Raw genomic sequence first — 56627 nt, forward strand, 5'->3', positions numbered from 1 at the left:
ATAAGTGCCGGTATGATCAGGTTAATTAACCAAATGCTTGCCGAAGTTAAGCTAATACCCAATTGATTAGCATTAAATAATCCTAATATTGTCAGGCTAAGGCTCCCCCGTACGCTCAGATCCGTAAAAAGCGCAATGGTGGGAATAATGGCCAGGATCAAAAATAATACACTGATCCCCGTCCATACCTGCCAAAAAGAAAGATCCACTTCAAACAACTGAAATAGTAAAAAATATTGCAATATAAAGATAAAAAACCTTGTTACAGATAAAGACAGCAATCGGAGCAGCAGCGTTGCATTAAACTGCTCCAATGCTTCGATGGACCAGGAGAACTTTTGACCGGAGGGGAGCCGGTTGATCCATTTGACCATCCACGAAATACGGAAATAAAAGATCAGCAGGACCACAGCGCTCAGCGCTACAATATAAAAAAGCGCATCAAACCATAGCAGGGAAATGATCCTGGCGGCAACAAGCGGCTCCTTTAAGAAGTAAAGGGAGCACAATCCCATTAAGATGGTGACCAGGAGCTGACTGGTATTGCTGACCACGGTGAGCGTAGCCGCTTTAATGCGTTTACCCTCGTTTATGTACAGGACCCGCCCAACATAATCGCCGATACTGTTAGGAGTGGAAACCGAAAAGGATACGCCGGATAAGACGGCCTTTAAAGCGCGTAAAAAAGACATCTGTTGTACGCTTTTGACCGCCAGCCGCCATTTATAGGCTTCCGTCATCCAGTTAACGGCCATCAGTATAAGAACCGCCGCCAGGTAAATGATCTTTACGCTGGAGAGGGAATCCTTGATCTGCACCCAGGATTCCGCCAGCCCTTCCTGGAGGCGCACCTGGTTATAAATAGACCAGCATAACCACGCAAACAGCAGGGGCCCCAGGAAATAATTGAAGAATATTTTGATATTTTTGTTGATCTTCATGAATCTGTGGTAAAAATAGTATCCCCTTTGCAAACAGCCGCCAAAATAATACTCGGTATTGACCCCGGTACACTCATTATGGGTTATAGTATTATCGAATGCACCCGCCAGAAAATACAGGTGCGCGAAATGCATGCCATAAAGTTTGCTGCCCGCTTAAACAATTATGAACGGCTCAGCCAGATCCATGAAAAGGTAACAGCGCTCATCCATTTATATAAACCGCATGAATTTGCCATTGAAGCCCCGTTTTTTGGAAAGAACGTGCAAAGTATGCTCAAATTGGGTCGGGCCCAGGGAGTTGCCATTGCCGCCGCCATGCATTTTGGCATTCCCATTACAGAATATTCTCCCCGTAAAATAAAGCAGGCGGTAACCGGAAATGGAAATGCCGCCAAAGACCAGGTATGGAAGATGCTGCAGCAGATCCTTTCCTTAAAAGAGGCCCCGGAGTATTTTGATGCCACTGATGCCCTTGCCGTAGCGCTTTGCCATCATTACCAGATCAGCAGTCCCATAAAAACCGTAGGCGGATTTAAGGGCTGGGAAGATTTTTTGAAGAAGAACCCGGATAAGATAAAGAAATAATCCTTTGCCGGATTGGGGATTTACGAATTGATTTTGGACGAATACTAACGGATCATTGACTTTGCCCTTTTTGATACGCAATATTTGTGTAACAAAAATCAACAGATATGAAAGCAATCTACACACTACTGCTCCTGCTTTTTGTAACATTCACTTCTTTTGCCCAACAGGGAATTACCGGTAAGGCAAGGCCTGCATATAAGTATGAGATCAACTTTGATGTTAGCAGTAAAATCGGTAGTTCGATTATTAGTACCCCTTTTTTAAAGCATGTTATATTTCGAAAAATTTCTGCTACACAGAAAGACAGCTTCAGGTATTATGACGGGATTTTGTTAGGGATTGTAAAACCCAGTGACGGAAATGTAACCTTTGGCCCGGGGTATATACAATCGCTGTCAAAAAAATATAGGGTGGCAACTATTTCCGATAGCTCTGATATACAGGTAATTGCCTATGGCATTACGCCCAACAATAAAAACTTTTTTAAATATCATGTTATCCTGGATGATAAAAAAGAGCTAACCCCATGGACAACGCCCCGGGATTTTGAACAGCAGTTTGAGGCCGAACGCCTCTATGCGGTGCTATGGAAAGGGAAAGCGCTGGCGAAGCAGGTCTATGTTGAGGTTTATGATACCCGGGATTTTGATACCCGGGAAGGGGTACTGCTGAACTGGAACCTAAAAACAAAAGAGCTTCCTCATGTTGCAGCAATGTGGGCGTCTAAAAAGTATACGAAAAAAGGGGTGCAGATGCAGGTCGATTATAATTTTAGAAAAGACTCACTCAACAGCCCGTTCTTTTCAAAATTTAATACAGAATACAACTACCCGGAAGAGCTTCATTTCCGGCAAAATGATTTTGGAGAGTTTCGTATTTATCTGGACCTGCTACCCGGAACATTTTATTCCACCACCATAAAAAAGATCATCAATGACAGCATCAGCGAGTACCGCTATGCCAGCTACAAGAGTGCCAACCCGCTTCTGTCGATCCAGGAAGATGTGTTTGCTGCACCCGGCAACTATGAAATTGAGATCTATAATGTGCATGGAGAAGAAGATGAAGAGGGAACAAAAAAACAGCGGATCCGGATCCCGGTGAGAGTATTTCCCCCGCCTCCCAAAGAAACAACGTTTACGCTAAAACAAATGGTCCCTTATGCAGCGGCAGCTACCCTGGTAGCTGCTTTTGTGTTTTACCTGTATTACCGGAGCAATAAAAGAAAAATTGCTGGTATAGAAATGGAAAAACAGATCAGTAAGCTACGCCTGCAATCGGTCCGGAACCAGCTCAATCCCCATTTTGTATACAATGCACTGGCCGGTATTCAGAACCTTCTAAACAAAAATGATAACAGGCGGGCCAATGAGTATCTCACCCGTTTTTCCCGGATATCCCGCCGGGTATTGGAGGACGCGGAAAAAGACCTGGTCACTATTGAAGATGAGGTTAAATTGCTGAACGATTATTTACAGATGGAGCAAATGCGGTTTGGATTTGAATACTCCATCCAGGTAGATGAAGCCATCGATCAGACGAATACCGAGATCCCGGCGATGCTTTTACAGCCTTTTGTTGAAAATGCAGTAAAACATGCCATGCCGGCTGTTGCTGATGGATGTATCGGAATAGCGCTGGAAAAAAGGGGTAAAAGCATCCTGGTTAAGATCCGGGACAATGGAAAAGGCTTCAATGTACACAGCGCCTCAGGCACAGGTTCTGCGTTATCTAAAAACAGGATATCTTTATTGAACGAAGTGTATAGCAATACACCCATGATCCTGGATGTTCAGTCCGGGGAAGACGGCACTACTATACTACTGACATTAAACGACTGGCTGGCATGAACGCGATCATTGTTGACGACGAAGCGCATAATATAGAGAACCTGCAGGGAATACTGAGCAGGGGCTTCCCGGCAATAACGGTGCTGGGTACGGCGGCGACCATAAACGCCGCCGCCGCACTGATTACGGCTCAAACCCCGGACCTGGTATTCCTGGATATTCAAATGGGAAAGGAAACGGGGTTTGACCTGTTAAAGCGGCTTCCCGAAAGAGGGTTTGAAGTGATCTTTGTAACGGCGTATGATCAATATGGCATACAGGCTATAAAGTTTGCCGCATTGGATTATATTCTGAAGCCCATCGACGAAAACGAACTAAAAGCAGCTATTGAAGGAGCCGTTGAAAAATGGAGCAGGAAGCAAAGCTATCAGCAGCTCAATTTTTTAATCAATCATCTTAAAGGAACAGGCAAGGCTCCGGCAAAGATCGCCCTTCCTTTATTCCAGGAAACGCGCTATGTGGCGGTCGACAGTATTGTCCGTTGCGAAGCACAGAATACCTATGTTTATTTTTACTTAAACAACGGGGAAAAGATACTGGTTTCCCGCCCGCTTAAAGAGTATGATGAACTACTGGCCCCGGGAGGTTTCATCCGTTGTCATCAAACGCACCTGGTAAACCCGGTATTTATAAAAAGCCTGCTGAAAGAGGACGGAGGCTGTTTGCTGTTAACCAATGAAGAGAAAATACCGGTATCCAAGGCCAAAAGAGATGCAGTAAAGCGGGCGCTGGCGGGATAAAAGAAAACCTGGTTTTCTTGCTGCATCGCTATGGTTACTTCCTGTTCAGCAATAGATCTGAGATGATCAGTGTAAGCCGTGAGCCATATTTTCTGACAGATTCGGCAGATTGAAAAATAGTATGTACCCCCTGACATACAGTTGTCACCGGCCGGTTTTTACTTTGTATAAAAGAGAAAAGCCTTTGTATGATGATAAGAACCGCCGTTGAAGTTTTTAAAACAAATGTGCCGGGACCGCCGGTGGCAAAAGTGCTGACAATAAAACTAAAGGCATTGTTGCCATCTGCAAAAATAAATTTTGACCTGGACGATTGTGATCATATACTGCGTGTAGAAGCCCGTCGGACAATTGATGTAGCATTGATCAGAAATTGTATATTGTACCATGGTTATGAAGCGGAACTGCTGTAATAACCTGTGAACCCCCACCTTAAATATTTATGTACTTTATAAACAAAAATCATGACAAGATTAGAAATTTTAAAGAAGGATTTTGAAAATGAAGTGTTAACCACCCGGAAATTCCTGAACATTGTTCCTGAAGACAAATGGGACTGGAAACCACACCCCAAAAGTATGAACCTGATGCAACTGACCACGCATATTGCCGAACTGCCCGGTTGGCCGGCAATGGTGTTTGACACATCTGAACTGGACTTTGCGGCATTTCCCTACCAGCCTACCGTAGTAAAAGACCGTAAGGAACTGCTTGAAATTTTTGAAAGGGAGGTTGAAAAAGCGGGTAAGTACCTGAACGATCCTGAAAATGAAAAAAAGCTGGATGATACCTGGACGCTCCGGGAAGGTGATACGGTATATGGTGTAAATCCCAAACTGGATGTAGTACGGATGAGCATTAACCAAACCGTGCACCATCGTGCGCAGCTGGGTGTATTCCTGCGCCTGCTGGATGTGCCCATTCCGGGCAGCTACGGCCCCAGTGCGGATGAATCTTTTTAAGGGTCTGGCTAATACCTGTTAGGTCTTAAAGGCCTAAGGCCTAACAGGTATTGCAAAATTTTCTTAATATTGTATATGCTTCCGCTTTGGCAAAAAGTAATTAAAAGTCCTACTTAGTACCCCGCATTCCTGCGGAGGTGCTGCCTGTTTTGGGTGTGCTTCCCCCTATAATATCATTCATTTTTATTATACATTCCCAAACACAGCGTATGGCAACAACCATTATTGAACCGTTTCGTATTAAATCGGTGGAGCCCCTGCGGTTTACCACGAAAGATCAACGCGCGGGTATTTTGGCGGAAGCCTTTTATAATCCGTTTATGATACGCGCAGATGACGTTTTGATCGATCTGCTCACCGATAGCGGCACCTCAGCCATGAGCAGCCGGCAATGGGCCGCCATGATGGAGGGCGATGAGTCCTATGCCGGCAGTAAAAGCTTTTACCGTTTTGAAGCCGCTGTAAAAAAGATCACGGGTATGAAAAATATTATACCCACCCACCAGGGAAGGGCTTCTGAGAAGATCCTGTTTACCATTACCGGCGGCCCGGGAAAATATTTTTTAAGCAATACCCTGTTTGATACTACCCGGGCCAATATTGAATTTTCGGGAGCAGAAGGGATCGACCTGCTGACGGAGGAGGCGCGGCATCCCGCCGCCATTGCGCCCTTTAAAGGCAATATAGACCTCGTTGCGCTGGAAGAAACCATAAGAGAAAAAGGTGCCGCTCGTATTGCCATGTGTATTATCACCATTACCAATAATTCCGGAGGGGGGCAGCCGGTAAGCATGGAAAATATCCGGGCTGCCGGCAGGATCTGCAAACAGTACGGGATCCTTTTTTTTATAGATGCCTGCCGGTTTGCAGAGAACTGCTACTTTATAAAACAGCGCGAAGAAGGGTATGCTGCAAAAACGGTCGGGGAAATAGCCGGCGAACTTTTTTCCTATGCTGATGGCTGTACCATGAGCGCTAAAAAGGATGCTTTTGCCAATATCGGTGGTTTTTTGGCATTGAATGACGATGATTTGACACGGGAATGCAGGAACCTGCTGGTGATCACAGAAGGATTTCCGACGTATGGCGGTTTGGCGGGGCGTGACCTGGAAGCGATTGCAGTGGGATTGGAGGAGATCATGGATGAACATTATCTGCAGTACCGCATCCGCAGTATGGAGTATATTGGAGAGAAGCTGGAGGTGGAAGGGATTCCTTTTATAAAGCCGGTGGGCGGCCATGCCGTATACCTGGATGCAAAGGCTTTTCTGCCGCAGGTGCCATCGCATCAGTATCCCGGACTGTCCCTGAGTAATGCGCTTTATATGGAGGGCGGGATCCGGTCGGTAGAGATCGGGTCCCTGATGTTTGGCAAATATGCAGAAGACGGATCCCTGGTTCCGGCGCCAATGGAGCTGGTGCGGCTGGCTATTCCCCGCCGGGTATACACGCAGAGCCACATTGATTATGTGGCAGAGATCATCATCGATGTATTTAAAAAAAGAGATGAGCTCAATGGCTATACGATTGTATATGAGGCGCCGTTGCTGCGGCATTTTACGGCAAAACTGAAACCGGTACAAGTCGAGGCCCGGGAGGGCTGAAATGCTCCTTCCACTGAATGGAGCGTTTCAGCGCCTCAAGTTTTTGATAGAGCAGGTTTAGCCCCAGCGTTCCGGTCATACCATAGTCTGTAATCGTTTTGGTTTTCCCGTTGTCGTAGGTAATGGTGATGATGGCTGTTGTTTGATCTGATGCCTGGGCCCTGTATTCTTCATATAGGTCTTCAAACTTTATGTAATTGAGCAGGCTGCCGAGCTCAGCAAATTCTTCCGGCCGCAGGGTGCCGGAAGAATGATCATTCAGTAAGGCAGAACAACGGGCATCAATAACCAGCCGGGTTTCGCCAACTGTAATAAATGCGCCGGATGTGGCGTATTCTATTTTTTGAATGGCGTATGCCGCAGGCTTCGGGTTTTCTTCAATAAAGTCGCCGTATTTAAAAATAATATTTATGGGACTGAAATGGGTGATCACTTCAAGAGTGCCGCGGTCTGGTTGCCGGATATATTTTATATACGCGGTTTTACCCCTATGCGCGATAACCGGAAAGCTGCAGGACTGGGATCCTATATCCCGGTTCAATGTTTTTAGTTCGTAATGACCGCCCTTGTCAAGGACACAAAGGATGGTGTGCTCGGGCTGATTGATAATAATCAGCAGGTCTGTTCGTCCGTCATTGTCAAGGTCTGCCTTTGACCAGGGCGTTAGTTTCAGGCTGTCTGCTATGCGCTGACAATCGCTGTCCATAAATGTAAGAGCGGAAGGTATTTTAACCTGTCTATAATGGCTGTCAATGTTGCAAAGTAATTGTACCACCTGTTGGACCGATCGGATACGGCTTATATTGTAACGTTTGACAGAAGATTGGGCATTGGCAAACGTAACTCCAAAAAGTAAAACAGCCAGCCATTTAACGAAATTTCCCATATATACGCGCTTTACTGGCATATATAACAGATGCCGTTTTTTTGCATTTTACACATTACGCCGGCGATATAACTATAAATTGGATATGATCAGCTCCTGCACCTCCTTCATTTCTTCGGGGGATAGTTTCAGCTTGGGTTGCAGGAAATTAATATCATTAGCATCATTCAGGGGGATGAGGTGCACATGGGCGTGCGGCACTTCAATGCCTACTACGCTTACACCGCAGCGGTTACAGTCAAAGCTTTTTTCAATGGCTTTTGCAACAGGTTTTGCAAATACCAGCAGTTCTGAAAGATATTCATCCGGTACATCAAACAGGTTGTCTACTTCTACCTTGGGCACTACGAGGGTGTGACCCCGGCGTAACGGCATAATGTCTAAAAATGCAATGAATTTGTCGCTCTCAGCAATTTTATAGGAAGGGATTTCTCCGGCGATGATCTTTGAAAAAATGGTCATGATATTTTGCTTTTAGGATAAAGGTACAAAATAGCCTATTTTTGAAACAGGAGCTGCTTGCCAAACGGCTGCAACAATTTTATGAACTGTTTTTATAGCATCAAACCATTATGAAGAGAATCCTGATCATTATTTGCCTGCTTGTTTTTCCGGGTTTGTTTTTTTCTGTGGAAGCCCAGGTAAGATGGGGCCTGAGGGCAGGTGTTAATTTTACGAATGTATCTGCGGTCAAAAACGGGAAACCCCTTAATACGGGTATCAGGACCGGGTTTAAAGGAGGTGCAGATGCGGCAATACCACTGGGCCGTTTATTTCGGTTGGAGCCGGGATTACTGTTTTCAACGAAAGGATATAAAAACGGGGAGGCGGTAAAAATAAATGCAAACGCCTGCTACCTGGAACTACCTGTTAATTTTATTTATAGTCCGGAGGTGGGCAGCGGGAACCTTCTTTTGGGCGCCGGCCCCTATCTGGGATATGGGCTGGGAGGCAGATGGAAAACGCCCGGGGTGAATAGCGGATCCGACTTCCGGACCGAGATGAAAGGAAACCTGCAGTTTGCAAATGATACAAAAATGGATGACTATTATTATATAGCTCCGGGCTCCAGCTTTACCTATGGCCGGCCCGTTGATGCGGGAGTGAATTTTCTTGCAGGCTATGAGTTGTCTGGTAACCTGGCCCTGCGGTTAGAGGGACAGCTGGGAATAACGGATCTTGCTCCCAAAGTGGAAGGGCAAACAACAAAAGACCATCTTAAAAATGTGGGATTCGGGATTTCGGCCGGGTATAAATTCTGACAACGCATCATGTTTAAGAAAAAACCGCCCCGGTTTAACCGGAGCGGCTTAAAAGCTGGTAGCAGTGCTGCAGTACAGGTGTGCGACGCAAGAGAGGTTCAGCGATGCACTGCAGCCGGCTAAAAAAATTATATCGATATCTCTTCAATTTTAAACTGGATTACACCTGCCGGGGCCTGTACATCGGCCACATCGCCGGGCTCTTTACCCAGTATGCCCTTACCAATAGGGGAAGTGATGGATATTTTCCCTGCCTTCAGATCGGCCTCCTGTTCACTTACAAGCTGGTAAATTACTTGCTTTTTCGTTTTAAGGTTGGTGAGTTTTACTTTGGTCAGGATCGACACTTTACTGGTATCAATGGTAGATTCATCCAACACGCGGGCATTGGCCAGCGCGCCTTCCAGCGCTGCAATTTTTGCTTCCAGGATGCCCTGGGCCTCCTTGGCCGCATCGTACTCTGCATTTTCTTTGAGGTCTCCTTTTTCACGTGCTTCTGCAATGGCCCTGCTGGCAGCCGGGCGCTCTACACCTTTCATGTGCTGCAGCTCTTCCTTCATTTGCTCTAATGTTTCCTTTGTTACATATTGTATACTCATATGTGCTTCCTTTAGAATAAACAGAAAAAAATAACAACGCCTCAGATCAAAACTGAAGCGTTGCATTACCTATATAAACAAATATAATTAAAAAGGATTACAATTCCTTTATCCCCAGCTTTTTTAACAGAACTGTAGCCATTTTTAAAAAAGCCTCATGGCTATAGCCTGCGATATGTGGAGTGATGATCACATTTTGCTGATTCAGAAGCCATTGCAATGTTTCTTTTTCTTCCGGAGTATAAGTATCCAGTTTCTCGTTCTCCAATACATCAAGGCATGCGCCGGAAATAAATCCCTGTTTTAACCCTTCGGACAGTGTAGGAAGGTGGATGACCTTACCACGGCTGGCGTTGAGGATAACAGGTTTTTGCTGCATGGTTTTCATAAGCTCGATGGTAAGCATACCCTTTGTGTCAGTGGTCAGCGGTACGTTGAAGCTGATCACATCAGCGTAGCGGCAAACCTGCTCCAGCGAAGCTTCTTTTACATGATCATGTGCAAAGTCATTTTTGAATTTATCATAGGCAAGTACGGTCACGTTAAATGGCTGCAGCAGCCGGGCAAAGGCCCCGCCGGTATTGCCATAGCCGATGATGCCAACCGTTTTACCGGTAAGCTCTGTTCCCCGGTTCTCTTCCCGCTTCCAGATGAACTGCTGCACTTCAGGAACAGCAATGTTCATTTTATTGAGCAGCATCAGCAGCATGCCCAGGCTTTGTTCTGCAACGGCATTGCGGTTCCCTTCAGGACTGCTTACACAAAGAATGTTCCTGCTTTGGGCATAAGGCACATCGATCAGTTCCATACCGCTTCCCAGGCGTCCGATCCATTTAAGGGAAGGGGCTGCATCAATCAGGTGCTTATCAACCGTGATACGGGTGGTGAGCACCAGCCCCGTAATATCCCGGGCCTGCGCCATCAGTTCCTCATAGGTGATTTTGGGCAGATAGGAAACGGCAAATCCTTTTTCTGCAAGGGTTTCCTGCAGGATGGGATGTGCGTTTCCTGTAATGATCACTTTTTCTTTCATCGATATTTTTTAAGATAATGTAAATAAAACCCCCGGAGATTATTTCATTTTAAAACTGAGACCGGCAAAATCGCTGACCGACAATTGCTCTGCCCGCTTATTAAAGATGTCGTCTTTTAATGTTGCTTCGTCAAACAGAGGCTTTACGGCGTTGCGTAATGTTTTCCTTCTTTGATTGAACGCTGTTTTTACCAGTACGGTAAAGGCCCTGTCCGACTTTCTGGGCTCCGTTGTTTGCCTTCTCCGGAGCCGGATCACCCCGCTTTTAACCTTGGGGGGCGGATTGAATGATTGTTCGCTTACATCAAAAAGGTAGTCTACTTCATAAAATGCCTGTATCAGTACGCTGATTACGCCGTAAATTTTTGAACCGGGCGCGGCAGCCACCCGCTGTGCCACTTCCTTTTGAAACATGCCGGTAATAACAGGCACCTGCTCTTTCCAATCGAGGATCTTAAAAAGGATCTGTGTGGAAATATTGTAAGGAAAGTTGCCTACTATATGAAAAATACCTTCAAAGGGGGCTGCAGTGTCCAGTATACTTTCATGGATGATCTTATCCTTCAGCTCCGGATAGGTGGCCGTGAGGTACTGTACTTTTTCAGCGTCCAGCTCCACTGCCCTGAACGATACTTCCGGCAACTGCACCAGGTAACGGGTAATAGCGCCACCACCGGGTCCTACCTCAAGCAATTGCTCCGGCTTTTCGGCTTCCACAGCGGCCACGATCTTTTTACAGACATTGTCATCCTTTAAGAAATGCTGGCCCAGCGATTTTTTTAACGTGTACATGCTGCAAAATTAAGCAGTTGCCGGTTTATACCGTTTTCTTTGGCGGCAGGGCAAAGGCAACAGCCTCATGTTCAAAATGGCCTTTATGACTGCCATCGCAAAAAGGTTTGTTGGCTGATTTGCCGCAGCGGCACAGGGACACAATTTCTCTGCCACCCAGGTCATAGGGATTGCCCTCTTTATCCACGATTTCAAAATCACCTTCGATCCGTAAGGAACCGTTATTATTTACTGTAATTTTTGTTGTTGCCATAATTCATTATAGTTTATCTGGCGGCAAAAGTAATGGAAAACAGGTAGGGAACTAACGGATCCGGTAATGAAACGCCTGGGAATATCGTGCGTATGGAATTTTTCAGATAAGTTGTCTGAAAGATATAAGTGTATTTAGGAAATGGACAAACTTTATGCAATCATAATCTTGTGCGCACTGTCAAATATCAGTTTGGGCCAATCAAAGATTTTTACCACAGGTGGAATTCAAATAAAGGTATCGGCTGCCGATTCGTCCATATCGGAAGCGTTCTTTTGTGTAGGACGGCAGCCGGAGTTTCCGGGAGGAATGCATAAGGCGGTAGCATTTGCAAAAAGCAAAATTCATTATCCGCCGGCAGCTGTAAACGACAATGTTCGGGGAACTGTGGTACTACGATTCGCTATTGATACCACCGGAAAGGTTATTGATAAAGCAGTTATCCAGAATGTTCGTTATGACCTCGATTCTGCCTGCCTGCAAATGTTGCATAAAATGCCCAAATGGAAGCCTGGCTTTTTAAATGGTACTCCGGTGAAAGTTATAGAACAGTGGAAGGTCACTTTTGTGCTCACCAATTGATGCATGTTGCCGGGATGGTGCAAGGACGTTACATGGGGCCGGGTTATAACGGTCTCCAAATTTGTTTCGGATAATGTCTGCAATGCCGTTTGGTCTAACAAGTTCCCATTAAGGCCAGCAGATTCTCAAAAACATTCTCGTATTCGTGCCTCTTGCGGCCTATCTTTGAACCATGATTAAAAATGTAATTTTTGATTTTGGAGGCGTATTGCTGAATCTCGATTTTAAGCGATCGTTTGCTGCATTTGAGGCTCTGGGTTTTGCCGATTTTGAAGATAAGTTTTCGCAATATACGGCGGCGCCTGTATTTCAGAAACTGGAAAAAGGGGAGATCACTGCCCCGGAATTTTATGAGGGATTGAGGGAACTGCTTGGAGTGCCGGTGCCCGATGTGCAGCTGGAGCAGGCCTGGAATGCCATGCTGCTGGATTACCGCAAGCCCAGTCTTGATTTTTTAATACCCCTTGCCGGTAAATATAATCTCTTTTTACTCAGCAATACCAACCAGATCCATTATGATCATTTTTCAAGAACGCTGAAAGAGGAAACAGCGTATCCCTCACTGGAATTCTTTTTCAAGAAGGCGTATTACTCTCACGACATCAGGCGCCGGAAGCCGGATGCGGCTACCTATGCTTTTGTACTGGAAGATGCAGGGATCAGGGCCGGAGAAACGCTGTTCATTGATGATAGCTTTACCAACCTGCCCAACGCGCAGGAACTGGGCATCCAAACGCATTTGTTATTGCCAGAAGAAAGGATTGAACATTTGGAGATATTACAGTGATTCTTTTGCAGGCGCTATTTTTTCATCCGTTATTTAAAAAGAGAAAAGCCCCGTTCTTTAGGAACAGGGCTTTGATATTGTTGATAGGGATCTTTCTTACCGTACCTTGTAAATAAAATCATTATTCTTAAACTGTTTGGCAATGGCTTTCAGATCGTAGCTGATACTGGCGTCTACCATTTTATCACCCATTTCCAAAACAAAACCACCGATGATATCAGGGTTAACAGTTGATTCCAGCTCGATGTTCTGCTGCCCGGATGCCTTCTTTACCTGTTCAATAATGTTATTTTTTACAGCATCACTTACCGGCACTGCAGTGGTCAGTTTCACCGTATGGATATTGTTCAGCACTTTGTATTGCGCTACAAATGCCGGCAGGATCTCAGGAAGAATGGCTTCCCTGTTCTTTGAGATCAGCAGGTTGGCAAAACCTTTTGTAATAGCTCCGATATGATTGCCGGTGATGGCTTCTATGATGTTCTTTTTCTTGTCGGCCTTAATGATGGGGCTGCGCAGCAGGTTTACAAACTCCCTGCTTTCTTTGCACACCGCCTGCAGCCACTGTATATCAGCAAATACAGCTGCTACCTGGTTCTTTTCTTTTGCCAGGTCTAACAGGGCTTTTGCATATCTGGAGGCTAAACGGGGATTAGGCATATCTTAAATGTAAAGTAACAAATATAAAATGTAGAATATAAAAGACGTGAAACTCCTCAGGCCTGCGTATTAGTTCAGTTTAATGGAATTTACCAGGCTGTTGATGTACGCTTCCTGTTTATCAGCCCCTGCCAGTTGTTGTTTCAGCACTTTTTCACTAACCTCGATCACCATTTTACCTACTTCGTTTTTCACATCGGTAAGCGCCGCCATTTTCTGTGCGTTGATGGCCTGCTGCGCATCTGCGATGATTTTGCTGGCCTCTGCCTTGGCCTGTTCTTTGGCTTCGTTTACGATCTTATCCTTTGTTTCGCGTGCTTCTTTAAGCAGTTGTGCCCTTTCCTCACGCGCTTTTGCCAGTAAAGATTCGTTTTCGCTTTGCAGCTGTGCCATTTCTGCTTTTACTTTTTCGGCAGATGCGATGGCTCCGGCAATATTTTGCTCACGCTCGTTCAGCGATTTAATGATCGGTTTCCATGCGAATTTTTTAAGCACCAGAAACACCACAACGAACGCTACGAAAATCCAGAAAAAATAGCCAAGATCAGGAGTAAGTAATCCCATTTTTATAAAATTGAAAAGTTAAAATGTTGATCAGAAATTTAAAATACTGCATCTGCCGCCCTTTGCTTTAGATGCAGTAAATTGTTTTGGTGAAGCTATTACTTCAATACAGCCAATAAGCCTGCGATTACCGCAAACAGGGCAACACCCTCAATCAAGGCTGCAGATAAGATCATAGCACCACGAATGTCGTTAGCTGCTTCCGGCTGGCGGGCAATACCTTCTGTAGCGCCTTTACCAATTTGGCCGATACCGATACCGGCACCAATGGCTGCTAAGCCTGCGCCTACAGCACCACCAAAGTGAGACCAGCTTCCGCTTACTTCCAACAAAGTGTTCATTAAACTCATGACTCTGATTTTATATTGATTAAAAAAAAACGTTATTAATGGTGGGGCTGCACATCCTCTTCAAAGTGATGATCGCCAATGGCCTCTCCAATGAATATGGCCGTCAGATTTGCGAAAATATATGCCTGGATAAAAGCCACCAGTATCTCAATTAAATAAATAAATACCGCAAAAGCAATGGATACCGGTGTAAAGGCGACCCCTGCAACCTTGGACATTTCGGAGAAAATAAAAATAAGGCTGATAAAACTAAGGATTACAATGTGCCCTGCCGTCATATTTGCAAACAAACGGACAATTAAGGCAAACGGCTTGGTGAAAACACCCATCAGCTCTACCGGGATCATTAATATTTTAACCGGAAGCGGAACACCGGGGAACCAGAATATATGCTGCCAGTAATGTCCGTTGGTATTAAATATGATTACAATAAATGCAATAAGGCCTAAAACTGCAGTAAATGCGATATTTCCCGTAACGTTTGCCGATCCCGGGAACATACCCAGTATTGCATTGATGAGAATAAAAAAGAAGATAGTTAGCAAATAGGGGAGGAATTTCTGATATTTTGGTCCCAGGTTGGGTTTGGCAATATCATCCCGTACAAAGGTAATTACCGGCTCTATGGCATTTTGCAAACCCCTGGGAGCAGAAGTAACTCCCTGGCCGGTTTTATATTTTTTAGCCATACTGATCATCAGCCACACCAGGACGATCAGCGCAATCAGCATCTGAACCACGTTCTTGGTCATGGAAAAATCGTACACTTTCACAGATTCGTCCACGTTCCCGCTGGCATCTACGGCCACGATCTTATCATGTTCCAGTTTATAGCCATTATAAGCGTCTCTCCCATGGTGGAAATTAGAAGACATGAAGGCGGAAAAACCTCTTTGAGGCGAATACAGGATCACAGGGAGTGGTAATGCGCCATGGGTTTGGGTACCATCATCGTGCTTTAAACTAAAAAAATGAAACTCATGGCTGTCGGCAATATGGTGCAGGATGGCTTCGCCCGGGTTAAATTTTTCTTCGGTAGCAGATCCTTCTGCAGGCTCCTCATGTTGTGCAAAAACGGATTGTGCCGAAGACACCAAAAAAAGGCTTAAAGCCGCTACCATAAAGGATTTGAACCATTTAAAACCCATACTGCTCTGAAATTTGCGGCAAAGATAAGGCTGAAACAGATAAAAAAGGGAATTTGCAGGCGGGTATTTAAAGTTTTTGGCTGCCGGAAGCATCCTCCTCCAGGATTTTTTTGATCCGTTCCAGTTCGATGACATCGATCTGATCTTTGAAGCGGTTTACGGCTTTTTTATTAGCGATAAGATGGTTGATATGAAGAAAAGGAATTCTAATTGCATCAATTTCAGCAATTCCTGCAAATTTATGGCATTGCTCAAACGAAAAGCCATAAAAATTATTTAGGAAGCCGCTTACAGGTAATTTTGGCTCTTTTCATCATAAGGCTGCCTTTCATCAGGCTGGTCATAATCAAAAAGCGCTCTTTATAACTGCGTTTCAGGGCTGTACGCAATAAATCCATCTCTGCTTTTTCATAGTCCGGGGCTGGCTCCTGTACTACAGAGCGCTGTTCATCTGCAGAAAACGTATATTTTTTTCTTTGCCCATCTCCCCGCAATTTACAAAATTTCCCGCGGATTGCTACCATCTGCGACCAAAATGAATAAAGCCGCCTTCAATTTTATCAGAAGACGGCTTTTATATAAACCTATCGAACCTCAGCATAATTGATCAGGGTGCGGGCGCTGTAGCCCGGCTCCTTACCACCACCGGCCATTTTGGAATATTGACAGACACGCCTTTATTGAGCCCCATGGTCATATTATCGGCTATATAATAATAGAGCGGCCAGCCATTATAGGCCAGTTGTTTTGCCCCGGAAGGGTGGGTGATCACCGTGAAATTGGCCTTATTTAAATAGGAGGGTACCACGATCTTTTCCATTACATAAACCGGCCAGGTAGTGGCACATCCCCCGGTACATACGCTGGTATTTAATTTATCGTTTCCAAAGGCATACAGGGTAATGCCCCGGGCATCGGTGAGGTAGCGGGTTTTTTTGTAATCCGTGATCACGTTCAGTGCTGAATCGTATTTGCTGCCATTGGCACCAACCAATTGTGCGTTCGTAAGAGTAATGGTGTAATCCGGTTTTGCCACAAACCAGTTGTTGCCCACGCCTTCGCCTGATGTCTGGCCTGCGGCTTCGGGTGTATTGGTGCCATTGATACTTGGAGCATAATAATATAAGGGGCGCCCCTTATAGGCCAGCTGCATAGCAGTTCCGGTGCCGATGGTATCAAAGTCGTTGATATCGAGTCCTTTTCCAAGGGTTTGCGGAGTGATGCCGGCAAAAAAAACGGGCCATAGTGCTTTACAGCCCGCTGATATGCAGGTGTTTACAGTTGCTGAATCATTGGCAAAAAAATAAAGTGTCCTGCCATCTTTGTCTACCAGGTAATCACCATACGAAGTACTGGCGACCAGTTTTACCTGCATTACAGGAACCGGCGGCGTATAGCTGTCATCGCTGGAGCAGCTCATAATAAACAGGATTGCCAATGCCGCAATGCCGGGGAACAATAGCCGTTTCCATGGATGTGTGTAATAAAGAGATCTCATAATTTTTGTTTTAAGAAGTTAATAAATGATAGAGATTAGGAACCGGGGGGTATTTTGGTTTTCCTTTTTCCAATGGTAAAGACCCGCGACAGGTTAAATCCAAAGCGGATCTCTCCACTGCCCCAGTTATCGGTGGTATTGGTAATAAAGGCCTTTTCATTCATGCCGGTGGCATTGGAGAAGTGGAGTTGAAATACATGTCCCCCGGTTTCAATATCAAAGCCCAGCGAAAGCGGATTTTTATAGATGTCCTTGTTGAGACCGGAGATCACGTAGTGGTAGTCGGCAACAAAAGCGACTCTTTTGGAAAGCTTGAGCCGGCCGCCGATCCCCAGGGCGTAAGTATCATTGTTATCGGCCAGGTCCTGTACCAGGTTCCGGTGCACATAGGCAGGCGCTAACTGGAGGCTAAAGGCCTCGGTAAACTTGCGGCCAATGATGATTTCGCTGTAGTAAGCCATACGGTGTTTGGTATCGGTATATTTTGCGTCCGCGGCCAGCTTTTGAGTGGTAAGCGCGGCCCCGGTTGCCAGTACTACCGAAAAAGGTGCTGCGCCCTTTACGCCCGCAGCTTGTTGTATGAGCCGGTATTTAATAAAACCGTCCAGCTCTTTGCCGGCAGTACTGCGTCCCAGGCCAATAGTGAGATTTTTACCCAGGCCATAGTCAAAACCCAGGCGCATACTGGCCTGATCCAGGCCAAAAAATTCACCGATACCATCGTTGATCCTGCCAAAACGGTGCAGGATACGCACATCCAGCACATTTTTGCCGATAAATTCAATAGAGTGCCCATTGATGACCCTGCTCGATTTAAAGGCGCCGGTTACGTATTCCTTCTGCCCGGATGTTGTAGAGTCGATCAGTCCGAGAAGATCTTTTTCCTGCGCCCGGATCGCGGGTGCTGCAAAAAGAAGCGTTGCTGTTATCAGATACTTCATATTGGTTGGGTTTACGGTTGATGCGTTACTTTAAAACTGTATAGTTACAATTCACAGAGACTGTTGCCGTTTTTGCAATTTTATCACTCACAATACCGGGTATGGCGATCTTGTAATCGCTGATGGTAACGGGGAACTTTGCGAGGGTCTGTATGGTGTTGCCCGAAACTTTAATAGACCCGATGATTGTGATTTCCTTTTTTATACCGTGTATTTCCAGGGTTCCCTTTACGGTGATGGAATAGTTCCCGGGTTTTTGAAAAGAAACCTCCCGGATATTGGCAATGGTTCCTTTAAACGAGGCCTTGGGGTACTTACTGCTTTCCATATAATTTTCATTAAAATGCTCCTGCATCAGCGCCCGGCGAAACTCAAACCCCTTTATAAGTACTGCAAACTCTATTTGCCCGGTTGCAGCATCCAGTACACTGGCAGCGGCTTTATTGGCAGCTACTATGTCTTCCAGGGCCGTTCCTGCTTCAAAAGAGATGTAGCCGGTTTTTGTGAAATACTTTTGGGCCGATACTGAAGCCAGGGAAATAAAAAGAATATAAATAGTAAAGGCGAGTTGTTTCATTTTAAAAGTTTTTAGTGAACAATACTGCATTTATTGAGCACCACATCCATCAGTTTACCGGTGCAGACTCCTTTAACCGTTACCTGCTGGCCCGGGGTGAGTTTTTTTACGGTGGCAGTTTCCGTATCATAAAAGCTGCAGGTAACAGCGGCCATCGGGTCGTTGCCATCGAGGAAAACCGTTGCCTGCCCGGCTGTGTCGATTTTTACACCGGTAACGGTGCCGGTTACAGCAATGATCTTTTCCACATATTTCCGGTTTGCGGAAGGCTCATCGGAGCTGAATGCGGCCACCAGTGCCGGGGCATTTGTTGTAATTGCGGCCCGTTCCGCTTTTACATCCGGCGACTTCCTGTTGTACTGGTAATAACCATAACCACCCCCCAGCAGCAGACCCGCCAACAGGAACAGCAAAACCCGTTTTCCCTTTTTCATGATTTTAGTTATTTAGACTTCCGTTATCGATCCAGCATCCCAATATCTTTTTCTCGCCTGCCGTGAGGGCAGGTCCGCCCTTTGGCATATTACTGGTGGTTACCGCCTGGGTTTTTATATCACCTGCTCTTGATTTTATCTGCTCATAGGTTTCCAGCGCAAAGGGCGCGCTGCCTCCGGCATTATGACAACCCTGGCATTTTGCTTTGATCAGGGGCAACACATCACCTGTAAATTTTGCATTAACGCCCGCACAGGCATCGCCCTGGGGAGGATTGTCGATGGCATTTTCTTTGTCGCCACCGCAATTTGCAAAAACAAGGGCGGTAAAGGCCAACAGGATCCCTGTAGAAAAAAGTTGCATTTTTTTCATGATAAAAGATTTAAGTTGAATAAGAGGATTATATGTTACAGCGCTATTGCATTATAAGTCTTTTTTAATGGAGATCTGTGTACCAACCCCACCCAGGCTCAGGTTCCCATATCCTATTTCGCCCACCGGTATTTTTACATAGGGAGCAATCTGGACGGATACATGCTCCCATTTTTGCTCATAGCCAATAGAAAGATTGGCTACCGCATAAACGCTTTTTCCCTTCCCGGATACATCCCTGGTAACGGGTACCGGGCCATCGCCTCTGTCAAAATCATACACATAACTTTGTTTTACGATCACAGTAGGGGATACACCGGTACTTACAAAGGCCTTGTTTTTCCGGGATGCTACCACATCATAGCGCAGATTTACCGGCACATCGATCATGCTGCAGGAGCCTTCGATATTGGAAACTTTTGATGACACCGGTTGGCCATTGGGGTTAAAGTCCTCATTGTTCACCGCATAGGTCATCGATTCGTATATGACCCCTGACTCCAACGAGAACCGTGACTGCCCCAGTTTCTTTTGTACCAGTACACCCGCATTTAATCCGGGCTTTTTGGACACATCACCCCGTACCATGCCGAGGTTGGAGCCTGCCAGCAGCCCTACCTGCCAGCTGGCATTCGCAGTGCTTATGCTGGAACCGCTCCCCGCTGAGGACTGATTGTAATATTGGGGCAAAGCGGGGTGGGCAGGACGCCCATCTGTGTGCTTATCGCGTAAGGACAGATAGGGCTTCCCCGGTTTTACAGTGTCCGCGGGCCGGAGCTTCCGTTCTGTTTCCACGGTTGGCGGTGCACCCGGAAGGTGCTGGCTGTTATGGACCACCGGTTGTTCTTTCGTTTCAAAAAGAACGGTTGGCAGGCTCCTGCTGCTCAAAGAGCGATCGTTGGTCCGGGTGTTCCCCGGAGCCGGTGGAAGCGGAGCCGCTTCTGAAGGGAGAATGGTCTTGCTTTTAAGGGGGCCGGCGGCGATCCCCGAGCCGGGCCGGGTTCCGCCGGGGGCCGGAACCGGGTGTTGCCATAGCATCCATAGCAACCCGGTTGCTACCAGCAGCAGGCAGGCCGCTGCCAGTTGCCAGGTGCGCCGTGGTATAAAGAACCGGTCTTGTTGGGTGTTTTCCGCTGCCGGGAGCATTTTTGTTTTGTAAAACGCGTCCCATGCGCCTTCCGGTGCATCCGGAGGCTGAAAGCGGTTGGCTGCATCGCGAAAGAGTTGATCCAACTCCTCATCGTTCATATTTGAAAAATTTTCATTCATTTAATTGCTCCAGCATTTCCCTGAGATTTTTACGGGCCTTCATCAGGTTGGTTTTTGAGGTACCCACTGATATACCCAATGTTTTTGCTATTTCTTCATGGCTGAACCCTTCGATTGCGAATAAACTGAAAGTGGCCCGGTAGGCGGGACTCAGCCTTTGGATCAGTTTTATAAGGTCCAGGTACGCCATATCATCCACTGCATTTCCGGGAGTTGCAGCCTCCGGTAGTTCCGGTCTGCTATCGATCCCGTCCGCCTTTCTTTTAGCAGATTGATAGTGGTTGATGCTTGTATGGATCATTATTTTCTTTAACCAGCTCATAAAAATTCTCGACAAAAGCTCCGGATCATCCGGTTCCCGGAAATGTGCAATACCTCTGAACACTTTTACAAACCCGTCGTTTACCATTTCAAGTGCCTCTTCCCTTGATGCCGTATACCTCAGGCATACGGCAAGGGCAAATCCAAAATAGCGCTCATACAGCCGCTTCTGCCAGGAGGGTATACCCAACTTACAGCCACCTACCATGCTCAACAGGCTATACTCGGTCTTCGGAGGTACTGACAAACAAAATAAATAAGGTTACGAAATGGTTTATATATAAGTACATACAGCAATTTCCTGCGACGGGTTGCCTCGGTTAATTTTTTTTTTGGTTGACAGGTAACAGATAAAGCGAATCCATTTAAAACAGGAGGTTGCTGGTCTGCGGGATCAGGCAGAAGCAGGCCGGGCTTCCTGCTGCTCAAACTGCATTTTGTGCAGGCGGGCATAAAAACCGTTTTGCTGCATCAGCTCCTCATGGGTACCCATTTCTACCAAAACACCCTTATCCAGTACCATTATTTTGTCGGCCTTCCGGATGGTGCTAAGCCGGTGGGCGATAACAATGGATGTACGCCCTTTTACCAGTGTTTCGGTGGCTTTCTGGATAAGCAGCTCACTTTCTGTGTCAATGGAGGAAGTAGCTTCATCCAGGATCAGGATAGAGGGGGCATACAGCAGGGCGCGGATAAAGGAAAGCAATTGCCTTTGTCCCAGTGATAAGGTGGCTCCGCGTTCTTTAACATTATAATCGTATCCTCCCGGCAGCCGCATGATAAAATCGTGCATGTCGATCATTTTGGCGGCGGCAATCACCTGCTCCTTTGATATATTCGGGTTCCGGAGTGTAATATTGTCAAGAACAGACCCGGAGAACAGGAATACATCCTGGAGCACCACACCAATGTTTTTGCGAAGGTATTCGGGCGACAGGGATCGGATGTCCCGGTCGTCTACCCTGATAGTGCCTTTCTGGATGGTATAAAAACGGTTCAGCAGGTTAGTGATCGTGGTCTTGCCACTACCGGTATGTCCCACGATCGCTACTGTTTCTCCCTGCCGGATATGGAAGCTTAGTTCTTTTAATACCCATTTTTCCTCTATATAGGCAAAGGAAACCCGGTCAAAATCAACGACACCGGCAACGCGGTGTTCGGGATCCCGGTAACCTCCGGCGGGGGGTACATCCGTATCCGGGTTGTCCATGACCGAAAAGACCCGGTCGCTGGCAATGATGCCCATCTGAACGGTATTAAATTTATCGGCCAGCATTCGCAGCGGTCGAAAAAGCAGGTTCAGGCAAAGAATGAAGGAAACGATCACCCCCTGCTGCCCCTGTTTTAATTCCAGTGCCTCCCGGGCCGTATACCAGATCACCAGGCCTATCGACAATGCCAGAACGATCTCGATCACGGGGAAAAAGACCGAATAGGCGAAGATGGAGCGGATATTGGCATCACGGTGTTGTCGGTTGATCGTGTTGAATTTTTCAAACTCCTTTTTTTCGGCGTGAAAAGCCTGTACTACGCTCATGCCGGACAAATGCTCCTGCACAAAGGCATTCAGGGCGGCCACCGCATTTCTTACTTTGAAAAAAGACCGGTTGATGCTCTCCTTGAAATAATAGGTAGCGATGATCATGATGGGAAACGGGATCAACGCGATCAGTGTAAGCCTCCAGTCGATCCAGAACATGTACAGTAATACGCAGAGGATCGAAAGCAGGTCGGCAATGATAGGGATCAGCCCGTCGGAGAATATCTCGTTAATGGATTCGATATCATTGATGGTGCGGGTGGTGAGGGTTCCGATAGGCGTTCGGTCAAACTGGCGGAGGTTCAGGCGGAGGATCTTTTTATAGATCGTGTCGCGCATATCTTTTACAACTGCCTGTCCCAGCCAGGCGGTGGTAAAGGAAAAAGAGAAACGCATAGCCGTTTCGATGAGGATGATCACCAGCTGGATCAGCGTTACAAAAATGACCATCCTTGGAACGGAATGGGTAATATATTCGTCCACCGTAAGCTGGATCAGCATCGGGCGTACCGGTGTGATAAGGGCCAGCAGGATGGCCAGTACAACAGACAGGTAAAACTTTTTCTTGTACGGAGCTGCGTATTGAAAAACCCGCCTGACCTTTGAAATGTCAAAAAAGGTCTTTTTTGAATCTGCCATGGGTCTGCAAGATAATTATTCTGGGAACAATTTTTTTCGAAAAAGACTCGTAAACTTGTATATCTTTCCTGCTTCTAAAACGAAAATGCATATGGCATCCATAACGTTGGCGATTGATATTGGCGGTTCCAAGGTAAAAGGCTGCACCCTCAATGCGCAGGGCTCAATCGTACAGGAATATACTAAAATGCCCACTCCTGTTCCGGCAACACCGGAAAACCTGGTACATACCATAAAAGAGTTAGTGAAGGAGTTCAGGTATGACCAGGTGTCTGCCGGGTTTCCGGGCTATGTGCGAAATAATATTGTGTATACTGCGCCCAACCTGGGCTCTCAATACTGGAACAAGATCGATCTGGCCGCGCTTCTGACAAAAACGCTTGGAAAACCGGCCCGGGTGGTTAATGACGCTGATATGCTGGGATTGGGCTGCATTGCCGGCAAGGGATTTGAAATGATGATCACCCTGGGGACGGGTTTTGGAACATCGTTTTTCCTGGAAGGAAAGCTTTTGCCGCACCTGGAGATCGGGCAGCATCCCTGCTTTAATAACAAAGCCTATGACCAGTACGTTGGCCAGCGGGCTTACGATGACCTTGGGAAAAAAGAGTGGAATAAACGGCTGCATGCAGTGCTGAAGATCTTGCAGACGACATTTAATTACGATCATTTGTTTATCGGCGGAGGACTGGCCAAAAAAATAACGCTTGAACTGAAAGAGAATATGACCATCGTTTCGAATATCGATGGTATTGATGGCGGGGTAAAGCTGTGGAAACAGTAATTTGTTTCAGGTAACCCCGGTTCCCATCGGGATAAAGTTCCAGGATAGATTCGTTTTTATACTTGATGCACTTTTTCTGGTTTGATGTTCAATCCATCTCATACCTGGTTTCATGCCTGGGGCATTTTCAAATTCTCACAATTCCACATTCTTACATTGTCAAATATCCTCTTCCCCGGTTTCCTTTTTGTAGGCCTTGATGAATAAAGCACCCAGGTTCTTGTACGGGGGAATATAGTCCTCCATGCCGGTAATGTGCGCTGCGGCTCTGAACTCTTTCCAGAACGGTATCCAGTCGATATCTTTTTTATTTCTCAGGTTCTCCAGGAAGATCCGGATAAAAGGCAGGTTAATATCCCGGTAACCGGTTTGTTTGGATGAAATAATATGCGCGTCAGAAGATCTTCTCAGGATAGAATCGATAAGGTTAAAACCACCGCAGGAGCCCATAAATACTACCCGGTTGGTGGGACTTACATAGCCAACGCTCGTCATAGCATGGTAACTATGACCCCGGTGAAAGGTAACGGTTGGCGACAAATTGTTTTTTTCGAGGTATTCTTCCATTGCGTTTTGCGCTACATAATCCTGGTCTTCTTCATTTGGCAACGGACGGTTGGCATATAAATAAACCGGAGCCCCGCTGGTGGTTTTTGCCACCACAAATTTACTGTTGCTTTGGTCTACTTTCCATTTGGGATCGCCCGAAAAGGTCCGCACAAAAATGTCAAAGTCCATTTTTCCGTCCTCATCCCCGTAAAAGAACATTTGGGTAATGACCTCCCCCTTCTCATTAGCCAGGCTTGAAAAAGGAACGGTATAAACAGGCGGAATGCCCAATTCCTTTGTAAGATTAATGTTGTTGGCCGGGTTGGCTGATAAGAACAGCTTGGAAAGGATGGTATAAATGGCGATGCCCCGCTGGTTGCCGCTGCGTCGGTTTGTTTCCAGGTTCCGCTTAATGTTGGCCAGCATCTGCTTTGCCAGGTCGGGAAGGGTTTCATAAAGGCTGGCATAGGAGTCGGCCACATCCACCCCGTCTTCCAGGCCTTTCGACTTCTCCAGCCCGGTTGCAAATGCCGTCATCAGGTCCCGGGCATTTGCATCGCTTTTAAAGGTGGTGAAGAAGCTCTTTAGCGTATTATAAGATGCCGCCTGGCTGATGAATTTGCGGTAGTGATCAAAAGTAACGCTTACCAGCAGCGAATCCCCGCGGTTGTTGATCTTACTCATCATTAGCGGATACACACCGCTTACATAACTGCTGGTATAAATAAGGTTATCTTTATATGTAGATACTGCCAGGTAGTAGAGCTCCTGGGCATTCAGGGGCTGCAGGCATTTAAAACGGACCGCGTTGGGCGATTCATGCAGCCCGTTGATTTCATCAACAAAGTCATCAAAGGCCTTACGCTCCAGGCGCTTGGTAAGGTCGGCAAACCCGATAGCGGTATCTCCGTTGAGTGCTCTCCGGGCATAGTCAATCTGAGTATTAACCAGCAGCCGGTAGTATTTGTAGCGGTCGTCCTTGGCGGCATCCAGCTGGGCGGTTGTTATTTTCCCTTTTACAATATTGTCCAGGAAAGGAAAATAGATCTGCCCGTTATTGTTATCACTGCGGGCCATTGATACAATGGTCTTTACGAACTGATCATCCGTAATGCGCTGGATTTTATAACTCAGTTTATTGTTTGCCTGGGCATAATTGTAAAGTTGCTGCGGATATTGGCGCCCGGCAACCTTTATAAGGCTGTCTGCCATGGGTGCATCGGGGTAATTGGTCAATGCAGCAAATGTGTTTTGCGGATATTGTGTACAATATTTTACCAGCAGGATATCTTTTATTTGTTTGTAGCTGGGGTTTTCCTCAAATATGCGGGGCAATGTAGCGGTGTAAACAATATCGTAAGGAAAATAAGAAATAAACGGAATGAGTGATTCCTTTTTCTGATTTACATCAATAAGCTTCTTATAAAGGGCAATGATCTGGTCAAAATGGGAGGGGCGCACCTCTTTTTTGAGCCAACCCGTGCGCATATGGCTTAAAATGGCGGTAAGCCCCGAAAGGTAGCCGATCTTCATGCGGTTGTCAATTCCCGCGTTCGTTTCAATTTCATACTGCAGCCAGTCAATTTTTGTAGTAACAGCGTTTGTGGCAATCCGGCTGGCATCCTCATCATTATTAAAGGAAAAGCTGTTATCGGCTTTTCCATCACTGCCCAGTAGCTGCTGCTGCATTTTGTCAATGTCCTCATGCTTTTTTTGCCGGATAATGGGAACATTATACGAGGGGATTGACCCGGTTTCCGATTGAGCATAAATAAAACCTTGACCTGAGAAAAATATTCCAAGAATTAAAGCCAGTCTTTTCATGAATAATGCTTAACAATAAAAATGAATCCGCCGCGAAAATACCTCCTTTTTGGGCAGGAAGGCAGCTCGCGGTGATCTTTTAACAAAACCAAGACGCAAAAAATCAGATATCGGTTTCCCCGGTCTCTTTTTTATAGGCTTTTATGAAAATTGCCCCCAGGTTTTTATAGGGGGGGATATAGTCTTCAAACCCCGGAACATTGGCCCGGCCTTTAAATTCTTTCCAGAAGGGGATCCATTCGATATCTTTTCCCGTACGGAGTTTCTCTGTTAACAATAAAAAGAAGGGTTTGTTGATGGCGGTCTTCCCGATTTGTTTGGAAGCGATAATATGGGCATCTTCAGACTTTCTTAAAATGGAGTCGATAAGGTTAAAGCCACCGCAGGAGCCCATGAATACCAGTTTTGAGCTGGGCGACATGTAGTCGATGGTGGTAGGCGCATAGTAGCTGTGCCCCCGGTGAATAGTAACCGTAGGAAAGAGATCATGCTCTTCCAGGTAGGCATTTAGTGCCCGCTGGGCCTTATCATCTTCTCCTTTTAGCTCATTCAGCGGCCGGTTGGCGTAAATAGAAACCGGGTTCCCCTTAGTGGATTTGATCACCACCCACTGTTTATTGCTGCGGTCGATCTTCCAGCTGGAGGGGTTAAACATATTCAGGAAACCGTTAAAAATGTTCCTTCCGTCCTGGTCCCCGTAAAAGAATACCTGGCTGATCACTTCCCCTTTTTCATTTGCCAGGGTGTTAAAACTGATATCATATACCGGCGGAATGTGCAGTTCTTTTGTAAGATCAATATGGTTGGAGGAGTCGGCTGAAAGAAAAAGATTGTTCAGGATGCTGTAAATAGCCACTCCTTTTTTGTTGCCGGCCTGTTTATTCCGGTCCAGGTTCTCTTTTACATCCTTCAGCATCTGGCCTGCCAGCTCCGGCAGGGTTTCGTAAACACTTGCATAGGAGTCGGCCACATCCACGCCGTCTTCCAGCCCTTCTGTTTTTTCCAGGTTACTTACAAAGGAGGTCATTAGTTTTTTAGTGTCTTCTTTGTCTGAAAAAGTGCCTAAGAAATTTTTAAGCGTATTATAGGATGCCGCCTGGCTGATGAATTTACGGTAGTGGTCAAAATTGAGGTTCTTTAGCAAGGCATCACCCTTATTCCCTGCTTTCCGCATCATCAACGGGTACACACCGTTGGTATAGCTGCTGGTATAGATCAGGCCATTGGTCAGTACCGCCACATAATACAGCTCTTCCGCACTAAGGGGCTGTATTGCCCGGAAACGGATGGCGTCCGGACGTTCGTGCAGCCCGTTAATGGGGGCTACAAATTCATCCTTGGCTTTTTGCTCCAGTTTGCCCAGTAAACTCCGGTAGCCGATGGCAGTGTCTCCTTCAGAAGCACGTTTTGAATATTCGATCTGTGTTTTTACCAGCAGGCGGAAATATTTTACGGGGTCGTTTTTAACGGCGTCAATATCTTTAATAGTAAGTTTACCGGATGAGATGAGATCCAGGAAGGGGAAATAGAATTGCCCGCTTTTGTTATCGCTCCGCGCCATGTCCACGATGCTTTTGATAAGGGCATCGTCTTCTATGTTCTGGATCTTGTAGCTTAGTTTATTATTAGCCTGGGCATAGTCATATAGTTGCTGGGGGTATTTATGGGCCATGATCCTTATCAGGCTGTCTGCATAGGGCGATTCAGGGTTGGTCCGCAATGAGGCGAACGTTTTCTGGGGATACCGCTCGCTTAATTTGAGCAGGAGCAGATCTTTGGTGTCTTTATAGCCCACATTATCCTTAAAGACCCTTGGCAAAATAGCCGTGTAGGCAATATCATAGGGGAGAAAGCGGATCACAGGGGCTATGGATTGCCTGTTCCGGTCTGCTTCAATGCATTTTTTATAAGTAGCAATGATCTGGGGCAGGTACGCTGCATCTACCTCACCCCGTCTCCAGCCGGTTTTTATATGCTGGAGGATCTCCGAAAGACCCGAAAGGTAATTTGCTTTAAGTCGTTGATCCATAGTTGGATCGGTTTCTATTTCATATTGAAGCCAATCTACCCTTTTGGTAGCGGCGTCGCTCACTGCGGCGTTTACCTGTTCGTCTGCAGAAACTTTCAGGAGGGCATCACCCTTGCCGTCGCTGGCCAGTAATGTTTTTTGATCGGCATCTACCGTTTCGTGGAGCTTTAGCCGGATCATTGCCGGCTTATAGGCCGGAATTGTATCTACAACTTCAACAGGGGCCGGTTCGCGTTTTTTTTTCCGTTTTGATCTTCGTTGTGCGTCTGCCTGGGCAGCCAAAAGCAGCAGTAAAAGGAAGGGTATTAGCTTCTTCATATACATAAATCACAAGTTACACGGCCTGGATAAGAATATTTGGTTAAAATTCATGCAAAATTTATACCATGATATCCCGGGCACATAAAGGAGCCGTTTTCGGTGTAATTTTATAGTGAAGATCAGATTAATTTATTATTAACTCTGCGTAATCCGGGGAGCCAAAGGGCCGCAGATCAAAAAAATACGGTTAGGTTTGCTTTAAATTTCTGTTAAATGGACAACAAGGGGTATAAAATTCTGGTGGCGGACGATGAGCCCGATATCCTTGATATTTTATCATATAACCTCATTAAAGAGGGGTACGATGTTACTACTGCGAAGGATGGTGAAGAAGCCCTGGACCAGGCTAACCGGGTAAAACCGCACCTGATCGTTCTGGATATGATGATGCCCAAGAAGACCGGGGTTCAGGTATGCCAGGTGTTGCGGGCGCAGTCGGCGTTTAAAGATACGCTGATCATGTTCCTGACCGCATTAAATGATGAATCTACCCAGATCCGGGGATTAGAGACGGGGGCTGATGACTATGTAAACAAACCGGTGAGCCCAAAAGTGTTGCTAAGCCGGGTGAGCGCTTTGCTGAGGCGGATCCATAAGGAAGACAGCAAGATCATTAAAGTAGGACCGGTAACCATTGACCCGGAGAAGTTTCTGGTCCTGAATGGTGATAAAGAGATCATCCTGGCAAAAAAAGAATTTGAATTACTGTACCTGCTGGCCCTGAAACCCGGACGTGTGTTTTTGAGGAATGAGATCCTCAACGCCATCTGGGGAAATGATGTGATTGTGGGTGACCGCACCATTGATGTGCATATCCGGAAGATCCGGCAAAAGCTGGAACTGGATTGTATTACTACTGTGAAAGGAGTAGGCTATAAGTTTGAAGTGTAGGTTGATATCGATTTCAGGAATGACTTTAACGGATTGATCATGTTTGACCCAAAGAACCTTTCACCCAGGAAATTATCGTTTTACACCGCATTGGGTCTGGCTACCCCCATCAGCCTTATTGATTATGTATTTGAACAAAAGTGGCAGCCTGCTGTGGCGTCTTTTTTTGTCGTGCTGATCGGCGGGTACCTCCTCGTAAGTTTTGTACTGGAACGGTTTATTTACAGGAAGATCAAAGTGATCTATAAATTTATCTATCAAACCAAGGCTACCCGCCGGCAGGAAACCTACTACAAGTATATCCTTCCCAAGAAAAGCCTGGATGAAGTGGCGGTGGATGTAGAGAACTGGGCACAGGAAAACCAGCAAAAAGTGGCTACCCTGCAGGCCAATGAAGAATTCAGGCGGGAGTTCCTTCAAAACCTTTCCCATGAATTTAAAACACCGGTTTTTGCCATACAAAGCTATGTGGAAACGCTTTTGGCGGGGGATATGATAGATCCGGTGATCAGCAGAAAGTTCCTGGAAAAAACCTCCACCAATGTAGAGCGGCTCACCAACCTGTTGCAGGACCTGGATGAGATCTCCAGTCTGGAGCGGGGGGAAATAACGATTGTAAAGCGGAATTTTGTCATACAGGACCTGTTGAAGGATTCTTTTGAAGGCATTTCGATAAAAGCAGAGCAGAAAAATATTCATTTCAGCATTAAAAAGGGTTGCGAAGGACCGATCATGGTCAATGCCGATAAGGAAAAGATCCGCCAGGTGGTGATCAACTTGCTGGAAAATGCCATTAAATACGGGAAAATTAACGGCTCCATCAAAGCCGGCATCTATAAAACCGACGATAGGCGCATCCTGGTGGAGATCAGTGATGATGGAGTAGGAATTGCGGAAAAAAGTCTGCCCCGGATCTTTGAGCGCTTTTTCAGAACCGAAACGGGCCGCAGCATGGATGTTACAGGCAGCGGGCTGGGTTTGGCCATCTGCAAGCATATTATCGAAGCCCACCAGCAAACGATCCATATCCGCAGTACCGAAGGGGTGGGTACCACCATCGGGTTTACCCTGGCTGCGAAGAAGGACTGAGGAGACTTGAAAATGTGAAGGTCTAAGAATGTGGAAATTCAGCTGACCCTTTTCTTTACCCGTTTTACATACGCAATGGAAACCTGGGCTAATGCTGCAATTTTTGGTATGTCAAAATCGGTATTGGTAAGCAGGTTCACCACAAATTCGAAATTTTTTTCCTCCCGACCCTTTTGTACACCTTCTTCCCGCGCATAATTCAGCACATTGGCATGATCCCATTTATGTTTTAAGCTTTTATCGTAAAGCATCTTTTCCTCTTTTGTAAGGTTGCTGTATTCGGCGATATGAAACAGCTTCTGAAATATTGTTTTTCGCAGGAAGACCGGCATTTTCTTCATTTGACCGAGATTCTTTAGTACATACAGCCATTTTTCCAGATCTGTTTCCAATGCCGCTTCTGTCTTCACAAATTTATATAATTCTATATAAGAGCCTGTTTAAAATTCATTCAATGGCTTTATTATGGCTGTTTTGGGCTGCAACTGCGTTAAATTTTTCGCCATAGTGGCCTACTATGCCTGCAAAATTTTCCTTGTTTCGCTCCAAAATAGCTTCATAATAAATTCCATCAATAAAATTTAAACAGGCTCTAAATAAATCCCAGCTTATCATAAAACCGTATTCCAGATCCGGCACTGCAAAGCCCCACATCATGAAGCACGGTCCCCGTTGAAGGTGCTTCCAGCTCAAAATCTTCCAGCAGCGCAACCAGGTACACTTCCGGTAATTCATAATTCCAGAGATGCCGTTTGCCTTTGGGCGCCAGGTCACTGATCAGGCGGCTTGTATAAAAAAGCGCACGCTCTTTAAAATTTTTCTGATTGCTGCGCTGTACTTCAATAATGAACTTTTCACCACTACTCCCCGTGCACAACAAATCAAAAACAGCCCCGCCCCCATTGATCGTGTCTCCTTTGTATTCTGTTTTGCTGAAACTGAGCTCTGTAATGTGTTTTTGGCCATTGAAGATGCTGTTAAGAAAAGCAATCAGCAGATCTTTATGCGGCTCTGTTCCAAAAATGCGTTTAAAGCCAAAATCTGTAAGGGGATCAATATAAACAGCAGTGCTTCCCGGTTGTTTTGCAGTAGTCATAGGTATGTATTTTTAACAAAGGTGCCCTATAAAGATAAGGATTTTTGAATGGCATTGCAAGGGAATGGTTTTATCCGGATTTACGGATACTGGCCGAAGATCAGCGAGCTGCAATTGCCTCCAAACCCAAAAGAGTTGGACATTACATAACGGAGGGCCTGTTTTTCGTACGCTTGTACCGGGATAAGACCGGTTTTTTCAATAGGTGTTTCAAAATTCAGGGAGGGGTATATTTCCTGGTGGTGCAGGTTGAGGATGCTGTAAATGGCCTCCACAGCGCCGGCAGCGCCCAGGGTATGACCGGTATAAGATTTGGTGCTGGCAAAGGCCGGTACCCGGTCAAACAAGCGCAGCATGGCTACACTTTCTGTTTCATCATTGTTTTCAGTAGCCGTTCCATGTGCATTGATAAAATCAATGTCCTGCGGCCGGAGACCCGCTGTTTGCAGTGCTTCCTGCATGCAAAGAAAGGGACCATCGGCATTCTCCGAGGTAGAAGAGGGGTGGTAGGCATCATTGGTATTGCCATAGCCTTTTAGTTCAGCATAAATCCGGCGGGGGGACGCAATCTTTTCCTCTTTTTCCAAAACGATAAACGCTCCGGCCTCGCCCAGGTTTAAACCTTTCCGGGCCACATCAAAAGGCCGGCAGGGGGCATCGGAAAGGATCATAAGCGCATTAAAACCATTGATCGTAAACTTTGCAAGACTATCGGCTCCTCCTACAATAGCCCGCTCCGCCAGTCCGTTCTGTAACAGGCGGGCTCCATACATGATGGCGTTGGCCGATGAGGAGCAGGCCGTATTAAAAGTGTTAACAATACCGCCGATGCTAAAAAAAGACTGGAGAAAAAGCGTGCTGGCGCTGTTGGAGTAGGAGGCCAGGTAAGGGCTCCCCGAAGTGGTAGCGGTATTGGCATCAGCATACATCTGATCTGTTAAACACATGCCGCCTACCGTGCTGGCACTGATCAATGCTGTGGAGCTTTTGCGCAGATCCTGTTCCGAAAGTTGCGCATCATTTATAGCTTCCTTCAGGGCATGCAAGGCAATCAGGTCGGTACGGGTCGCTTCCGGATAGGCCGATACCGGCAGCGCTCTTAATGCAGCCGTATCCTTTTTGACCTCACCAAACGGGAGGAGCCCGGTATATTTTGACTGTAGGTGAGCGGCGTTGCCGATACCCGAACGCCCGGCTACCAGCGACCGCCGGTTTTCTGCTACTGTATCACCGATCGCGGAAATAAGCCCTATGCCGGTAACGAAGATCCTGCCCAAAACGGAATTTTATTTTGTACGGTGCTGTTCGATATAATCTACCATTGTATTAACGGTAGTTAATATTTTTCTGCCTTCTTTAGGATCCTGGATATTGATGCCATACTCCCTGGAAAGCATTACAATAAGCTCAATGGAATCAATGGAATCCAGTCCAAGGCCTTCTCCAAACAAAGGCTCCTCATCTTTGATATCCTCAGGTTTTACGTTATTCAGGTTCAGGAACTTAATGATCTGTTCTTTTACCTGTTGTTTCAATTGTTCTTTTTCCATTATTTATTCTATAAATAGTTATCAAAAATAAGCATCTCCGGCGGTAGTGATCACCTGTTTTATCCAGACGATGAGCAGCAGTCATTCGTTTTATGTTGCTGCAGTAAATTGTTTTAAGAAACGGACATCATTTTCACTAAACAGGCGGATATCATTAATGCCGTACTTTAGCATAGCCGGGCGTTCTACGCCCATGCCAAACGCAAAACCAGTATATTTTTCGGGATCAATACCGCAATTTTGCAATACGTTCGGATGTACCATACCACAACCTAAGATTTCAACCCATCCTGTCTTTTTGCAGATATTACATCCCTTCCCGCCACAGATAAAACAGCTGACATCCATTTCAGCGCTGGGCTCGGTAAAGGGAAAGTAGGAGGGGCGGAACCTTACCCGCACATCTTTTCCATACATTTCCCGTACAAAAAAATAAAGGGTTTGCTTCAGGTCTGCAAAAGAAACGTTTTCATCAATATAAAGCCCTTCCACCTGGTGAAAGAAGCAATGACTACGGGCACTGATGGTTTCGTTGCGGTATACCCGTCCCGGGCAAATGACGCGGATGGGTAGTTTGCCCTTTTCCATTTCCCGGATCTGGGTATTGCTGGTGTGAGTACGCAGGAGCCAGTCAACGGCCGCATTTTCACCGGCGTCTACATAGAACGTGTCCTGCATATCCCGTGCAGGGTGATGCTCCGGCATGTTCAGTGCTGTGAAATTATGCCAGTCGTCCTCAATTTCCGGGCCTTCTGCCACGGCAAATCCCAGCCGCTGAAAAATAGAAATGATCTTGTGGCGCATCAGCGAAATAGGATGGCGGCTTCCCAGCGGAATGGCATCACCCGGTAACGTAAGATCTGGTACCGCATGGCCGCCCGCTCCGGCTCCGGCTGCTGCGGCTTCTTTCAGCTGGGCATACCGGGCTTCGGTGAATAGTTTAAATTCGTTCAGTAGTTGTCCGGCTTCTTTCTTTTGCTCCACGGGTACATGCTTCATCTCGCCCATTACCTCTTTTACCCGGCCTTTGGTGCCCAGCCATTGAATACGGAATGCTTCTGCCGCCTGTTCACCGGTACCGGAAAAGTTTGTAATTTCCTGTTTATAAGCCTCTAATTTTTGAATCAAATCCTGCATAGCGGGCAAAGATAATTAAAATACAGGAGGCAATGTACCGGCATTTTCAGGTAGACGGGGCCCTTTTTTGCATTATTGGCGCTGCAGGAGTACGCTCACTGCCCGGATAGGGGTGACCGCAGTATGCGGACCTTTTTGGGATATTGTCCGGGTATATTGAAAATTTTGTAAATTAGTATTGAAAACACTTTAACCATTGAAAAATAAATGAGAACACCATGCAGTTAACGTTTATTCAACAAAGAATTTATGAGGTAAGGGAACAGCGCGTAATGATGGATTACGATCTCGCCCACCTGTACCAAATTGAAACCAAGCGGCTGAAGGAGGCTGTAAGGAGAAACAGGAATCGTTTTCCGGAGGACTTTATGTTTGAACTGGCAAAAGAGGAATATGATCTTTTGAGGTCGCAATTTGCGACCTCAAACCGGGGCGGCCGGCGTTATATGCCGTTTGCCTTTACCGAACACGGTGTGGCCATGCTGGCATCTGTGCTAAACAGCGATAAGGCAATTGAAATGAATATTGCAATTGTGCGGGCTTTTATTGCTTTACGGGAATTGGCCCTGTACCGGGGCGACTTTTTGCAACAACTGCAAAGCCTGCGTAACGATTTGCACCACCGGATTGATGTGCATGACGCCCAGCTGAGCCAGATATATGAGGCTTTGGAAAAGATGCTGAATACAGAAGCAGAGAAAAAAGCCAGGGAAGAAGCGTGGAACAACAGGAAAAGGGTCGGTTATAAATGAAAGGCTTAATACCCCCGTAGGGCAGACCTGCAGCAATTTCAAAATCTTAAATGATACCGGACGCCTGGTAAAATCAAAAACCCTCGCAGGATGTACCTGCAAGGGTTTAAAAGCTGTAGGGGGAGGGCTCGAACCTCCACGAGGCAGTTAGCCGCAACACAAATTCCGTGGTGGTCAACCCCGGTCGGTTCTGACCGAAATCAGAACCGGCTCTATGCTGTGTTTATCCTGGACTCCTCACCCCCGAGACAAGAGGGCATGTCTGCCAAAAATTTCATCACCCCACAGTGTAAAAGAACCCGCTGCTTTCAGCGTTCGATAGAACAAAAGTAGGCAATGTTCCCCTATTTTTCCAAATAATTCAATAAAAATTTTGAAAATATAGAAAATGTTTAAATATTTGCAATAATTGTTGAATTATTTAAAATCAATATTGCTTAAATGAACAATAAATTGAATCTGGACAAACTCGATTTGCAGATCATCCAGCACATGATGGAGGATGCTGAAATTTCTTATGCCGACCTCGGTAAAAAACTTTTTGTGTCGGGCGGTACTATACATGTGCGCATCAAAAAACTGCAGAAAGATGGCATAGTGAAAGGTACAAAATTAAATACAGATCTGAAACTATTGGGGTATGATGTTATTGCTTTTATTGGAATTTATCTGAAAGAGAGTTCCCTGTACGACTCGGTAGCCAAGGAGTTGTATAAATTAAAAGAAGTTGTACGCCTCAATTATACAACGGGAAATTACAGCATGTTTGTGGAAATCATTTGTAAGGATATCAGTGAACTCCGGAATGTATTGCATGAGAAGTTACAGAAGATCAAGGGTATTGAAAGAACTGAAACGCTTATTTCCCTGGAAGAGAGCTTTGCAAGGAATGTAAGGGTGCTGGACTAGGGGTACTCCTGCCTGCGGGTCCCGCAGTTCCTGATCAGTAACGACCCTGCTTCTTATAATTTTCCTCTTACATTGAGCGCATCGCGTAACCCGTTTCCAAAAAGATTAAAAGCGAGTACAAGAAGCATGATGGCAAAGCCCGGAGCCAGCGCCAGCATCGGGTTTTGTGTGATAATGAAATTATAGTTTTCCTTGATCATCAATCCCCAACTGGGTTGCGGGGGCTGTACACCCACCCCCAGGAAACTAAGACCGGCCTCAATAACGATTGCAGAGGCAAAATTGGCTGCGGCAATCACCAGCACAGGCCCCATAATATTGGGCCAGATATGACCGGCAATAATCCGTGCATTTCTGAATCCAAGCGCCCTGGTCGCTTCAATATATTCGAGCGCTCTTACGGCCAGCACCTGGCCCCTTACAAGCCGTGCCACATTAACCCACATTGTTAGTCCTACAGCAATGAATACCTGCCAGAATCCTTTACCCAATGCCAGTGTAATGGCAAAAACCAGCAGCAGTGTAGGAATACTCCAGATTACATTGATGAACCACATAATGATCTCATCGATCCTGCCGCGATAAAATCCGGCCAGGGAACCGAGGATCAGCCCAATGCTGATAGATATGAGTACAGTGATCATGCCCACACTCAGGCTGACCCGTGTACCCACAATGAGCCTGCTGAGGATATCCCGTCCATAGCTGTCGGTACCCAGCCAGAAGGTTTTTGTAACAACTGGTTCTGAAGCCAGCTGAGCCTTTGCAAAGCGCATGGTTTCGGTCAGGCCCTCGTCAATGTATTTATCAATAAGCACACTGTCTCCCGTATACCGGTAGCCCGTTATGGGAATATAGTCTGACTGATCCGGACGGCCGCCGATCAGCTGTTGCAGAAAACCAGCGGGGACCGGCTGTTGTTCTTTTTTTACTTTTAAAAAGGTTTGCCGGGATCCGGGTTTGGCACCTCCGATCTCAAGGATGATCCGGTTGGCGTTGGGGGAACTGTCTTCTGCCAGGAAATAGCAGAAAACCGCTACAAAGATTGAAAAAAGGATCACACACAAACCGGCCACTGCTCCTTTGTTCTTTTTGAGCCGTTTCCAGCCTGCCTGTCCGGATATGGAAAATAATTGCATGGAGTCCAAATGTAAGAAAAAACGGGCGCTGTTATATTCCGGGACCTTTTACTTTCATTTTTGCGTGGTTGCTTGGTTTAAGCATGCTGATTTCAGATGCCTGTCGTATCAATGCATTGTCCAATTTGACATTTGTATGCGGTTTTGATGCAACACACGAAACGTTATACACACTGCCCGGGGTGGGGCCCCGGGGCTGGTATGCTATTTTACCCGCCGGCCCTTCCACTCATACCGGCCAAAACTCCCCAGGAAGCCGGCAAGTATGGTATAGCCGATGTGCAGCGGCTGAAACAGGAAGAAGTATTTTAACCGCGATTGTTTGCCAAAGAATGTAGCCACATTTTTTATAAAAGGGAGCTCAATAATCGTTTTCAGGGTCCAGAAAACGAACAGGGCGAGGAAATAACAGCTGTTTACAAACCCGGCAATAAATAAAATAAGAAAGGAGCTGTTAAAAAGATACACAAGAAACAATACTGCAAATATGCGTTTGTCATCATAACTGGTGGCTTTACTGGCCCAGCGGATGCGCTGGTTAATGAATGCACCCCAGGTGGGAGCAGCAGCTGTTTTTATGATCGCCTGCTTTGATTTCAGATAAGCGATCCGCTGCGGATACCGCTTCCATATTTTATGCATCAGCAGCATATCATCGCCGGAGGCGATGGTGTCAATGCCGCTAAACCCATCCACTTCTGCAAAAACATCACGCCGGTAAGCGAGGTTGGCTCCATTGCACATAGTATGGATGTTTCTGTAAACCGAGGCACCGGTTATGCCCTGCAATGTAAGGAAGTCCAGGTCCTGAAACAAATTGACCAGGGTCGGTTCTTCGATAAAGGCAACCGGGGCGGCAATGAATACCGGATCTGTTTCTTTTACGATGTGTGCAATGCTTTGCAGCCAGCCGCCAGGCGCCAGGCAATCGGCATCTGTACATACGATCCAGCTATGCTGTGCGGAGGCAATTCCGGTTTCAATGGCTTTTTTCTTGTAAGAGTTGAGCCCTTTTCCGGCGAGCCGGATGAGCCGGATAGAAGGCCCCGCTTCGTTTTCTGCTGCAAACCGTTCTACAAGTGAGGCGGTGTTATCGTCTGAATGATCATCTACAACGATCACTTCAAAAAGATGGGATGGATATTGCTGTTGTTTTATTGAATCCAGCAACGGCAGGATATTGATTGCTTCATTCCTGGCAGGAATGATAATACTAAAAGTGAAGGCTTCATTAACCGGCATACCGGCCGTAACCTGCATTGGGATCTGGTTCCAGCTCCTGGTGTAAAACAGGATGAGGACCGCATAGAGTAAAAATAAAACGCCGGTAATGCCAATAAGCCACATGCAACAAAACTACTGCATCAGCAGAACAATTGGATAATATTGATGAAAACAGGTTGCCGGAACCAACTATTTTTTCGGATGCACTGCCCTCCAGATCTTTTTTGGGGAATCATAATTGGTATATCCTGATCCTGCAACGGGTTGCTATACTACCCAATAAATGGCTGTCGTAAACTGCAATCATTTTGTCGTTTTCTGTTATCACGATTCGAAAAGCCGTAGTATATTTTTGCCGCATGAAAAAAGTATTTACATACAAACGGGTTTTAGGAACCGTTACCATAACTGCCGGGGTATTATCCGCTGCTTGCATGTTGGCAGGTATAATTGCCGTGGAGTTTAATTTTGATGTTTTTAGTGATACGACGCTTTTACTGCAATACGCACGTAATTCCAAATCAGCTTATTGGTTTTTATTATTTGATATGGCCGGTTACTATTTGCTCTTACTGCCGGTTATCTTTTACCTCCACCAGCAGTATAAATATCATTCTCCGTGGGTTCCTCTGTTCACTTTTAGCGGTATCAGTTATGTATTGACCGGGGCAATTGGTGCAGCAGCACTGGCTGCCGTTTGGCCCTATTTAATGCAAAAATACAGCGGGGCGCCGGCGGCAGACCAATATGTGATCGAATTAATATTCAATTCTATGACGACGGCGGTAGCAAAAGGACTTTGGAATATGCTTGAAGTACTGTTTGCTGCTGTGTGGTGGATGGGGTTTGGTGTGTTGCTTCGAAGGGACAATAAAATAATAGGAATGATATCCATTATAACAGGGGCTGCTTGTTTATCAGATGCAGTGGGCACCATAACCGATTGGAATGTATTGGCCGAAACAGGGGTTAATATTTATTTGGTTTTGGGTATCGTTTGGCCTGTTGTGCTGGGAATATATATCCTGCGCAAATCTGATACGATAGCACCTTTCAGCGCGGTTGCTTCAGACTTTATCAACGATTAAAAAACAAAAGCATGTCAGTATTTAAGACTATAGGCAAATGGATCGGCAGGATGGTGCTTCTTTTGCTTTCTGTTTTGTTGTTGGGGTACCTCTTTATTTATTTTAGTACGGAGAAACGTATGAATAAAACATACCGCTTCTCAGAAACACCACTAACGATACCTTCGGACTCTCAATCTATTGAAAGGGGAAAACACTTGTATGAAATAAGGAGTTGTGCCGACTGTCATGGTGCCAAATTGGAAGGAAGCGTTTTTATGAATGACGTTATGTTGCTACAGATAACAGCGCCCAATTTGACTAAAGGCAAAGGCGGCCTTCCGCCTGATTATGCGGCAGAAGACTGGGTACGCGTACTGCGGCATGGCGTAGATAAGAATGGCAAATCACTCTGGATGATGCCGGCACATGAAAGCGCGGTACTTCATAAAGACGACCTGGCACAACTGATCGCCTATTGTCAAAGTGTGCCTGCTGTAGATAATCAACAGGAAAAGCTAAAAGCAATAGGCCCGATTGGTCGTGTACTGATGGTAATAGACCGGGTTGCTGTTTTGCCGGCAGAGCGTATCGATCATGAAATTCCTATTGCTGTTAATGCCCCTGCCAATAAAGTTGAAATCGGAAAGTACCTGGTATCAACCTGCCAGGGATGTCACATGGCCGACATGAAGGGGGGCTCACCAGTGGCACCGGGGTTTCCACCGGTTCCGGACATTAGTGCAAAAGGTGCACCGGGAGGATGGACAACGGCAGAATTTATAAGTACATTTCGCAGTGGTAAAACCCCTGAAGGCAAATTCCTGCGTAATGAATTTATGCCCTGGAAAAATATGCAACATTTTACCGATGAAGAATTAACATCAATACTCAGCTATTTAAAAAGTGTCAACTAACTATTTGTTGGTTGTTTCACTGGTTCGGTAAGAACTTGGCGTTACGCCCGTCCACTGTTTAAAGGATCGCTGAAAAGCCGCTTTATCCGTGTACCCAAGACGGTCGGCAATTTCAGCAACGGTAAGATTCTTTGCAGAAAGAAGGTTACAAGCTATTTCTTTTCTTATTGATTCTGTCTCTGCCCGAAAGCTGGTATTTTCTTCCTGTAGTTTACGCTGTAATGTACGCACGGTAAGGTGTAAACGTGCTGCAACTTCTTCAATACCGGGAAAGGAAGGTGTGCTCAATTCCAAAATAAGCGTTCGCAGCTGTTGAATGAACGAATGGTTTTCCTGATGTAGCTTTTGGTACAGCATTTTAATGAATACATCATTTAATTCGCGATTATAGCCAAGAATGCTGTGTTGCAGATCTTTTAATGAAAATACAAGGGCATTTGCGGGTTTATTAAATAGCGGCTGACATTTAAAAATCCGTTGATGTTCGGTGGTATCCCTTATCCGTGCGTACCGATACCAAACCTGCAAAGGTTGTATATGGAAACCGGTTAGCAGCCGGAGGATATGTAAAGTACCGGAAAATGCAATGTCTACACTTTGCCTTGCTGTTTCGGGTGAAAGATCATTCCATACGGCAATAGGTTCACACCGGTAAACAACTTCACTACCGTTTAATTCACTACCGAAATAATACAAGCGCGTGAATGAAGTAGTGTATTCCTGCAGGTGATGTAATGCTGTTAGCAGATCTTTGCTGCTTTCCATTAAATGGCCTGTAATACCTAATACATTGACAGTAGTGCGCTCCCCGATGTGAAGCCCCAGGTCTGGATCTCCTGAAATTTGAAGTGCTGCATCCATGAGTGCACAGTTCTGCTCTAAAGACAGTTTCATGTCGTGATTATCCAGGTCGGAAACAGAAATATTACCCTGTGCACAAATTTTTTTCAATGCTTCTGTTGTGCGGGCTGCACCCAGAATAATATTGCGTAAAATGGACATGCTTACCCACAATGTTTGCATATGCTGTAGATATATATGTTAAAAATAACAAAAGAACATTACAGCATCTGCTATCAGACCTATGAAAACGATGCCGGTTGGTTGCATTTTAGTTTAGTCGAGAAATTTTTTATATGTAGGTCTGTAACCCAATAAGTACGCCAACGGAGTTAACAGAATGAACAGGATTTTCTGAACCAGGAAGGATGGCTTTGATAGCCGGTAGACATTGGCATATTTGTTTGCCATCAAAGTTCCTTGTAAAATATTGGGCACCCCATCTTTGTCTGTTTTGCCTTCATTGGCAAGCCCGGTTACCGTTTCCAGTAAATGTTCTGTATCCATAGCCGGCCGTACTTTCCAGTTTACAACCGTCTTGCTGGCGGAGTTGTTCCACATCGCATGGATTTTGCGGGCTGGGATATGCAATTGCTGGCCTTCCTTCATAACAGTTAGGTGCCCATCGATGCGAACGGTTAACTCGCCTGATAAAACGGTAAAGTCTTCTATCTGATACGGATGATAGTGGGCAAGCGGTTCTTTAGAATAGGCGCTAAAAATTGTTTCCATTTCTAAAAGCTTTCCATTCGTGTCTTTGCCCGTTTGCAGAAACCGGATGTTTTGCCCGGTGCTGGAATTTTGTATCGTTTTGTTCTTGTAAGCCATTTATTGCAAAGGATTTTATTAAAAGACTGGTTTTGGTGTATCTCTTATCGCAGCAATAGCCGGTTATGCTCAAAAGTATGCGAAAGTGTTGAAAATTTGATCAAACCAGTTTTGGCCGTTCAACAGGATCCTTTCTGATCTGCCAATGCTTCCTGGTCCTATTCAAAATGGCCCGGATCTAAAATTTCCTGTACTTCTTTATTTTGTAATAATCGATGTCCTGCCTCCAAAATCACTGTTTGCACCTGTTCCTCAATACCCGCAGTAAAATCTGCACCACGGCTTGCAGGAATGACCTTGTCATATTTGCCAAAATACAGGTGTACAGGAGTCTGATTGCGGGCAATGCTTTTTTTTATTTGTGCAATATCGGGCCTGAAGAAGCGAAAAGCGGTCCATACGGTATAAAGCAGGTTCCGCACAGGGGGATGGTGCAGGTAGCGGACCGTAAACTTTTTAATGCCGGCATTGACTACCCCGGTCTTATGAAGGATACCCGCAAATTTTATCAGCCAGCCCGGATGTTTCATAGTTACGGCAAATAGGCGGTTGCCGACGATCGTATGCGCAGAGAACCAGTACCAGAAACTCATTTTCAAACCATCGGGGGCCAGTAATAAGAGGCGGTTGACCTGTTGCGGGTACTGCTGGTAATAAGAAAGGCACATCCGCCCTCCCAGGCTGAACCCGAGGAGGGTTAGCGGTTGGGCTGTGGAGCGGGATTCTGCAGCAAGAATGTTTTGAATGACCTCGTGAAGCATGGCCGGGGTAAACCGGAGCCCCTCTTTCCACAGGGTATTCCCGTGGAAAGGTGCATCGATCGCCAGGAACGTGTACCGGTTGGCCGGATCCTGTAAAACAGCAAAAGCTTCGGCCGACTCGTTGAATCCATGGAGGCAAATCACTGTTTGAGGACCGCTGCCGCTGATCCTGTAGCTGATGGCCGATTGCTGATATGAGATATATTTCTGATCCAGATGCACGGGTTAAAGGCTCCCGCCAGATGCGGGAACACTGCAATTTCGTTTATTTTAACACGAATCCGGCAAGAATAAGATAGAAGGACTTCGGATATTAAGAAGCAGGGCTTCATTTCCTGATCGTGCAGGGGAGCACAGGTAAATGAAATGCTCCCTGCAATCTCCGTTCAGTTGGGGATAGATTGCATTATTGTTCGTTTTGAACAGTACAGCCGGTAACGGGAAATGGGATTTCATCCCGGGTTTGAAACAGTTCATCCCGCCGGCGCTGCTGCAAACCTGTGAAGTGCTTATCTTCAGGAAAAAATGAGGCACTTCTGTCTTTTTTGTCTTTTTGCCGTAGCGGGTGCGGCATGCAATAAAACAACAACGGATCCGGTACCGGGTCCTTCCGCTGCAGCGGTTAAACATATCAGTCTTGGCAACCAGGCCATTGCCTTTGGTCAACAGGTATCTGTTGATATAGACAGCAACGGAACGGCCGACCTTGTTTTTAAAACATCATTGATCGGCGACCCCATTAATGGCGAGGACAAGAGGCAGTGGCTCGTGCAAACCTATGGCAATGCCCGGCTTCCGGTTAATAATGCCGACCACATCCCGGTATTCCATAGCAGGCAAAGGATCGGGACTGCAGATTTTAGCGGCTATCATTGGTCGGAAGGTGTTGCTGCGTTGTTATCGGAGAAAGTAACCACGGTACAGGACCAGGTCATTTGGCGGGGAGACTGGGTGGCCGCCAGCCATCAGTTTATTCCTTTTTTAACCGGCCGCAACAATGACGTGTACACCGGGTGGGTGGAGATCAGTTTCAGCGCTGACCAGGAGCTGCTGATTCTTCATAAAGCGGCCCGGTCCACTAAAAGCAATCAGGCGATTGAAGCAGGTGGCTAGTTTTTCCGGAAACAGGGGAAAGATCGTTCAGGCAGGCGGGATAAAACCGCCTGTTTTTTTTGAATCTTTATTGACGACAATCAACATCGAAAATGTTAATTGGATCAAAAAATAGGCTAACTTTGGTTAGTTGTTAAAACAACTATATGCCAAACAACCAATTTAAAAAGAGCGAGTTATATAGTTTCATCACCGGCGTGGCCAGCACAGCCATTGCCAGGCGATTGCAGAAGAAGTTCAATCAGGCAGATCTGAACCTGACTATTGAGCAGTGGAGCGTATTATACCATTTGTGGAAAGAGGATGGCATCAGTCAGCAGGATCTTTGCAAGGCGACATTCAGGGATAAACCCAGTATGACAAGGCTGGTGGATAACCTGGAGAAGGCCGGAATGGTAAAACGGATCCCGTCAAAGGCCGACCGGAGAAAGAACATGATTTACCTTACGGAGCAGGCCAAAGAAATGCAGGATCCCTGTTACGGCTTTGCAGAAGAAACCGTGGAGGAAGCGCTCTCCGGCGTGAGTGATGATAAAATTGAAGTTTGTAAGGAAGTACTGAAGATCGTATACGAGAACCTGAGGTAGCCGGTGCCCGGAACTATCGGTTATAAGCGCTTCGGTTACCGGCCGATAGCTGAAGGCGGATTTACGGAAGCCCGGCATTTAAAAAACTTTAAAAATAAAAACAATGGATGCTGCTGTAAACAATGAAACCATCGCAAAAGGTGCTGAATGGCTGATAAAGGAACAGTTGCCTGCTCAAACCTTTATGGCCAATGAGTTTGATGAAGAGCAGCTGATGATCCGCGATCTCTGCACCCAGTTCCTGGAGACAGAAGTATGGCCGAACCTGGACCGTATTGACAGTATGGAGCCCGGGCTGATGAAATCGCTGGTACAAAAGGCCGGTGAGCAGGGGCTGCTGGCTACTTCTTTTCCGGAAGAATACGGTGGGCTGGGCAAAGATTTTGTGACTTCTACAATTATTAATGAATACCTGGGCGCCGGCCATTCTTTTTCTGTGGCTATTGCGGCGCATACCGGTATCGGAACGCTCCCGATCCTGTATTTTGGAAACCCTGAGCAAAAGCAGCGTTATATTCCCCGGTTGATCACCGGCGAGTGGACAGGGGCCTATGGTCTTACCGAGCCCAATAGCGGCAGTGACGCATTGAGCGCCCGGACCACTGCCAGACTGAGCGATGATGGGAAATATTATATACTGAATGGTCAGAAATGCTGGATCACCAATGGTGGCTTTGCCGATGTGTATACGGTATTTGCGAAAGTAGACGGCGATCAATTTACCGGCTTTATTGTAGAGCGGGGAACGGAAGGGTTTACACAGGGACCGGAAGAACAGAAGATGGGTATTAAAGGATCCTCAACCGTACAACTATACTTTCAGGATGCCAAAGTGCCTGTCGAAAATGTGTTGGGAGAGATCGGGAAGGGGCATAAGATCGCCTTTAATATATTGAACATCGGGCGGCTGAAACTTTGTGCAGCGGCGCTGGGCGGGGCACGCAAGGCTTTTAATACCTCCCTGGAATATGCAAAAACACGAGAGCAGTTCAAACAACCGATCAGTAATTTCGGGGCCATCAAACACAAGCTGGCTGCAATGGCGATCGGGATGTTTGCCGCCGAATCGGCATTGTACCGTACTGCAAAATGGATCGACCAGTTTGAACAAAAGCTCCTCGCAGAAGGCAAGCCTTTTAATGAGGCATTGCTGGGTGCTGCAGAGGAATATGCCATTGAATGCGCCATGTTAAAGGTATTTGGAAGTGAGCTGCTGGATTTTGTAGTGGATGAAGGTGTCCAGATCCATGGCGGTAACGGGTTTAGCGCCGAGTATAATATCTCCCGGGCCTACCGCGATAGCCGTATCAACCGCATTTATGAGGGTACCAACGAGATCAACCGGTTACTGATCCTGGATATGACGCTGAAACGCGCCATGCAGGGGCGTTTGAACCTGATGGCACCGGCTATGGAGGTCCAGAAAGAACTGATGAGCATTCCCGATTTTGGAACAGAGGAGGAAACGCCATTTGCGGAGGAACGCAAACTGATCATCAATCTTAAAAAGGCCATCCTGATGGTGGCTGGGGCCGCTGCGCAAAAGCTGATGATGAAGATAGAAAGTGAACAGGAGATCCTGATGCATATTGCAGATATGGCCATGGAGGTTTTTCATGCAGAGAGCATGTTGCTGCGTACAATGAAAACGGCTGAAACCAAGGGCGCCGCTGTTGCCGCAGACTATGCAGATATGACCCGTATATACCTGTATGATGCTGCAGACCATGTAAACAAGGCGGGCAAGGATGCCATTAACGGCTTTGCCGAAGGGGATGAGCAGCGGATGATCCTGATGGGGTTGAAACGGTTTACCAAAGCGCAGCCCTTCAACAGTAAGGAAGCCCGGCGCCGGATTGCTGATAAACTGATCACAACAGGTTATTACAATTTTTAATACCTTGGTATGAGCAATGGAAAGACGGGGCAAACGCCCCGTCTTTTATGATCCGCAGGGGCCGGAACTGCAGGGCCGGGCATTAAAAATTTTTCAGTTTTTAACAGAGCTTTTTATATTTGTTCTCTGTTATTGATTAACTATTATGAGAACTACTTCGTTTATAATGCTTTGCCTGTTGGGCATTTTTCCGGCTACAGGAAATGCCCAGGATAAAACAAGCCAGAAATTCGGAAAAGTAAGCGCTGCGGATTTTACATTAAAATCGCCGGTCATTGACTCTAATACCAGTGCCGTGGTATTATCGGATGTGGGTACATCGAAGATCGAAGGCAACAATAAAGGCTGGTTTTCGCTGATCCATAAGCGAACCACACGGATCAAAATACTGGACAAGAAAGGTTTTGATGCGGGTAATGTTTCTATAGACCTTTATACCTCGCCGGAAGGTGAGGAAAAACTGACCGAAGTAAAAGGGATCACCTATAACCTGGAGAATGGTGCCGTGCAGCAAACAAAGCTGGAGGCATCGAATGTCTTCAAGGAAAAACAGAACCAGAACTGGGTGTCAAGAAAGTTCACCTTCCCTAATCTTAAAGAAGGATCGATCGTGGAATATACTTATACCATAGAATCCGAGTTCCTGTTTAACCTTCGGTCCTGGGAGTTCCAGGGCCCCGATCCACGATTGTTTACCCAATATACGGTTTACATTCCTCAGTTTTTCCAGTATGTATTCTTATCGCAGGGATATATACCGCTGAAAAATACGAAGAAGGATGTTTTTAAATCCTGGTCTGTATCGGAGTCAAACGGAACCCAGGCTACGGAGCATTATTCCCTTTCCGGTTATGAAACACAAAATACCTGGTCGGCAACGGATGTGCCCGCCCTGAAAGAAGAGCCGTTTACCTCATCCATCGAAAATCATAATTCAAAGATCGATTTTCAGCTTTCCCAGTACCGGTTCCCCAATATGCCAACCAAGGACGTGATGGGTAACTGGACCACTGCCAGCGAACAGTTATTGAAACATGAAAATTTTGGGGCCGAGATCACGCGCTCCAACTTTTGGTTGGGCGATGAAGTTAAGAAGGTCGTATCCGGCACTACCACCGATCTTGGGGCGGTACAGGCAATCTATGCTTTTGTACGGGATCATTTTACGGCTACAGGATCAGGTGGCTTTTATATGTCGGACAATACCAGCCTGAAAGATATTTTCAGGAAAAAAAGCGGAACGGGAGCCGAGATCAACATGCTTTTGATCGCGATGCTCCGTCAGCGGGGCATCACCGCCGACCCGGTTTTATTGAGCACCCGTAGCCATGGCGTGGCAAACCCGTTTTACCCATTGCTGAACAAATATAATTACCTGGTTTGCGCCGCCCGAGCAGATGGAAAATCCTATTACCTGGATGCTACCCGGCCCCGGATGGGCTTTGGAAAACTGCCGGCTGAGTGTTACAACGGATCGGGTTTTGTTGTAAATACAGCGCCGCGGAATGTGAGTTTTGATCCGGACTCATTGCAGGAGCGGAAAACCACTTTGTTGTTCCTGGCAAACAATGCGGATGAAAAGGGGCTTAACGGGTCTTTTACCTCTACTCCGGGGTATTATGAATCGGCCCGGATACGGGAGGAGCTGGCAACTAAAGATAAGGAAGCCTATTTAAAAGAAGCGGAAAAATCCTATATGTTCCCGGTGCGTCTTTCAGACATACAGATCGATTCCCTAAAAAAACTGGAGTTCCCGGTGTCGGTAAAGTATAAGATGAACTTTGACCTGGGTGCTGAGGATATGATCTATCTGAACCCGATGTTCAGCGAAGCGGTCAAAACCAATCCCTTTGTTTCGGCCGACCGGAAATACCCCGTGGAAATGCCGTACACCCTGTACCAGTTATATGTGCTGAATATGGAGATCCCGAAAGGTTATGCAGTGGAAGAACTTCCTAAATCGACACGTGTACTGCTCAATGAGAATGAAGGCATGTTTGAATATATCATCAGTGCTTCCGGAGGGAGGATCATGCTGCAGAGTAAGGTCGATATTAAACGGGCCTATTTCAGGGCAGAAGATTATCAATCCCTTCGGGATTTTTTTGGCCATATTGCCCGGAAGCATAGTGAGCAGGTGGTTTTAAAGAAAATTAAATAGTGATGAACCCATTTTTTTTCAGAAGTATTATTGTTGTTCTGATCGCAGGAATATTCCATATGCCGGCAAGAGCTGAGTATCCTGTAAGCGCAATACCTGAAGCACTGTTAAAAAAAGCGAAACTGATCAAGCGGGCGGATGAAACGTTCATCGAGGTGCGCAATATCGGTAAAGCCATTTACCGAAGGCATTATGTTTATACGGTTCTGAACGAGGCGGCCGAAGAATATGCGGCGCTTGTTGTAGGGTATGATAAATTCCGCGTTATCAATGATATTTCCGGTACCCTTTATGACGCCGGGGGAAAGAAATTAAAATCGGTAAAAAAGAAAGATATCCAGGATGGAAGCGGCACGGACGGATCCAGCCTGATCACTGACGGGCGTTATAAATACCATAACTTTTATTATAAGCAATATCCGTATACGGTAGCGTATGATATTGAAGTGGAGCTGAACGGTATCTTTTATTTCCCGGAGTGGATGCCCCAAAGTGGTCCGCAGATCGCTGTCGAAAACAGTAAATTTGTTTTTGAGACCCCCAAAGATTATGCCCTGCGTTACAAGATGTTCCATTACACAGGTAATCCCCTGTTAAAGGAAACAAAGAATACTAAGATCCTTTCCTGGGAACTGGGTAATGTGCCGGCAAGGGAGGAAGAGGCTTTTGCCCCGGAATGGAACCGGCTGGTGACCCGGGTGCTGACGGCCCCGTCTTCCTTTGAAATAGGAGGATATAAAGGTAGCATGGAAACCTGGCAACAGTTTGGCAAATTCATGACAACGCTGTATGCAGGGCGGGATGTACTGCCAGCCGGCATCAAAACAAAGGTAAGAACACTGATAGCCGGATTGAAAACGGAACGTGAAAAAATTGACACCCTGTACCGGTATATGCAGCAGCATTCCCGTTACATCAGTATCCAGCTGGGAATGGGTGGGTGGCAGCCTTTGGATGCAACCTATGTTGCCGAAAAAAAATACGGCGACTGTAAGGCTTTATCGAATTATATGGTGGCCTTGCTTAAGGAGGCCGGGATCCGGGCCTATTCCGCATTGATCAACGGGGGAATGGAAGATAAAGATCTTGTCAGCGATTTTCCGTCCAACCAGTTCAATCATGTTATTGTTTGTGTGCCCGGCAGCAATAACGATCCTGTATGGCTGGAATGTACCAGCCAGACCGTGGAGCCCGGCTATATGGGCGGCTTTACCGGCAACCGGGAAGCATTGCTGATTGATGATACCGGCAGCCGGCTGGTGCGCACACCCGCCTATCAGAAACAGGAAAATGTGCAGAACCGGCTGATCGATGCCCGTCTCGATGAGAATGGTACACTGGTAGCTTCGGTGGTTACCCGCTGCACAGGCCTGCTTCAGGATGATCTGCACCATATAATGTATGGTTTGTCAGACGAAGAAAAACAGAAACGGTTACGGAATCATTTTTCGATACCCAATTATGAGGTCAGCTCTTTTGGTTACCAGGAGGCCGGAAACAATGTGGTTCCCGCGATCATGGAAAAAGTGCAGCTGGTGTCGAAGGATTACGCAGTCATAACCGGTAAGCGCCTGTTCATTAAGCCCAATATATTATCCGCAAATACCGATAAACTTACCAGTGAAGACAAACGGGAACATGAGATCGTGTACGAATACGGCTTTGTAAAATCGGATACGGTATCTATAAAGATCCCCCCGGGATATACCGCAGAAGCCATGCCGCGGCCGGTAACAATGGAAAACGGCTTCGGGGCATATGCGATCCGGTTTGAACTGACAGACGGAGTGATCCGTATGATCCGCAGGTACGACCGTAACAGTGGTCATTTTCCGGCCAGCGATTACGAAAAGATGGTTGCTTTTTATAATACGGTCTATACAGCCGACCGGTCGCGGATCGTATTGGTAAAAAAAGCGGAATAAGCGATGCTGTTATCATTCATCAGCCTTCTGTGTCAGGGCAGCACCGGCACCCTTCACCTTAGATCTGCAACCCGCCTGTGATCTGCCAGCCGTTGGCCGAAATGGACAGTGTGGCTGTAAAGCTGCTGCTGGCGGATATCGAAAGTAAGCGCCCCGTGACCAGTTTTACCAAACAGGTATTATCGACGTGTATCATTACACGGAAAAGTAGTGAGCCGGCACATTTATAAATCGCTTATTTTTGGGCGAATCAGAATTTCTAAACGATAAAAGAAGCATGAAACAAGCACAATATGCAATGATCCATACCATGCGGTGGTACGGCCCCAAAGATCCTGTCAGTTTGAGTGATATAAAACAATCGGGTTGTACCGGTGTGGTTACGGCTCTTCACCATGTACCGGTGGGTGCTATCTGGGAAACAGAAGAAATCCGTAAACGGAAACAGGAAGTGGAAGCCGCAGGGCTTACCTGGGAGGTGATCGAAAGCCTGCCGGTGCATGAGGATATAAAAAAACAGAGCGGTGCTTTTGAACAGTATATCGAAAACTATAAGCAAAGCCTGCGAAATGTAGCAGCCTGCGGGTTAAAGGTGGTAACCTACAATTTTATGCCGATCCTGGACTGGATGCGTACCGAAATTAACTATACGGTTGCTGACGGAAGCCGGGCATTACGTTTTGAAAAAGCAGCATTTATCGCTTTTGATGTGTTCCTGCTGAAGCGTCCCGGAGCAGAAAACGATTATACGGCAACTGAACTGGAGGCGGCTAAAAACTGCCTTGAAAAATTAAGCGAAGAGGATAAAGAGACCCTGTACCGCAATACATTGTTAGGGTTGCCGGGAAGTGAGGAACGCTTTACAGAAGAGGAGATCCTCAAAGCGCTGAAAACCTATGAGGCCATTGATGCACAAAAACTAAAACAGCACCTGTTCTATTTCTTGCAGCAGGTGGTGCCTGTGGCAGAAGAAGCGGGTTTGAAAATGGCGATCCATCCGGACGATCCCCCCTTCCCGATCCTGGGGCTGCCAAGGATCGTAAGTACAGAAGCGGATGCGCAGGAGCTGATCAATGCGGCGCCTTCGCCGGCCAATGGCTTGTGCTTTTGCACCGGATCTTATGGCGTGCGCGCAGATAATGACCTCGCCGGAATGGTAGAGCGCCTGGGCGATCATATCCATTTCCTGCACCTGCGCAGCACAAAAAGAGACGAAGCCGGTAACTTTTTTGAGGCGGACCACCTGGATGGGGATGTGGATATGTATGCGGTGGTAAAAGCAGTTGTAACAACGATGCATCGCAGAGGCGTATCCATCCATATGCGCCCCGATCACGGCCACCAGATGCTGGATGACCTGAAAAAGACTACCTATCCCGGTTATTCTGCTATCGGTCGTCTGAGAGGATTGGCTGAATTAAGAGGACTGGAGCTGGGGATCCGGCGCGCAGGCCTGTGAGGTTTCTAAAACCTCGCAGGATTACTCTTCCCATTCTCCCAATCCTTTCCGCACCAGCACCTTCTCATCTCCGGTACAATCGATGATGGTAGAGGGGATCATGCCGCCAATGCCTCCGTCAATAACAATGTCCACAAGATTTTGATAATGATCATGGATGACCTCCGGGTCTGTGTAATCCTCCACCAGCTCGCCGGGAAGAGTGGTACTTAAAATGGGATGACCCAGCTCCCGTATGAGCGCCTGGGTGATTTTGTTGTCCGGAACGCGGATCCCGACGGTGTTCTTTTTGCTGTGCAGGATCCTGGGTACCTGTTTGCTGGCCTCCAGGATAAACGTATAGGGCCCGGGAAGGTATTCTTTTAGCAGCCGGAAGGTGCTGTTGGAGATCTGTTTGGCAAAATCACTCAGGTGGCTCAGGTCTGCGCAGACAAAGGAAAATTGCGCTTTTTTTGGATCCACTTTTTTGATCCAGGCAATACGCTCAATAGCCTTGGTCTGGAAGATATCGCAGCCCAGGCCATAGATGGTATCCGTTGGATAAATGACAATTCCCCCTCCACGCAGGGAATCAGCAACCTGTTTGATCAAACGGGGCTGGGGATCTTTGGGATGGATGGAAATAAGCATACTGCAAATATCGGACAGTATATCCTGTTGGGGATATAAAATATGGAATTTAAAAGGAGCAGCGGGACCGCTACTGGCCTGCGGGTGTTACTCCGGGGGCGGCGGGTGCTGGTTTACTTCGCATTCAATATTCTCTACTGAATATTTTAAATTCCCCTGGGGGGCGTTTCACCGCCGTTAATGCAAATACCATGGGGATCTTGTTCTCCAGGTGTTGAATGCGGTATTTTTTGGGTGCTATTTCAGTGGTATGCCGGAAGCAATTATAGGGGGAGTAATCAAACTCCTCAAACGCAGTAAGTTCAAGCCCGTTCTGAAGGAGGCTGCTGAGCACCTCAGCCGTACCGTGATTCCACATTACGTATTCCTCGTGCAGGTCTGCATTCCGGTCGGCATAAGTACCGCTATCGGTTTCGCAGATGGGCCCGGCATTAAAGTAACTGTAGCCTACTTTATTAAAATCGTCATCAAACATCCAAACCACCGGATGAAATTCTGCAAACACAAACCGGCCTCCGGGCTTCAGGAAGGTTGAAACAACAGCCGCCCACCGGTTCAGGTCGGGCAACCAGCCAATGGTACCGTAACTGGTAAAAACAATGTCGAAGGTTTCATTGAGCTGGTTCGGAAGATCATACAGATCGCAACAAATAAAACGGACATTGGTATGGGTTTTTGCTGCAAGATCGTTTGCTGCTTCAATGGCTTTGTCAGACAGATCAATACCCGTAACCTGCGCACCCATACGGGCGAGGGAGATAGAGTCCTGTCCGAAATGACACTGCAGGTGCAGGATGCGTTTGCCGGCTATATTGCCCAACAGGTTCAGCTCGATATCATTGAGCGACGAAGCCCCTTTTATGAAACCTGCCACATCGTAGAAATCAGATTCCAGGTGGAACCGCACTGTGTTGTTCCAGGAGGCTTTGTTAATGGTCAGGTAGTCTTTTACAGGGTCCATAGAAATGTAAAATGCAGAAGCGGGAAACAGGGTTTCATTGCTGGATAATGATTCCTGAGTTATAAACGAGGCTGTTGCTGCTTTTAAATTCAATAATTTTCATTGATGATGCCCTATCCCTGTATCGTCCACACTTCCTTACCGCGTAACAGTGCATCCAGGTCCGGCGCTTTCCGGGCTTTGGCATCTTCCAGCTGCAGGGCCATCATCTCCTCATAACAGGGGCGGTCTGCTTCATAAAACACGCCAAAGGGACGTGGCAAATGGCCTTCCAGTGCCGGGTTGTCGAAAATACGGGTGAGCAATTGCGCTTTAAAGATGTCTTTTTCATCATGGATCCACAGGTCATCCGCACTGTATCCTTCGCCCAGGGTCACCACCTGTGGTTTAAATCCGTCCAGCCGGATACCTTTTTTCCCGTCTGCGCCAAAGATCATGGGTTTGCCATGCTCTGCAAAGATGGTTTCTTCTGGTTTGGAACCTTTTTCGGTAAAGATCTCAAATGCTCCATCGTTGAAGATATTACAGTTCTGATAGATCTCCAGGAAGGAGGCGCCCTTATGCTGGTGCGTACGTATCAACAGGGCCTGCAGATGTTTCGGATCCCGGTCCATAGTGCGCGCTATAAAACTCGCATCAGCACCCAGGGCCAGCGCCAGTGGGTTGAAGGGGTGATCGATGCTGCCAAAAGGAGTGGATTTGGTGATCTTGTGTTCTTCCGATGTGGGAGAATACTGGCCCTTCGTCAAACCATAGATCTGGTTATTGAACAACAGCACATTTACATCAAAATTTCTCCTTAATAAATGGATGGTATGGTTACCCCCGATGCTGAGGCCATCACCGTCGCCGGTAACGATCCAGATGCTTAGTTCGGGGCGGGAGGCCTTCAGGCCTGATGCAATGGCCGTGGCGCGGCCATGGATCGAGTGCATGCCGTAGGTGTTCATGTAATATGGAAAACGGCTGCTGCAACCGATACCGGAGATAAATACAATATTTTCTTTAGGAATACCCAAACCCGGCATTACGCGTTGCACCTGTGCTAATATAGAATAATCGCCACAGCCGGGACACCAGCGCACTTCCTGGTCAGTTGCAAAATCTTTGGCTGTTAAGGCGGGAGTTAAAACTTCGGACATGATCTTAAAATAGGGTGCAAAGTTAATCATTCCGGCGGATTGAAAAGATGATTATGATAAATGCTAACAGCTGTTAATGGATAATGGAATGGTTAAACCCCTGTTTCTGCTGATTTTTCCTAAATTGCAGCAAGTTGTCATTTATTTGTAAAAACTTTATTTTATGAGATATAAGAAGGTATCCATTGCTTTTACGCTCATTCTTTTTACCTTTCTGGTGGGCACATCCTATTCTTTTTACCGGCCGCCACATAACCTGAAAGTGCTGCCGCAGGATATAACACATGAGCGCCTGGATAGTATTATGGGAGCGTTCAATAAAGCGTTGGGGGTTAAATGCAATTTTTGTCATGCAAAGGGGAAGGGTTCGGAGCGGCTGGATTTTGCTTCGGATGAAAACCCCGCCAAGGAAGTGGCCCGGAACATGCTGCGGATGACCATCGATATCAACAAAAACTACTTCCGTACCGATTCCGTGATCCACCCGGCTTATCTGAATACGGTTACCTGCAATACCTGTCATAAGGGGGATGCCTATCCCGGGCAATGATTTGCTATTGGAGCTGAAGATCTGCAAAGAAGACAATAAATATGGAAAAAAGATAATGCATCTTTGATGTTTGTTGGTACCTTTGTGGCGTTACAGAACGGACATTGCTAATGTAGTGTTGGCTAATGCGCTTATGATATTTTCTATGACCGTAAGCTGCGGGGTAGTGATCCGCCCTGCGAAACAGGCAGCAACAGCATTTTAAAGCTATACGAACCGGTATATAAAAGGGACAGGATCGGATTTTATCAATCATGATAAAGCAAATGAAACATCAACTAGGACTACTGTTTTTACTGGCGATTTTTTTCCAGGCAAATAGTACAGGTACCAGCGCACCGGCAGCTTTCAGGGTTAAAGCACCGGCCCGGTCTTTCAGGGCTGCCCCGGATATTGATACCGCCGTGCCCGGCTGCACAACAAAGAAGCAGCTGCTGTTTGACGATATCCGGGCTATACTCCGGGATCAATTGCTTATGGTAAGCTGGATATCGCCGGCATCGGGTAACGGCAATTGTTTTGAAGTGCAGGCATCTGAAGACCGGGTGGCCTTTGCAACTATCGGCAGTGTGGAGCCCGGGCGCCCTGATGACAATGCCAACGGCGATTTTCTTTATGCAGCCAGTATACCGGCGCCTGCTTACCCTGTTTCGATGGCCGGGTTGTTATTGATTGCAACTGCATTTTTCAGAATTAGCAAAAAACGCATGATGGTAGCACTCTTTATAGTACTGACCCTTGGATCGGCTATTATTGCCTGCTATCATAAGGATCAGGTGACCGTTGGCCCGGAACCTGTTCGTTTCATACGCATAGCCGTAACCGATAAGGATGGCATGCGGTCCTATTCGGAAGTAGTAAAAGTACATAAAGGAGTGGGGATAGCACAGTAATCAGGCCTGCTCCGGTATTTGTTGTTCCTGTATTTATTTCAGACTAAATTTTTGGGGTCATATCCTCTTGCAGGCAACCCCGCAGGAAGCAATAACAAACAGTTATACAGATTCTGCTGAGTCGTTTTTAAACAGCTCCTGAGAACATTGTTGCTGCATTCTGAAATAAAGTATAACTTCATCAAAATGAACAATAATGAACTTGCCCCGGATCCAATGCCTGTTCCTATTTTGCGCTACGCTCATATTAACTGTTTCCTGCACAGACACAGACCGGAATAACCGGTTAACAAAGGAAGAAAAGGAACAGGGATGGGTACTGCTGTTTGACGGTGTATCCTCCAATGGCTGGCATTTATACAACAAGCAGCGTACAACTGCGGGATGGGTTGCCCGGGATGGGGCA

At 46.4% G+C, this 56627-nt stretch carries 62 protein-coding genes (2 of these 62 cut by a window edge); 25 read left to right on the top strand and 37 right to left on the bottom strand.

Going from position 1 to position 56627, the window contains the following annotated elements; translation table 11 throughout:
* On the bottom strand, positions 1-941 hold the 5' portion of the coding sequence (locus BLS44_RS21185; protein ID WP_245729338.1) for a lysylphosphatidylglycerol synthase domain-containing protein. The gene continues 61 nt to the left of window position 1, outside the view; only the first 941 of its 1002 coding nucleotides appear in the window; the start codon lies at positions 939-941; the stop codon falls past the left edge of the window.
* A 27-nt stretch (positions 942-968) separates the two neighbouring features.
* Between BLS44_RS21185 and ruvC the strand changes: the two genes are divergently transcribed.
* From ruvC to BLS44_RS21215, 6 genes are all read left to right on the top strand, one after another.
* Positions 969-1529, top strand: a complete 561-nt coding sequence (ruvC, locus tag BLS44_RS21190) for a crossover junction endodeoxyribonuclease RuvC (protein WP_090392302.1) — start codon at positions 969-971, stop codon at positions 1527-1529.
* Positions 1530-1636: 107 nt separating this feature from the next.
* A complete protein-coding gene (locus BLS44_RS21195; protein WP_090392243.1) occupies positions 1637-3382 on the top strand; it encodes a sensor histidine kinase in 1746 nt (581 codons plus the stop codon).
* Positions 3379-4122 carry a LytR/AlgR family response regulator transcription factor gene (locus tag BLS44_RS21200; protein WP_090392244.1) on the top strand — a complete coding sequence of 248 codons (744 nt, stop codon included), beginning with the start codon at positions 3379-3381 and terminating at the stop codon, positions 4120-4122. Before BLS44_RS21195 ends, BLS44_RS21200 begins: the two co-directional genes overlap by 4 nt.
* A gap of 188 nt (positions 4123-4310) precedes the next feature.
* On the top strand, positions 4311-4535 hold the full coding sequence (locus tag BLS44_RS21205; RefSeq protein WP_245729339.1) for a hypothetical protein: 225 nt from the start codon (positions 4311-4313) through the stop codon (positions 4533-4535).
* A 51-nt stretch (positions 4536-4586) separates the two neighbouring features.
* On the top strand, positions 4587-5084 hold the full coding sequence (locus BLS44_RS21210) for a DinB family protein (protein ID WP_090392245.1): 498 nt from the start codon (positions 4587-4589) through the stop codon (positions 5082-5084).
* A 209-nt stretch (positions 5085-5293) separates the two neighbouring features.
* Positions 5294-6688 carry a tryptophanase gene (locus BLS44_RS21215; RefSeq protein WP_090392246.1) on the top strand — a complete coding sequence of 465 codons (1395 nt, stop codon included), beginning with the start codon at positions 5294-5296 and terminating at the stop codon, positions 6686-6688.
* Here BLS44_RS21215 and BLS44_RS21220 read toward each other — a convergent pair.
* Entirely contained in the window at positions 6642-7574 is a 933-nt protein-coding gene (locus BLS44_RS21220) for a DUF6438 domain-containing protein (protein ID WP_143019874.1), read from the bottom strand. The two genes, BLS44_RS21215 and BLS44_RS21220, sit on opposite strands and share 47 nt — an antisense overlap.
* 72 nt (positions 7575-7646) lie before the next feature.
* Positions 7647-8036 carry an HIT family protein gene (locus BLS44_RS21225; RefSeq protein ID WP_176954505.1) on the bottom strand — a complete coding sequence of 130 codons (390 nt, stop codon included), beginning with the start codon at positions 8034-8036 and terminating at the stop codon, positions 7647-7649.
* Positions 8037-8146: 110 nt separating this feature from the next.
* Between BLS44_RS21225 and BLS44_RS21230 the strand changes: the two genes are divergently transcribed.
* On the top strand, positions 8147-8836 hold the full coding sequence (locus BLS44_RS21230) for an outer membrane beta-barrel protein (RefSeq protein WP_090392249.1): 690 nt from the start codon (positions 8147-8149) through the stop codon (positions 8834-8836).
* Positions 8837-8964: 128 nt separating this feature from the next.
* On the opposite strand, the gene greA is transcribed toward BLS44_RS21230, so the two are convergent.
* From greA to BLS44_RS21250, 4 genes are all read right to left on the bottom strand, one after another.
* Entirely contained in the window at positions 8965-9435 is a 471-nt protein-coding gene (gene greA / locus BLS44_RS21235) for a transcription elongation factor GreA (protein ID WP_090392304.1), read from the bottom strand.
* 97 nt (positions 9436-9532) lie between these two features.
* On the bottom strand, positions 9533-10468 hold the full coding sequence (locus tag BLS44_RS21240; protein WP_090392250.1) for an NAD(P)-dependent oxidoreductase: 936 nt from the start codon (positions 10466-10468) through the stop codon (positions 9533-9535).
* Positions 10469-10507: 39 nt separating this feature from the next.
* Positions 10508-11260, bottom strand: a complete 753-nt coding sequence (gene rsmA, locus BLS44_RS21245; protein WP_090392251.1) for a 16S rRNA (adenine(1518)-N(6)/adenine(1519)-N(6))-dimethyltransferase RsmA — start codon at positions 11258-11260, stop codon at positions 10508-10510.
* 25 nt (positions 11261-11285) lie between these two features.
* Positions 11286-11513 carry a CDGSH iron-sulfur domain-containing protein gene (locus tag BLS44_RS21250; RefSeq protein WP_090392252.1) on the bottom strand — a complete coding sequence of 76 codons (228 nt, stop codon included), beginning with the start codon at positions 11511-11513 and terminating at the stop codon, positions 11286-11288.
* 192 nt (positions 11514-11705) lie between these two features.
* Here BLS44_RS21250 and BLS44_RS21255 point away from each other — a divergent pair, with 192 nt between their 5' ends.
* Both BLS44_RS21255 and BLS44_RS21260 read left to right on the top strand, forming a co-directional pair.
* Positions 11706-12095 (top strand): energy transducer TonB, encoded by a 390-nt coding sequence (locus tag BLS44_RS21255; RefSeq protein WP_176954506.1) that lies wholly within the window; start codon positions 11706-11708, stop codon positions 12093-12095.
* Positions 12096-12267: 172 nt separating this feature from the next.
* Positions 12268-12882: an HAD family hydrolase gene (locus BLS44_RS21260; RefSeq protein ID WP_090392254.1), complete on the top strand. Its 615-nt coding sequence runs from the start codon at positions 12268-12270 to the stop codon at positions 12880-12882.
* Positions 12883-12978: 96 nt separating this feature from the next.
* On the opposite strand, the gene atpH is transcribed toward BLS44_RS21260, so the two are convergent.
* From atpH to BLS44_RS21330, 13 genes are all read right to left on the bottom strand, one after another.
* The gene (gene atpH, locus BLS44_RS21265) at positions 12979-13542 is read right to left on the bottom strand and encodes an ATP synthase F1 subunit delta (RefSeq protein WP_090392255.1); all 564 of its coding nucleotides are present in this window, start codon (positions 13540-13542) and stop codon (positions 12979-12981) included.
* Between the two features lie 69 nt (positions 13543-13611).
* Positions 13612-14106: a F0F1 ATP synthase subunit B gene (atpF, locus tag BLS44_RS21270; protein WP_090392256.1), complete on the bottom strand. Its 495-nt coding sequence runs from the start codon at positions 14104-14106 to the stop codon at positions 13612-13614.
* A 98-nt stretch (positions 14107-14204) separates the two neighbouring features.
* A complete protein-coding gene (gene atpE, locus BLS44_RS21275) occupies positions 14205-14456 on the bottom strand; it encodes an ATP synthase F0 subunit C (protein WP_008586479.1) in 252 nt (83 codons plus the stop codon).
* Positions 14457-14491: 35 nt separating this feature from the next.
* Positions 14492-15577, bottom strand: coding sequence for a F0F1 ATP synthase subunit A (gene atpB, locus BLS44_RS21280; protein WP_245729340.1), 1086 nt, complete (start codon positions 15575-15577; stop codon positions 14492-14494).
* A gap of 299 nt (positions 15578-15876) precedes the next feature.
* Positions 15877-16128 (bottom strand): hypothetical protein, encoded by a 252-nt coding sequence (locus BLS44_RS21290; protein ID WP_090392258.1) that lies wholly within the window; start codon positions 16126-16128, stop codon positions 15877-15879.
* 83 nt (positions 16129-16211) lie between these two features.
* Positions 16212-17102, bottom strand: a complete 891-nt coding sequence (locus tag BLS44_RS21295; protein ID WP_090392259.1) for a COG4315 family predicted lipoprotein — start codon at positions 17100-17102, stop codon at positions 16212-16214.
* Positions 17103-17137: 35 nt separating this feature from the next.
* Complete coding sequence (locus BLS44_RS21300) at positions 17138-18043, bottom strand: DUF5777 family beta-barrel protein (protein ID WP_090392260.1); 906 nt, start codon at positions 18041-18043, stop codon at positions 17138-17140.
* 25 nt (positions 18044-18068) lie between these two features.
* The gene (locus tag BLS44_RS21305) at positions 18069-18620 is read right to left on the bottom strand and encodes a YceI family protein (RefSeq protein WP_090392261.1); all 552 of its coding nucleotides are present in this window, start codon (positions 18618-18620) and stop codon (positions 18069-18071) included.
* An 11-nt stretch (positions 18621-18631) separates the two neighbouring features.
* Positions 18632-19054 (bottom strand): OB-fold protein, encoded by a 423-nt coding sequence (locus BLS44_RS21310; RefSeq protein WP_090392262.1) that lies wholly within the window; start codon positions 19052-19054, stop codon positions 18632-18634.
* Positions 19055-19058: 4 nt separating this feature from the next.
* Entirely contained in the window at positions 19059-19427 is a 369-nt protein-coding gene (locus BLS44_RS21315; RefSeq protein ID WP_090392263.1) for a hypothetical protein, read from the bottom strand.
* A 51-nt stretch (positions 19428-19478) separates the two neighbouring features.
* Positions 19479-20675, bottom strand: a complete 1197-nt coding sequence (locus BLS44_RS21320) for a porin family protein (protein ID WP_245729341.1) — start codon at positions 20673-20675, stop codon at positions 19479-19481.
* A 13-nt stretch (positions 20676-20688) separates the two neighbouring features.
* Complete coding sequence (locus BLS44_RS21325; RefSeq protein WP_245729342.1) at positions 20689-21264, bottom strand: RNA polymerase sigma factor; 576 nt, start codon at positions 21262-21264, stop codon at positions 20689-20691.
* 147 nt (positions 21265-21411) lie between these two features.
* Positions 21412-23196 (bottom strand): ABC transporter ATP-binding protein, encoded by a 1785-nt coding sequence (locus tag BLS44_RS21330; RefSeq protein WP_090392265.1) that lies wholly within the window; start codon positions 23194-23196, stop codon positions 21412-21414.
* 91 nt (positions 23197-23287) lie between these two features.
* On the opposite strand from BLS44_RS21330, the gene BLS44_RS21335 reads away from it, so the two are divergent.
* Positions 23288-23980 (top strand): ROK family protein, encoded by a 693-nt coding sequence (locus tag BLS44_RS21335; RefSeq protein ID WP_090392307.1) that lies wholly within the window; start codon positions 23288-23290, stop codon positions 23978-23980.
* Between the two features lie 159 nt (positions 23981-24139).
* On the opposite strand, the gene BLS44_RS21340 is transcribed toward BLS44_RS21335, so the two are convergent.
* Together BLS44_RS21340 and BLS44_RS21345 are read right to left on the bottom strand one after the other, a co-directional pair.
* Positions 24140-26218, bottom strand: coding sequence for a hypothetical protein (locus BLS44_RS21340; protein ID WP_245729343.1), 2079 nt, complete (start codon positions 26216-26218; stop codon positions 24140-24142).
* A gap of 238 nt (positions 26219-26456) precedes the next feature.
* Positions 26457-28700 (bottom strand): hypothetical protein, encoded by a 2244-nt coding sequence (locus BLS44_RS21345; RefSeq protein WP_245729344.1) that lies wholly within the window; start codon positions 28698-28700, stop codon positions 26457-26459.
* 216 nt (positions 28701-28916) lie between these two features.
* Between BLS44_RS21345 and BLS44_RS21350 the strand changes: the two genes are divergently transcribed.
* Both BLS44_RS21350 and BLS44_RS21355 read left to right on the top strand, forming a co-directional pair.
* Complete coding sequence (locus BLS44_RS21350) at positions 28917-29594, top strand: response regulator (RefSeq protein ID WP_090392268.1); 678 nt, start codon at positions 28917-28919, stop codon at positions 29592-29594.
* Between the two features lie 39 nt (positions 29595-29633).
* The gene (locus BLS44_RS21355; RefSeq protein WP_090392269.1) at positions 29634-30683 is read left to right on the top strand and encodes a sensor histidine kinase; all 1050 of its coding nucleotides are present in this window, start codon (positions 29634-29636) and stop codon (positions 30681-30683) included.
* Between the two features lie 38 nt (positions 30684-30721).
* On the opposite strand, the gene BLS44_RS21360 is transcribed toward BLS44_RS21355, so the two are convergent.
* From BLS44_RS21360 to pheS, 6 genes are all read right to left on the bottom strand, one after another.
* A complete protein-coding gene (locus tag BLS44_RS21360) occupies positions 30722-31111 on the bottom strand; it encodes a PD-(D/E)XK nuclease family transposase (RefSeq protein ID WP_090392270.1) in 390 nt (129 codons plus the stop codon).
* A 19-nt stretch (positions 31112-31130) separates the two neighbouring features.
* Complete coding sequence (locus tag BLS44_RS26690) at positions 31131-31298, bottom strand: hypothetical protein (RefSeq protein WP_176954507.1); 168 nt, start codon at positions 31296-31298, stop codon at positions 31131-31133.
* A complete protein-coding gene (locus BLS44_RS21365; protein WP_090392271.1) occupies positions 31276-31779 on the bottom strand; it encodes a PD-(D/E)XK nuclease family transposase in 504 nt (167 codons plus the stop codon). Before BLS44_RS21365 ends, BLS44_RS26690 begins: the two co-directional genes overlap by 23 nt.
* Positions 31780-31859: 80 nt before the next feature.
* On the bottom strand, positions 31860-33056 hold the full coding sequence (locus BLS44_RS21370; RefSeq protein ID WP_090392272.1) for a beta-ketoacyl-[acyl-carrier-protein] synthase family protein: 1197 nt from the start codon (positions 33054-33056) through the stop codon (positions 31860-31862).
* A 9-nt stretch (positions 33057-33065) separates the two neighbouring features.
* A complete protein-coding gene (locus tag BLS44_RS21375; RefSeq protein WP_090392273.1) occupies positions 33066-33329 on the bottom strand; it encodes a phosphopantetheine-binding protein in 264 nt (87 codons plus the stop codon).
* A gap of 90 nt (positions 33330-33419) precedes the next feature.
* Positions 33420-34466, bottom strand: a complete 1047-nt coding sequence (pheS, locus tag BLS44_RS21380; protein WP_090392274.1) for a phenylalanine--tRNA ligase subunit alpha — start codon at positions 34464-34466, stop codon at positions 33420-33422.
* Between the two features lie 218 nt (positions 34467-34684).
* Between pheS and BLS44_RS21385 the strand changes: the two genes are divergently transcribed.
* Positions 34685-35218, top strand: coding sequence for an ORF6N domain-containing protein (locus tag BLS44_RS21385; RefSeq protein WP_090392275.1), 534 nt, complete (start codon positions 34685-34687; stop codon positions 35216-35218).
* Between the two features lie 441 nt (positions 35219-35659).
* On the top strand, positions 35660-36127 hold the full coding sequence (locus BLS44_RS21390) for an Lrp/AsnC ligand binding domain-containing protein (protein WP_090392276.1): 468 nt from the start codon (positions 35660-35662) through the stop codon (positions 36125-36127).
* A 53-nt stretch (positions 36128-36180) separates the two neighbouring features.
* On the opposite strand, the gene BLS44_RS21395 is transcribed toward BLS44_RS21390, so the two are convergent.
* Together BLS44_RS21395 and BLS44_RS21400 are read right to left on the bottom strand one after the other, a co-directional pair.
* Entirely contained in the window at positions 36181-37266 is a 1086-nt protein-coding gene (locus BLS44_RS21395; RefSeq protein ID WP_090392277.1) for an ABC transporter permease, read from the bottom strand.
* A 204-nt stretch (positions 37267-37470) separates the two neighbouring features.
* Positions 37471-38613, bottom strand: coding sequence for a glycosyltransferase (locus BLS44_RS21400; RefSeq protein ID WP_090392278.1), 1143 nt, complete (start codon positions 38611-38613; stop codon positions 37471-37473).
* Positions 38614-38849: 236 nt separating this feature from the next.
* Between BLS44_RS21400 and BLS44_RS21405 the strand changes: the two genes are divergently transcribed.
* Positions 38850-39578 carry a hypothetical protein gene (locus BLS44_RS21405; RefSeq protein ID WP_090392279.1) on the top strand — a complete coding sequence of 243 codons (729 nt, stop codon included), beginning with the start codon at positions 38850-38852 and terminating at the stop codon, positions 39576-39578.
* An 11-nt stretch (positions 39579-39589) separates the two neighbouring features.
* Positions 39590-40474: a cytochrome c gene (locus BLS44_RS21410; protein ID WP_090392280.1), complete on the top strand. Its 885-nt coding sequence runs from the start codon at positions 39590-39592 to the stop codon at positions 40472-40474.
* On the opposite strand, the gene BLS44_RS21415 is transcribed toward BLS44_RS21410, so the two are convergent.
* The 3 genes from BLS44_RS21415 to BLS44_RS21425 all read right to left on the bottom strand — a co-directional run bounded on the left by BLS44_RS21415 (position 40475) and on the right by BLS44_RS21425 (position 43125).
* On the bottom strand, positions 40475-41497 hold the full coding sequence (locus tag BLS44_RS21415; protein ID WP_090392281.1) for an AraC family transcriptional regulator: 1023 nt from the start codon (positions 41495-41497) through the stop codon (positions 40475-40477). It lies immediately after the preceding gene.
* A gap of 93 nt (positions 41498-41590) precedes the next feature.
* Entirely contained in the window at positions 41591-42142 is a 552-nt protein-coding gene (locus BLS44_RS21420; RefSeq protein ID WP_090392282.1) for a cupin domain-containing protein, read from the bottom strand.
* Between the two features lie 158 nt (positions 42143-42300).
* The gene (locus tag BLS44_RS21425; protein WP_245729345.1) at positions 42301-43125 is read right to left on the bottom strand and encodes an alpha/beta hydrolase; all 825 of its coding nucleotides are present in this window, start codon (positions 43123-43125) and stop codon (positions 42301-42303) included.
* A 303-nt stretch (positions 43126-43428) separates the two neighbouring features.
* Between BLS44_RS21425 and BLS44_RS21430 the strand changes: the two genes are divergently transcribed.
* From BLS44_RS21430 to BLS44_RS21450, 5 genes are all read left to right on the top strand, one after another.
* Positions 43429-44016, top strand: a complete 588-nt coding sequence (locus BLS44_RS21430) for a hypothetical protein (protein ID WP_090392283.1) — start codon at positions 43429-43431, stop codon at positions 44014-44016.
* A 146-nt stretch (positions 44017-44162) separates the two neighbouring features.
* A complete protein-coding gene (locus BLS44_RS21435; protein ID WP_090392284.1) occupies positions 44163-44603 on the top strand; it encodes a MarR family winged helix-turn-helix transcriptional regulator in 441 nt (146 codons plus the stop codon).
* A gap of 103 nt (positions 44604-44706) precedes the next feature.
* The gene (locus tag BLS44_RS21440) at positions 44707-46500 is read left to right on the top strand and encodes an acyl-CoA dehydrogenase family protein (protein WP_090392285.1); all 1794 of its coding nucleotides are present in this window, start codon (positions 44707-44709) and stop codon (positions 46498-46500) included.
* A 145-nt stretch (positions 46501-46645) separates the two neighbouring features.
* The gene (locus BLS44_RS21445; RefSeq protein WP_245729346.1) at positions 46646-48661 is read left to right on the top strand and encodes a transglutaminase family protein; all 2016 of its coding nucleotides are present in this window, start codon (positions 46646-46648) and stop codon (positions 48659-48661) included.
* A 2-nt stretch (positions 48662-48663) separates the two neighbouring features.
* Positions 48664-50586 (top strand): DUF3857 domain-containing protein, encoded by a 1923-nt coding sequence (locus BLS44_RS21450; protein ID WP_090392287.1) that lies wholly within the window; start codon positions 48664-48666, stop codon positions 50584-50586.
* Positions 50587-50644: 58 nt separating this feature from the next.
* Here BLS44_RS21450 and BLS44_RS26695 read toward each other — a convergent pair whose 3' ends face one another.
* Entirely contained in the window at positions 50645-50782 is a 138-nt protein-coding gene (locus tag BLS44_RS26695; protein WP_176954508.1) for a hypothetical protein, read from the bottom strand.
* Between the two features lie 81 nt (positions 50783-50863).
* Here BLS44_RS26695 and uxuA point away from each other — a divergent pair, with 81 nt between their 5' ends.
* The gene (gene uxuA / locus BLS44_RS21455; protein WP_090392288.1) at positions 50864-52045 is read left to right on the top strand and encodes a mannonate dehydratase; all 1182 of its coding nucleotides are present in this window, start codon (positions 50864-50866) and stop codon (positions 52043-52045) included.
* 21 nt (positions 52046-52066) lie between these two features.
* Here uxuA and BLS44_RS21460 read toward each other — a convergent pair whose 3' ends face one another.
* The 3 genes from BLS44_RS21460 to BLS44_RS21470 all read right to left on the bottom strand — a co-directional run bounded on the left by BLS44_RS21460 (position 52067) and on the right by BLS44_RS21470 (position 54808).
* Positions 52067-52675: an L-threonylcarbamoyladenylate synthase gene (locus tag BLS44_RS21460; protein WP_090392289.1), complete on the bottom strand. Its 609-nt coding sequence runs from the start codon at positions 52673-52675 to the stop codon at positions 52067-52069.
* Positions 52676-52799: 124 nt separating this feature from the next.
* A complete protein-coding gene (locus BLS44_RS21465; RefSeq protein WP_245729347.1) occupies positions 52800-53729 on the bottom strand; it encodes a class I SAM-dependent methyltransferase in 930 nt (309 codons plus the stop codon).
* Positions 53730-53749: 20 nt separating this feature from the next.
* Positions 53750-54808 carry a 2-oxoacid:ferredoxin oxidoreductase subunit beta gene (locus BLS44_RS21470; RefSeq protein WP_245729349.1) on the bottom strand — a complete coding sequence of 353 codons (1059 nt, stop codon included), beginning with the start codon at positions 54806-54808 and terminating at the stop codon, positions 53750-53752.
* 133 nt (positions 54809-54941) lie between these two features.
* Between BLS44_RS21470 and BLS44_RS21475 the strand changes: the two genes are divergently transcribed.
* From BLS44_RS21475 to BLS44_RS21485, 3 genes are all read left to right on the top strand, one after another.
* A complete protein-coding gene (locus BLS44_RS21475; protein ID WP_090392291.1) occupies positions 54942-55328 on the top strand; it encodes a c-type cytochrome in 387 nt (128 codons plus the stop codon).
* A gap of 266 nt (positions 55329-55594) precedes the next feature.
* Positions 55595-56221 (top strand): hypothetical protein, encoded by a 627-nt coding sequence (locus BLS44_RS21480; RefSeq protein WP_090392292.1) that lies wholly within the window; start codon positions 55595-55597, stop codon positions 56219-56221.
* Positions 56222-56417: 196 nt separating this feature from the next.
* On the top strand, positions 56418-56627 hold the beginning of the coding sequence (locus BLS44_RS21485; protein WP_090392293.1) for a 3-keto-disaccharide hydrolase. 513 nt of this gene lie beyond the right edge of the window; 210 of the gene's 723 nt are visible here — the first part of the coding sequence; the start codon lies at positions 56418-56420; the stop codon falls past the right edge of the window.

The sequence above is a fragment of the Niabella drilacis genome, from assembly GCF_900101395.1.
Classification (GTDB): Bacteria; Bacteroidota; Bacteroidia; order Chitinophagales; family Chitinophagaceae; genus Niabella; species Niabella drilacis.

Excerpts from the sequence above, each read along its gene's own strand:
- BLS44_RS21195 (WP_090392243.1), top strand. The coding sequence starts at position 1,637 with ATGAAAGCAATCTACACACTACTGCTCCTGCTTTTTGTAACATTCACT.
- BLS44_RS21200 (WP_090392244.1), top strand. The coding sequence starts at position 3,379 with ATGAACGCGATCATTGTTGACGACGAAGCGCATAATATAGAGAACCTG.
- BLS44_RS21205 (WP_245729339.1), top strand. The coding sequence starts at position 4,311 with ATGATGATAAGAACCGCCGTTGAAGTTTTTAAAACAAATGTGCCGGGA.
- BLS44_RS21210 (WP_090392245.1), top strand. The coding sequence starts at position 4,587 with ATGACAAGATTAGAAATTTTAAAGAAGGATTTTGAAAATGAAGTGTTA.
- BLS44_RS21215 (WP_090392246.1), top strand. The coding sequence starts at position 5,294 with ATGGCAACAACCATTATTGAACCGTTTCGTATTAAATCGGTGGAGCCC.
- BLS44_RS21220 (WP_143019874.1), bottom strand. The coding sequence starts at position 7,574 with ATGGGAAATTTCGTTAAATGGCTGGCTGTTTTACTTTTTGGAGTTACG.
- BLS44_RS21225 (WP_176954505.1), bottom strand. The coding sequence starts at position 8,036 with ATGACCATTTTTTCAAAGATCATCGCCGGAGAAATCCCTTCCTATAAA.
- BLS44_RS21230 (WP_090392249.1), top strand. The coding sequence starts at position 8,147 with ATGAAGAGAATCCTGATCATTATTTGCCTGCTTGTTTTTCCGGGTTTG.
- greA (WP_090392304.1), bottom strand. The coding sequence starts at position 9,435 with ATGAGTATACAATATGTAACAAAGGAAACATTAGAGCAAATGAAGGAA.
- BLS44_RS21240 (WP_090392250.1), bottom strand. The coding sequence starts at position 10,468 with ATGAAAGAAAAAGTGATCATTACAGGAAACGCACATCCCATCCTGCAG.
- rsmA (WP_090392251.1), bottom strand. The coding sequence starts at position 11,260 with ATGTACACGTTAAAAAAATCGCTGGGCCAGCATTTCTTAAAGGATGAC.
- BLS44_RS21250 (WP_090392252.1), bottom strand. The coding sequence starts at position 11,513 with ATGGCAACAACAAAAATTACAGTAAATAATAACGGTTCCTTACGGATC.
- BLS44_RS21260 (WP_090392254.1), top strand. The coding sequence starts at position 12,268 with ATGATTAAAAATGTAATTTTTGATTTTGGAGGCGTATTGCTGAATCTC.
- atpH (WP_090392255.1), bottom strand. The coding sequence starts at position 13,542 with ATGCCTAATCCCCGTTTAGCCTCCAGATATGCAAAAGCCCTGTTAGAC.
- atpF (WP_090392256.1), bottom strand. The coding sequence starts at position 14,106 with ATGGGATTACTTACTCCTGATCTTGGCTATTTTTTCTGGATTTTCGTA.
- atpE (WP_008586479.1), bottom strand. The coding sequence starts at position 14,456 with ATGAGTTTAATGAACACTTTGTTGGAAGTAAGCGGAAGCTGGTCTCAC.
- atpB (WP_245729340.1), bottom strand. The coding sequence starts at position 15,577 with ATGGTAGCGGCTTTAAGCCTTTTTTTGGTGTCTTCGGCACAATCCGTT.
- BLS44_RS21290 (WP_090392258.1), bottom strand. The coding sequence starts at position 16,128 with ATGGTAGCAATCCGCGGGAAATTTTGTAAATTGCGGGGAGATGGGCAA.
- BLS44_RS21295 (WP_090392259.1), bottom strand. The coding sequence starts at position 17,102 with ATGAGATCTCTTTATTACACACATCCATGGAAACGGCTATTGTTCCCC.
- BLS44_RS21300 (WP_090392260.1), bottom strand. The coding sequence starts at position 18,043 with ATGAAGTATCTGATAACAGCAACGCTTCTTTTTGCAGCACCCGCGATC.
- BLS44_RS21305 (WP_090392261.1), bottom strand. The coding sequence starts at position 18,620 with ATGAAACAACTCGCCTTTACTATTTATATTCTTTTTATTTCCCTGGCT.
- BLS44_RS21310 (WP_090392262.1), bottom strand. The coding sequence starts at position 19,054 with ATGAAAAAGGGAAAACGGGTTTTGCTGTTCCTGTTGGCGGGTCTGCTG.
- BLS44_RS21315 (WP_090392263.1), bottom strand. The coding sequence starts at position 19,427 with ATGAAAAAAATGCAACTTTTTTCTACAGGGATCCTGTTGGCCTTTACC.
- BLS44_RS21320 (WP_245729341.1), bottom strand. The coding sequence starts at position 20,675 with ATGAACGATGAGGAGTTGGATCAACTCTTTCGCGATGCAGCCAACCGC.
- BLS44_RS21330 (WP_090392265.1), bottom strand. The coding sequence starts at position 23,196 with ATGGCAGATTCAAAAAAGACCTTTTTTGACATTTCAAAGGTCAGGCGG.
- BLS44_RS21335 (WP_090392307.1), top strand. The coding sequence starts at position 23,288 with ATGGCATCCATAACGTTGGCGATTGATATTGGCGGTTCCAAGGTAAAA.
- BLS44_RS21340 (WP_245729343.1), bottom strand. The coding sequence starts at position 26,218 with ATGCAGCAGCAGCTACTGGGCAGTGATGGAAAAGCCGATAACAGCTTT.
- BLS44_RS21345 (WP_245729344.1), bottom strand. The coding sequence starts at position 28,700 with ATGAAGAAGCTAATACCCTTCCTTTTACTGCTGCTTTTGGCTGCCCAG.
- BLS44_RS21350 (WP_090392268.1), top strand. The coding sequence starts at position 28,917 with ATGGACAACAAGGGGTATAAAATTCTGGTGGCGGACGATGAGCCCGAT.
- BLS44_RS21355 (WP_090392269.1), top strand. The coding sequence starts at position 29,634 with ATGTTTGACCCAAAGAACCTTTCACCCAGGAAATTATCGTTTTACACC.
- BLS44_RS26690 (WP_176954507.1), bottom strand. The coding sequence starts at position 31,298 with ATGATAAGCTGGGATTTATTTAGAGCCTGTTTAAATTTTATTGATGGA.
- BLS44_RS21365 (WP_090392271.1), bottom strand. The coding sequence starts at position 31,779 with ATGACTACTGCAAAACAACCGGGAAGCACTGCTGTTTATATTGATCCC.
- BLS44_RS21375 (WP_090392273.1), bottom strand. The coding sequence starts at position 33,329 with ATGGAAAAAGAACAATTGAAACAACAGGTAAAAGAACAGATCATTAAG.
- pheS (WP_090392274.1), bottom strand. The coding sequence starts at position 34,466 with ATGCAGGATTTGATTCAAAAATTAGAGGCTTATAAACAGGAAATTACA.
- BLS44_RS21385 (WP_090392275.1), top strand. The coding sequence starts at position 34,685 with ATGCAGTTAACGTTTATTCAACAAAGAATTTATGAGGTAAGGGAACAG.
- BLS44_RS21390 (WP_090392276.1), top strand. The coding sequence starts at position 35,660 with ATGAACAATAAATTGAATCTGGACAAACTCGATTTGCAGATCATCCAG.
- BLS44_RS21395 (WP_090392277.1), bottom strand. The coding sequence starts at position 37,266 with ATGCAATTATTTTCCATATCCGGACAGGCAGGCTGGAAACGGCTCAAA.
- BLS44_RS21400 (WP_090392278.1), bottom strand. The coding sequence starts at position 38,613 with ATGTGGCTTATTGGCATTACCGGCGTTTTATTTTTACTCTATGCGGTC.
- BLS44_RS21405 (WP_090392279.1), top strand. The coding sequence starts at position 38,850 with ATGAAAAAAGTATTTACATACAAACGGGTTTTAGGAACCGTTACCATA.
- BLS44_RS21410 (WP_090392280.1), top strand. The coding sequence starts at position 39,590 with ATGTCAGTATTTAAGACTATAGGCAAATGGATCGGCAGGATGGTGCTT.
- BLS44_RS21415 (WP_090392281.1), bottom strand. The coding sequence starts at position 41,497 with ATGCAAACATTGTGGGTAAGCATGTCCATTTTACGCAATATTATTCTG.
- BLS44_RS21420 (WP_090392282.1), bottom strand. The coding sequence starts at position 42,142 with ATGGCTTACAAGAACAAAACGATACAAAATTCCAGCACCGGGCAAAAC.
- BLS44_RS21430 (WP_090392283.1), top strand. The coding sequence starts at position 43,429 with ATGAGGCACTTCTGTCTTTTTTGTCTTTTTGCCGTAGCGGGTGCGGCA.
- BLS44_RS21435 (WP_090392284.1), top strand. The coding sequence starts at position 44,163 with ATGCCAAACAACCAATTTAAAAAGAGCGAGTTATATAGTTTCATCACC.
- BLS44_RS21440 (WP_090392285.1), top strand. The coding sequence starts at position 44,707 with ATGGATGCTGCTGTAAACAATGAAACCATCGCAAAAGGTGCTGAATGG.
- BLS44_RS21445 (WP_245729346.1), top strand. The coding sequence starts at position 46,646 with ATGAGAACTACTTCGTTTATAATGCTTTGCCTGTTGGGCATTTTTCCG.
- BLS44_RS21450 (WP_090392287.1), top strand. The coding sequence starts at position 48,664 with ATGAACCCATTTTTTTTCAGAAGTATTATTGTTGTTCTGATCGCAGGA.
- BLS44_RS26695 (WP_176954508.1), bottom strand. The coding sequence starts at position 50,782 with ATGATACACGTCGATAATACCTGTTTGGTAAAACTGGTCACGGGGCGC.
- uxuA (WP_090392288.1), top strand. The coding sequence starts at position 50,864 with ATGAAACAAGCACAATATGCAATGATCCATACCATGCGGTGGTACGGC.
- BLS44_RS21460 (WP_090392289.1), bottom strand. The coding sequence starts at position 52,675 with ATGCTTATTTCCATCCATCCCAAAGATCCCCAGCCCCGTTTGATCAAA.
- BLS44_RS21470 (WP_245729349.1), bottom strand. The coding sequence starts at position 54,808 with ATGATTAACTTTGCACCCTATTTTAAGATCATGTCCGAAGTTTTAACT.
- BLS44_RS21475 (WP_090392291.1), top strand. The coding sequence starts at position 54,942 with ATGAGATATAAGAAGGTATCCATTGCTTTTACGCTCATTCTTTTTACC.
- BLS44_RS21480 (WP_090392292.1), top strand. The coding sequence starts at position 55,595 with ATGAAACATCAACTAGGACTACTGTTTTTACTGGCGATTTTTTTCCAG.